The organism is Pararhizobium polonicum (assembly GCF_001687365.1).
GTDB lineage: Bacteria > Pseudomonadota > Alphaproteobacteria > Rhizobiales > Rhizobiaceae > Pararhizobium > Pararhizobium polonicum.
This window is the reverse complement of the sequence record NZ_LGLV01000005.1, coordinates 1-54,376: the sequence shown is the minus strand read 5'-3', so window position 1 is coordinate 54,376 and position 54,376 is coordinate 1. Positions and strand designations below refer to the sequence as shown.

At 61.6% G+C, this 54,376-nt stretch carries 58 protein-coding genes and 1 tRNA gene; 33 read left to right on the top strand and 26 right to left on the bottom strand.

Going from position 1 to position 54,376, the window contains the following annotated elements; genetic code table 11:
* Positions 1-245: 245 nt before the first annotated feature.
* Positions 246-1,133: a branched-chain amino acid aminotransferase gene (locus ADU59_RS06050; protein WP_068953713.1), complete on the bottom strand. Its 888-nt coding sequence runs from the start codon at positions 1,131-1,133 to the stop codon at positions 246-248.
* Positions 1,134-1,286: 153 nt separating this feature from the next.
* Here ADU59_RS06050 and ADU59_RS06045 point away from each other — a divergent pair, with 153 nt between their 5' ends.
* The 7 genes from ADU59_RS06045 to ADU59_RS06020 all read left to right on the top strand — a co-directional run bounded on the left by ADU59_RS06045 (position 1,287) and on the right by ADU59_RS06020 (position 5,800).
* Positions 1,287-2,327 (top strand): zinc-dependent alcohol dehydrogenase family protein, encoded by a 1,041-nt coding sequence (locus ADU59_RS06045; protein WP_068952754.1) that lies wholly within the window; start codon positions 1,287-1,289, stop codon positions 2,325-2,327.
* A 164-nt stretch (positions 2,328-2,491) separates the two neighbouring features.
* Positions 2,492-2,659 carry a Thivi_2564 family membrane protein gene (locus ADU59_RS30840; protein WP_099050760.1) on the top strand — a complete coding sequence of 56 codons (168 nt, stop codon included), beginning with the start codon at positions 2,492-2,494 and terminating at the stop codon, positions 2,657-2,659.
* A gap of 66 nt (positions 2,660-2,725) precedes the next feature.
* Positions 2,726-2,935: a hypothetical protein gene (locus tag ADU59_RS06040; protein ID WP_068952752.1), complete on the top strand. Its 210-nt coding sequence runs from the start codon at positions 2,726-2,728 to the stop codon at positions 2,933-2,935.
* A gap of 217 nt (positions 2,936-3,152) precedes the next feature.
* Positions 3,153-3,728 carry a dual specificity protein phosphatase family protein gene (locus tag ADU59_RS06035; protein ID WP_068952750.1) on the top strand — a complete coding sequence of 192 codons (576 nt, stop codon included), beginning with the start codon at positions 3,153-3,155 and terminating at the stop codon, positions 3,726-3,728.
* A 201-nt stretch (positions 3,729-3,929) separates the two neighbouring features.
* The gene (locus ADU59_RS06030; RefSeq protein WP_068952748.1) at positions 3,930-4,580 is read left to right on the top strand and encodes a haloacid dehalogenase type II; all 651 of its coding nucleotides are present in this window, start codon (positions 3,930-3,932) and stop codon (positions 4,578-4,580) included.
* A gap of 17 nt (positions 4,581-4,597) precedes the next feature.
* The gene (tam, locus tag ADU59_RS06025) at positions 4,598-5,365 is read left to right on the top strand and encodes a trans-aconitate 2-methyltransferase (RefSeq protein WP_068952746.1); all 768 of its coding nucleotides are present in this window, start codon (positions 4,598-4,600) and stop codon (positions 5,363-5,365) included.
* Between the two features lie 192 nt (positions 5,366-5,557).
* Complete coding sequence (locus ADU59_RS06020; RefSeq protein ID WP_139093149.1) at positions 5,558-5,800, top strand: hypothetical protein; 243 nt, start codon at positions 5,558-5,560, stop codon at positions 5,798-5,800.
* Positions 5,801-5,947: 147 nt separating this feature from the next.
* Here ADU59_RS06020 and ADU59_RS06015 read toward each other — a convergent pair whose 3' ends face one another.
* Positions 5,948-6,673 (bottom strand): gamma-glutamylcyclotransferase, encoded by a 726-nt coding sequence (locus ADU59_RS06015; protein ID WP_244506359.1) that lies wholly within the window; start codon positions 6,671-6,673, stop codon positions 5,948-5,950.
* Complete coding sequence (locus ADU59_RS30205) at positions 6,666-7,019, bottom strand: hypothetical protein (RefSeq protein ID WP_139093148.1); 354 nt, start codon at positions 7,017-7,019, stop codon at positions 6,666-6,668. Before ADU59_RS30205 ends, ADU59_RS06015 begins: the two co-directional genes overlap by 8 nt.
* Between ADU59_RS30205 and ADU59_RS06010 the strand changes: the two genes are divergently transcribed.
* A complete protein-coding gene (locus ADU59_RS06010; protein WP_338012925.1) occupies positions 7,003-7,509 on the top strand; it encodes a histidine kinase in 507 nt (168 codons plus the stop codon). The genes ADU59_RS30205 and ADU59_RS06010 overlap by 17 nt on opposite strands.
* A gap of 38 nt (positions 7,510-7,547) precedes the next feature.
* Here ADU59_RS06010 and ADU59_RS06005 read toward each other — a convergent pair whose 3' ends face one another.
* Positions 7,548-8,444, bottom strand: a complete 897-nt coding sequence (locus tag ADU59_RS06005; protein ID WP_068952740.1) for a LysR family transcriptional regulator — start codon at positions 8,442-8,444, stop codon at positions 7,548-7,550.
* A gap of 166 nt (positions 8,445-8,610) precedes the next feature.
* Between ADU59_RS06005 and ADU59_RS06000 the strand changes: the two genes are divergently transcribed.
* The 4 genes from ADU59_RS06000 (at position 8,611) to ADU59_RS05985 (ending at position 12,417) form a co-directional block, all read left to right on the top strand.
* On the top strand, positions 8,611-9,792 hold the full coding sequence (locus tag ADU59_RS06000) for an MFS transporter (protein ID WP_068953711.1): 1,182 nt from the start codon (positions 8,611-8,613) through the stop codon (positions 9,790-9,792).
* Between the two features lie 96 nt (positions 9,793-9,888).
* The gene (locus tag ADU59_RS05995) at positions 9,889-10,722 is read left to right on the top strand and encodes an aldo/keto reductase (protein WP_068952738.1); all 834 of its coding nucleotides are present in this window, start codon (positions 9,889-9,891) and stop codon (positions 10,720-10,722) included.
* A gap of 100 nt (positions 10,723-10,822) precedes the next feature.
* Entirely contained in the window at positions 10,823-11,578 is a 756-nt protein-coding gene (locus tag ADU59_RS05990; protein WP_068952736.1) for a histidine phosphatase family protein, read from the top strand.
* 440 nt (positions 11,579-12,018) lie between these two features.
* A complete protein-coding gene (locus ADU59_RS05985; RefSeq protein ID WP_068952734.1) occupies positions 12,019-12,417 on the top strand; it encodes a hypothetical protein in 399 nt (132 codons plus the stop codon).
* Between the two features lie 106 nt (positions 12,418-12,523).
* Here ADU59_RS05985 and ADU59_RS05980 read toward each other — a convergent pair whose 3' ends face one another.
* Positions 12,524-14,257 (bottom strand): calcium-binding protein, encoded by a 1,734-nt coding sequence (locus ADU59_RS05980; RefSeq protein WP_068952732.1) that lies wholly within the window; start codon positions 14,255-14,257, stop codon positions 12,524-12,526.
* Positions 14,258-14,515: 258 nt separating this feature from the next.
* On the opposite strand from ADU59_RS05980, the gene ADU59_RS05975 reads away from it, so the two are divergent.
* Positions 14,516-15,679 (top strand): MFS transporter, encoded by a 1,164-nt coding sequence (locus ADU59_RS05975; RefSeq protein ID WP_068953710.1) that lies wholly within the window; start codon positions 14,516-14,518, stop codon positions 15,677-15,679.
* A 25-nt stretch (positions 15,680-15,704) separates the two neighbouring features.
* Here the strand turns inward: ADU59_RS05975 and ADU59_RS05970 are convergent, their stop codons facing one another.
* Both ADU59_RS05970 and ADU59_RS05965 read right to left on the bottom strand, forming a co-directional pair.
* Positions 15,705-16,076, bottom strand: coding sequence for a nuclear transport factor 2 family protein (locus tag ADU59_RS05970; protein WP_068952730.1), 372 nt, complete (start codon positions 16,074-16,076; stop codon positions 15,705-15,707).
* A gap of 18 nt (positions 16,077-16,094) precedes the next feature.
* Positions 16,095-16,493, bottom strand: a complete 399-nt coding sequence (locus ADU59_RS05965) for a hypothetical protein (protein WP_068952728.1) — start codon at positions 16,491-16,493, stop codon at positions 16,095-16,097.
* Positions 16,494-16,774: 281 nt separating this feature from the next.
* Between ADU59_RS05965 and ADU59_RS05960 the strand changes: the two genes are divergently transcribed.
* A complete protein-coding gene (locus ADU59_RS05960; RefSeq protein ID WP_068953709.1) occupies positions 16,775-18,334 on the top strand; it encodes a helicase HerA-like C-terminal domain-containing protein in 1,560 nt (519 codons plus the stop codon).
* 118 nt (positions 18,335-18,452) lie between these two features.
* On the opposite strand, the gene ADU59_RS31125 is transcribed toward ADU59_RS05960, so the two are convergent.
* Positions 18,453-21,656 carry a M10 family metallopeptidase C-terminal domain-containing protein gene (locus ADU59_RS31125; RefSeq protein WP_068952726.1) on the bottom strand — a complete coding sequence of 1,068 codons (3,204 nt, stop codon included), beginning with the start codon at positions 21,654-21,656 and terminating at the stop codon, positions 18,453-18,455.
* Between the two features lie 315 nt (positions 21,657-21,971).
* On the bottom strand, positions 21,972-22,394 hold the full coding sequence (locus ADU59_RS05950; RefSeq protein WP_068952724.1) for an organic hydroperoxide resistance protein: 423 nt from the start codon (positions 22,392-22,394) through the stop codon (positions 21,972-21,974).
* A 144-nt stretch (positions 22,395-22,538) separates the two neighbouring features.
* Here ADU59_RS05950 and ADU59_RS05945 point away from each other — a divergent pair, with 144 nt between their 5' ends.
* From ADU59_RS05945 to ADU59_RS05935, 3 genes are all read left to right on the top strand, one after another.
* Positions 22,539-23,018, top strand: coding sequence for a MarR family winged helix-turn-helix transcriptional regulator (locus ADU59_RS05945; protein WP_068952722.1), 480 nt, complete (start codon positions 22,539-22,541; stop codon positions 23,016-23,018).
* A gap of 95 nt (positions 23,019-23,113) precedes the next feature.
* On the top strand, positions 23,114-25,042 hold the full coding sequence (locus tag ADU59_RS05940; RefSeq protein ID WP_158515701.1) for a sensor histidine kinase: 1,929 nt from the start codon (positions 23,114-23,116) through the stop codon (positions 25,040-25,042).
* Between the two features lie 2 nt (positions 25,043-25,044).
* Entirely contained in the window at positions 25,045-25,431 is a 387-nt protein-coding gene (locus tag ADU59_RS05935; protein ID WP_158515700.1) for a response regulator, read from the top strand.
* A gap of 69 nt (positions 25,432-25,500) precedes the next feature.
* Here the strand turns inward: ADU59_RS05935 and ADU59_RS05930 are convergent, their stop codons facing one another.
* Positions 25,501-26,289, bottom strand: a complete 789-nt coding sequence (locus tag ADU59_RS05930) for a L,D-transpeptidase family protein (RefSeq protein WP_068952715.1) — start codon at positions 26,287-26,289, stop codon at positions 25,501-25,503.
* Between the two features lie 196 nt (positions 26,290-26,485).
* Positions 26,486-28,846 carry a sensor domain-containing protein gene (locus ADU59_RS05925; protein WP_083198141.1) on the bottom strand — a complete coding sequence of 787 codons (2,361 nt, stop codon included), beginning with the start codon at positions 28,844-28,846 and terminating at the stop codon, positions 26,486-26,488.
* Between the two features lie 179 nt (positions 28,847-29,025).
* Here ADU59_RS05925 and ADU59_RS05920 point away from each other — a divergent pair, with 179 nt between their 5' ends.
* Positions 29,026-30,393 (top strand): TIGR03808 family TAT-translocated repetitive protein, encoded by a 1,368-nt coding sequence (locus ADU59_RS05920; protein WP_068952713.1) that lies wholly within the window; start codon positions 29,026-29,028, stop codon positions 30,391-30,393.
* A 117-nt stretch (positions 30,394-30,510) separates the two neighbouring features.
* A complete protein-coding gene (locus ADU59_RS05915; RefSeq protein ID WP_068952711.1) occupies positions 30,511-31,176 on the top strand; it encodes a glutathione S-transferase family protein in 666 nt (221 codons plus the stop codon).
* 14 nt (positions 31,177-31,190) lie between these two features.
* Here the strand turns inward: ADU59_RS05915 and ADU59_RS05910 are convergent, their stop codons facing one another.
* The gene (locus tag ADU59_RS05910; RefSeq protein WP_068952709.1) at positions 31,191-32,093 is read right to left on the bottom strand and encodes a LysR substrate-binding domain-containing protein; all 903 of its coding nucleotides are present in this window, start codon (positions 32,091-32,093) and stop codon (positions 31,191-31,193) included.
* A gap of 92 nt (positions 32,094-32,185) precedes the next feature.
* Here ADU59_RS05910 and ADU59_RS05905 point away from each other — a divergent pair, with 92 nt between their 5' ends.
* Positions 32,186-32,383, top strand: a complete 198-nt coding sequence (locus ADU59_RS05905; protein WP_068953707.1) for a hypothetical protein — start codon at positions 32,186-32,188, stop codon at positions 32,381-32,383.
* 2 nt (positions 32,384-32,385) lie between these two features.
* Here the strand turns inward: ADU59_RS05905 and ADU59_RS05900 are convergent, their stop codons facing one another.
* A complete protein-coding gene (locus tag ADU59_RS05900; protein ID WP_068952707.1) occupies positions 32,386-33,006 on the bottom strand; it encodes a glutathione S-transferase family protein in 621 nt (206 codons plus the stop codon).
* 93 nt (positions 33,007-33,099) lie between these two features.
* Positions 33,100-33,471, bottom strand: coding sequence for a DUF4406 domain-containing protein (locus ADU59_RS05895; protein ID WP_068952705.1), 372 nt, complete (start codon positions 33,469-33,471; stop codon positions 33,100-33,102).
* 100 nt (positions 33,472-33,571) lie between these two features.
* Here ADU59_RS05895 and ADU59_RS05890 point away from each other — a divergent pair, with 100 nt between their 5' ends.
* Positions 33,572-34,324, top strand: coding sequence for a DeoR/GlpR family DNA-binding transcription regulator (locus ADU59_RS05890; RefSeq protein WP_068952703.1), 753 nt, complete (start codon positions 33,572-33,574; stop codon positions 34,322-34,324).
* Between the two features lie 6 nt (positions 34,325-34,330).
* On the opposite strand, the gene ADU59_RS05885 is transcribed toward ADU59_RS05890, so the two are convergent.
* From ADU59_RS05885 to ADU59_RS05875, 3 genes are read right to left on the bottom strand one after another with little or no spacing between them, the layout of a single operon-like run.
* Positions 34,331-34,648 carry a HigA family addiction module antitoxin gene (locus ADU59_RS05885; protein ID WP_068952701.1) on the bottom strand — a complete coding sequence of 106 codons (318 nt, stop codon included), beginning with the start codon at positions 34,646-34,648 and terminating at the stop codon, positions 34,331-34,333.
* Positions 34,623-34,904, bottom strand: coding sequence for a type II toxin-antitoxin system RelE/ParE family toxin (locus ADU59_RS05880; RefSeq protein ID WP_068952699.1), 282 nt, complete (start codon positions 34,902-34,904; stop codon positions 34,623-34,625). Before ADU59_RS05880 ends, ADU59_RS05885 begins: the two co-directional genes overlap by 26 nt.
* Positions 34,905-34,946: 42 nt before the next feature.
* The gene (locus ADU59_RS05875) at positions 34,947-35,954 is read right to left on the bottom strand and encodes an asparaginase (RefSeq protein WP_068952698.1); all 1,008 of its coding nucleotides are present in this window, start codon (positions 35,952-35,954) and stop codon (positions 34,947-34,949) included.
* Between the two features lie 76 nt (positions 35,955-36,030).
* On the opposite strand from ADU59_RS05875, the gene ADU59_RS05870 reads away from it, so the two are divergent.
* The 3 genes from ADU59_RS05870 (at position 36,031) to ADU59_RS05860 (ending at position 37,440) form a co-directional block, all read left to right on the top strand.
* Positions 36,031-36,768, top strand: coding sequence for a DUF3750 domain-containing protein (locus ADU59_RS05870; protein WP_068952696.1), 738 nt, complete (start codon positions 36,031-36,033; stop codon positions 36,766-36,768).
* A gap of 73 nt (positions 36,769-36,841) precedes the next feature.
* Positions 36,842-37,120 carry a CopG family ribbon-helix-helix protein gene (locus ADU59_RS05865; protein ID WP_158515699.1) on the top strand — a complete coding sequence of 93 codons (279 nt, stop codon included), beginning with the start codon at positions 36,842-36,844 and terminating at the stop codon, positions 37,118-37,120.
* An 8-nt stretch (positions 37,121-37,128) separates the two neighbouring features.
* Positions 37,129-37,440: a type II toxin-antitoxin system RelE/ParE family toxin gene (locus tag ADU59_RS05860; RefSeq protein ID WP_083198140.1), complete on the top strand. Its 312-nt coding sequence runs from the start codon at positions 37,129-37,131 to the stop codon at positions 37,438-37,440.
* 289 nt (positions 37,441-37,729) lie between these two features.
* Here the strand turns inward: ADU59_RS05860 and ADU59_RS05855 are convergent, their stop codons facing one another.
* Complete coding sequence (locus tag ADU59_RS05855; RefSeq protein WP_068953706.1) at positions 37,730-38,728, bottom strand: NAD(P)H-quinone oxidoreductase; 999 nt, start codon at positions 38,726-38,728, stop codon at positions 37,730-37,732.
* Positions 38,729-39,065: 337 nt separating this feature from the next.
* Here ADU59_RS05855 and ADU59_RS30565 point away from each other — a divergent pair, with 337 nt between their 5' ends.
* The gene (locus tag ADU59_RS30565; protein ID WP_068953705.1) at positions 39,066-39,326 is read left to right on the top strand and encodes a DUF1344 domain-containing protein; all 261 of its coding nucleotides are present in this window, start codon (positions 39,066-39,068) and stop codon (positions 39,324-39,326) included.
* Between the two features lie 72 nt (positions 39,327-39,398).
* Here the strand turns inward: ADU59_RS30565 and ADU59_RS05845 are convergent, their stop codons facing one another.
* The 3 genes from ADU59_RS05845 to ADU59_RS05835 form a co-directional block, all read right to left on the bottom strand.
* Positions 39,399-41,213 (bottom strand): bifunctional diguanylate cyclase/phosphodiesterase, encoded by a 1,815-nt coding sequence (locus ADU59_RS05845; RefSeq protein WP_068952690.1) that lies wholly within the window; start codon positions 41,211-41,213, stop codon positions 39,399-39,401.
* A 154-nt stretch (positions 41,214-41,367) separates the two neighbouring features.
* Positions 41,368-41,916 (bottom strand): HdeD family acid-resistance protein, encoded by a 549-nt coding sequence (locus tag ADU59_RS05840; RefSeq protein WP_068952687.1) that lies wholly within the window; start codon positions 41,914-41,916, stop codon positions 41,368-41,370.
* A 64-nt stretch (positions 41,917-41,980) separates the two neighbouring features.
* Positions 41,981-42,418 carry an EamA family transporter gene (locus ADU59_RS05835; RefSeq protein ID WP_068952682.1) on the bottom strand — a complete coding sequence of 146 codons (438 nt, stop codon included), beginning with the start codon at positions 42,416-42,418 and terminating at the stop codon, positions 41,981-41,983.
* A gap of 154 nt (positions 42,419-42,572) precedes the next feature.
* Here ADU59_RS05835 and betI point away from each other — a divergent pair, with 154 nt between their 5' ends.
* The 4 genes from betI to betA all read left to right on the top strand — a co-directional run bounded on the left by betI (position 42,573) and on the right by betA (position 48,078).
* A complete protein-coding gene (gene betI, locus ADU59_RS05830) occupies positions 42,573-43,175 on the top strand; it encodes a transcriptional regulator BetI (RefSeq protein WP_068952680.1) in 603 nt (200 codons plus the stop codon).
* Positions 43,172-44,701 carry a choline-sulfatase gene (gene betC / locus ADU59_RS05825; RefSeq protein ID WP_068952678.1) on the top strand — a complete coding sequence of 510 codons (1,530 nt, stop codon included), beginning with the start codon at positions 43,172-43,174 and terminating at the stop codon, positions 44,699-44,701. The genes betI and betC overlap by 4 nt, the downstream gene beginning before the upstream one ends.
* A 1-nt stretch (position 44,702) precedes the next feature.
* Positions 44,703-46,166, top strand: a complete 1,464-nt coding sequence (gene betB / locus ADU59_RS05820; protein ID WP_068952677.1) for a betaine-aldehyde dehydrogenase — start codon at positions 44,703-44,705, stop codon at positions 46,164-46,166.
* A 259-nt stretch (positions 46,167-46,425) separates the two neighbouring features.
* Positions 46,426-48,078, top strand: coding sequence for a choline dehydrogenase (betA, locus tag ADU59_RS05815; protein WP_068952675.1), 1,653 nt, complete (start codon positions 46,426-46,428; stop codon positions 48,076-48,078).
* Between the two features lie 3 nt (positions 48,079-48,081).
* On the opposite strand, the gene ADU59_RS05810 is transcribed toward betA, so the two are convergent.
* Positions 48,082-48,381 carry a type II toxin-antitoxin system RelE/ParE family toxin gene (locus ADU59_RS05810; protein ID WP_068952673.1) on the bottom strand — a complete coding sequence of 100 codons (300 nt, stop codon included), beginning with the start codon at positions 48,379-48,381 and terminating at the stop codon, positions 48,082-48,084.
* The gene (locus tag ADU59_RS05805; RefSeq protein WP_068952671.1) at positions 48,378-48,653 is read right to left on the bottom strand and encodes a YlcI/YnfO family protein; all 276 of its coding nucleotides are present in this window, start codon (positions 48,651-48,653) and stop codon (positions 48,378-48,380) included. The genes ADU59_RS05810 and ADU59_RS05805 overlap by 4 nt, the downstream gene beginning before the upstream one ends.
* A 315-nt stretch (positions 48,654-48,968) precedes the next feature.
* On the opposite strand from ADU59_RS05805, the gene ADU59_RS05800 reads away from it, so the two are divergent.
* Genes ADU59_RS05800 through cysN form a run of 3 tightly spaced genes read left to right on the top strand, consistent with a single transcriptional unit; the run spans position 48,969 to position 52,245 of the window.
* Positions 48,969-49,754 (top strand): phosphoadenylyl-sulfate reductase, encoded by a 786-nt coding sequence (locus tag ADU59_RS05800; RefSeq protein WP_068952668.1) that lies wholly within the window; start codon positions 48,969-48,971, stop codon positions 49,752-49,754.
* A gap of 41 nt (positions 49,755-49,795) precedes the next feature.
* Positions 49,796-50,749 carry a sulfate adenylyltransferase subunit CysD gene (cysD, locus tag ADU59_RS05795; RefSeq protein WP_068952661.1) on the top strand — a complete coding sequence of 318 codons (954 nt, stop codon included), beginning with the start codon at positions 49,796-49,798 and terminating at the stop codon, positions 50,747-50,749.
* Entirely contained in the window at positions 50,749-52,245 is a 1,497-nt protein-coding gene (gene cysN, locus ADU59_RS05790) for a sulfate adenylyltransferase subunit CysN (protein WP_068952656.1), read from the top strand. The genes cysD and cysN overlap by 1 nt, the downstream gene beginning before the upstream one ends.
* A gap of 79 nt (positions 52,246-52,324) precedes the next feature.
* On the opposite strand, the gene ADU59_RS05785 is transcribed toward cysN, so the two are convergent.
* The 3 genes from ADU59_RS05785 to ADU59_RS05775 all read right to left on the bottom strand — a co-directional run bounded on the left by ADU59_RS05785 (position 52,325) and on the right by ADU59_RS05775 (position 53,514).
* Positions 52,325-52,606, bottom strand: a complete 282-nt coding sequence (locus ADU59_RS05785; RefSeq protein WP_068953704.1) for a hypothetical protein — start codon at positions 52,604-52,606, stop codon at positions 52,325-52,327.
* 66 nt (positions 52,607-52,672) lie between these two features.
* Positions 52,673-53,152: a DUF2938 domain-containing protein gene (locus tag ADU59_RS05780; protein ID WP_068952654.1), complete on the bottom strand. Its 480-nt coding sequence runs from the start codon at positions 53,150-53,152 to the stop codon at positions 52,673-52,675.
* Between the two features lie 285 nt (positions 53,153-53,437).
* Positions 53,438-53,514: transfer RNA gene (locus ADU59_RS05775), tRNA-Pro, on the bottom strand.
* A gap of 395 nt (positions 53,515-53,909) precedes the next feature.
* Here ADU59_RS05775 and ADU59_RS05765 point away from each other — a divergent pair.
* Entirely contained in the window at positions 53,910-54,320 is a 411-nt protein-coding gene (locus ADU59_RS05765) for a hypothetical protein (RefSeq protein WP_068952650.1), read from the top strand.
* The last annotated feature ends 56 nt before the right edge of the window (positions 54,321-54,376 follow it).

The following is a 54,376-nucleotide window of genomic DNA, read 5'->3' as shown; positions in this document are numbered from 1 at the left end:
TGGCGGGACGTCGCGTCGCCTCGGGCGCGCAATGAGCGACACCCGGTGGCGGCCGTCATCGAGGATAAGGATGAAAGTGCGGCCTCCGAGGCGTTGAAAGAAGCGATTCCTTTCAACGGGTAACGCCGCTTTCCAGCCAAGACGGATGAACCAGGTGCGCCCGGGTACAGCCCCTCATCCGGCCTGTCGGCCGCCTTCTCCCCGCAAGCGGGGCGAAGGACATTGCGGCGACCTGCGCCTTTGCCTCACAAATCCGACGCGGCCGAGTGCGCCCAATCCATATACAGATCCTTCGCCTTGGCGGCGATCGGGCCCGGTTGCAGGTCGCGGTCTTCGAGCTTGGTGACGGGCACGACCTTGGAATAGTTGCCCGAGGTGAAGATTTCGTCGGCGCCTTCGAAATCGGCAAGCGTCAGGCTGGTCTCGACCACATCGAAGCCGGCGTCGCGCAACAGCGTGATGACGCGGGTGCGGGTGATGCCGGCGAGGAAGGTGCGGTTGGCGGCGGGCGTGAAGACGACGCCATCTTTCACCATGAAGACATTGGACGAGCCGGTTTCGGCGATATTGCCGAGCATGTCGCGCACCAGCGCATTCGAGAAGCCGCGCTTGCGCGCCTCGATCAGGATGCGGCCGTTGTTGGGATAGAGGCAGCCGGCCTTGGCGTCGGTCGGCATGCATTCGATCGTCGGGCGGCGGAAGGGAGAGACGGTGAGCGACTGGCCACCCGGCCCCTCGCCCATCGGCGCTTCGAACAGGCAGAGCGCAAACCGGGTCGAATCCGGATCGACCGCGACGACGCTGCCGGGCATGCCGTGTTCGCCCCAGTACATCGGCTTGATATAGATCGCCGTCTTGCCGTCGAATTTCTTCACACCTTCCCAGGCGAGGCCTTCGATATCCTCGGCCGTTACCACCGGCTTCAGGCCGAGCGCCAGGGCCGAGCGGTTGACGCGCTGGCAATGCAGATCGATGTCCGGCGCAATGCCGTCGAACCAGCGGGCACCGTCGAACACGGTCGAGCCGAGCCACATGGCATGCGAGGTCGGGCCGATCAGCGGCGGATTGCCGGAAAGCCATTCGCCATCGACATAGGTCCAGGTTGTGCTGCGCGGGGAAGTCTCGACGGCCATGACGGTCTCCTGTTTTGTCTTTGTCGTATCCGGCATAACCGGAAAATCGAGAAACGGGGTAAATAGGTACATCAAAAAAAGTCATGCCGTCCAATCTGGATCGCAAAGGACGGCTCGCATAGTCTGCCGCCGCAAGCAAAAAGGACCCGTTCGATGAAAGCCATGTATTACGACGTCTTCGGCAAGACACCCGATATCCGCGTGCTGCCGGACCCGACGCCCAGCGACGATGGCGTCGTCATCAAGGTGGAGGCGACCGGGCTTTGCCGCAGCGACTGGCATGGCTGGATGGGCCATGATGCCGATATCGCCCTGCCGCATGTGCCGGGCCATGAGCTGGCCGGCACCGTGGCGGCCACCGGAAAAGGCGTGCTGCGCTACAAGATCGGCGACCGGGTGACGGTGCCGTTCGTGTCGGGCTGCGGCCGCTGCGGCGAGTGCCATTCGGGCAATCAGCAGGTCTGCGCCAACCAGTTTCAGCCAGGCTTCACCCATTGGGGCTCGTTTGCCGAATATGTCGCCATCGATTTTGCCGACCAGAACCTCGTGCATCTGCCCGAGAACCTCGATTATGCCACGGCCGCCAGCCTCGGCTGCCGCTTTGCCACATCCTTCCGCGCCATCGTCGATCAGGGCCGGGTGCGCGGCGGCGAATGGGTGGCGGTGCATGGCTGCGGCGGTGTCGGCCTGTCGGCGATCATGATCGCCACGGCGCTGGGCGCCAATGTCATTGCCATCGATATTTCCGAGACCAAGCTCTCCTTTGCCCGCGAGATCGGCGCGGTGGCCACCATCGACGGCAGCGTTACGGGCGATGTGGCGGAAGCCGTGCGCGAGATCACCAGGGGCGGCGCGCATGTCTCGATCGACGCACTCGGCTCGCCCGTCACCTGCTTCAACTCGATCAAGAACCTGCGCCGCCGCGGCCGCCATGTGCAGGTCGGCCTGATGCTCGGCGAGCATGCCAGCCCGCAGATCCCGATGAGCCAGGTGATCGGCCACGAGCTGGAAATCTACGGCAGCCACGGCATGCAGGCCTGGCGCTACCAGGAAATGATGGCGATGCTGGAAACCGGCAAGCTCAACCCGCAAAAACTGATCGGCCGCCATATCAGCCTGGAAGAGGCCGTGCCGGCGCTGACGACGATGGATACCGCGCAGGATCTGGGGATCAGCGTCATCACCCGGTTCTAGGGCACACCAACCTCTCTCCATGATGGTCCGGAGCGGAGCGCGTGACACTATAACCCGCTTTGCGGCACAGATTTATTCCACCCTGCCATGCTTCCATTCAGGACGACGCGCCCTATTTCAGCCTTAACCGCTGAAAAGCGTCGTTCTTTTATGGAGTGGAATAAATGGCATCATCCATGCTGATCAGTATTCTGATCACGTTTCTCGTTATCGTGCTCGTTCTTTATCTTGTTGCCAGGCTGCCGATCGACGGCCGCGCCAAGCAGATCGTCCGGATCATCGTGATCATCATCGGCATTATTTCACTGCTGAAATATCTCGCCGTGTTTTAACATGCGCACGGGAGAGCAATCTCCCGCCGCCACCCATCCTGGAAATTTCAGAGCGAGTTCATCACATTGACCGATAAAAACGATGCCAAGGCGCCTGCAAAGGTCACAGTGCGACGCAGCCAGGACGAAACGTCCGCCGCCGCGCTGGGCATCATCAACGCGGAACTGGTGGCGCGCAACAAGAAGACGGCCATGCTGAAAGCCCTGCGGCTCGGCCAGCAGCCAAGCGTGGACGAAAAGCCGGTGAAGAAGGCCGCACCCAAAAAGAAGAAGTGACGATTGCGGCCTTGCCGGACCACCGGCTGCGGCAATCGAGTCGGTTATAATGTTTTCGTGGAAACATTATAACGAAGCTTGTCATTTGAGGCTGGAGCCACTGCCGCACCCGGACGGACCCGCGCCGTCCTGCCCTGCCTGTTAAAAAACCCTCTTCCCCCGCCCCCGTCCTCGCTGATATTTTCGCCGGCAAGGCAACGGAATCACGAGGCGACCCATGGCACTTGCGGCCGAAAGGCAGGCGGCTGAGAAGCAGGCGGATGCGCTCTATGTGCCGCTGCTCGGCACCAATCCGTCCCATCCGAACGGCTGGCCGGTCCGGATGATCGTCGCCTCGCAGACCGAGGCGCGGCACAACCGGGCGATCTACGCGCCGAGCCATCTGATTTCGATCCGGGCGGATGGCACCAAGCTTCTGTCGATGATCGACCTGCCGGCGGAGCGGCATCTGCAACTGCTGTTCGGCGATGTCACCGACCCCGACGAGCCGGATGCGGCGCGGGCGGCACATATCGAACAGGCGTTTGCTTTCATCGATGGCCTGCCGGAGGATGCGCATCTGCTGATCCATTGCCTGCGCGGCATCGGCCGCTCGACGGCGCTGACGCTCGGCATCCTCGCCCGCTATATGCAACCGGAGGAGGCTGCGGCTGCCCTGCACGCATTGCGGCCCGAGGCCAAGCCGAACCGGCATGTGACCGGCCTTTGCGACACCGCACTCGGCCTCAAGGGAAAGCTCGCCCGGCAGGCGTTGCGTTTTCCCGCCAAGGTCTGGAAACCCACCAAGAGTTGATCCGGGTTTTGCCGGGAATCATTGTGCATCGCACAAATTTTTGACATGATCCCAGCGAAAGAACCGTATTCATACGGTGATCGTATGATGTCTGCCGACGGCAAGACCCGGCGGCGGAAAAATGCGATCGATCAAGGCGCTGCCATCTCTTTTTCCCATGTTGAAAGAGATCCGGCGCGAAGGGAATGACGGGAGGGTTTTATGTCTCATGCGGCCTATGTGTTCGATGCCTATGGCACGCTGTTCGACGTGCATGCGGCGGTGCGCAGGCATGCCCCGGCGATGGGAGCCGACGGCCAGGCCTTTTCCGATCTCTGGCGGGCCAAACAGCTGGAATATTCCTGGATCCGGACGCTGATGGGCACCTATACCGATTTCTGGACGCTGACCGAACAGTCGCTCGACTATGCCTTTGCCCGGTTTCCCTCAGCCGACCGCACATTGAAAACGGCCCTGCTCGACGCCTACTGGCATCTCGATTGTTATCCGGAAGTGCCCGGCGTGCTGAAACACCTGAAGGATCGCGGCGCGCGCATCGCCATCCTGTCGAACGGCACACCGCAGATGCTGCAATCGGCGGTGAAGAAGGCCGGGCTCGATCTCATCATCGACGATATCTTCTCGGTCGAGACGGTCAAATCCTTCAAGACCGCGCCTGCGGTCTACGACATGGTGACGACCACCTACCGGCTCTATCCCGACGCCGTATCCTTCCAGTCCTCCAACCGCTGGGACATCGCCGGTGCCACCAAATTCGGTTTCCGGACCGTCTGGATCAACCGCGGCAACATGCCGGACGAATATGCCGATTATGGCCCGTCGCTGATCCTGCCGTCGCTGGAAAGCCTCTAATCACAGAAGGACAAGAGATGTCTTGGTCTGCCGAACAGTACATGAAATTCGAGGACGAACGGACACGGCCGGCCCGCGATCTGCTCGACCAGATTCCGAACCTGCCGGACGGTCCGCTCTACGATCTCGGCTGCGGGCCCGGCAATTCGACGGAGCTGATCCATGACCGGTTTCCCGCCTATCTCCTGACCGGCATCGACAGCGACGAAAACATGCTGACGGCGGCCCGCAGGCGAATGGCGAATACCCGCTTTGAAAAGGGCGATCTGGCGCAATGGGCGCCGCCCCAGCCCGCCGTTCTGCTCTTCGCCAACGCCGTCTTTCAATGGCTGCCGGACCATCTGGCCATTCTCGACCGGCTGATGGACCAGCTCATTCCCGGCGGAACGCTTGCCGTGCAGATGCCGGACAATCTCGACGAACCGTCACATGCCTCGATGCGCTATCTCACGGAAGACGCACGCTTTTCCAGATTTTATACGGATGGCAGCCGCCGTGCGCGCCTGCCCGCGCCGGCCGTCTATCTCGACCGGCTGACGGCGAAATCCATCCGGATCGACGTCTGGCACACGATCTACTACCACCGTCTGGCCAATGCCGAAGCGATCGTCGAATGGGTGAAGGGCACCGGTCTTCGCCCCTATCTCGACGCACTGCCGGCAGAGCTGCGCGAAACCTATCTTGCCGCCTATCTCGAACGCATTCGCGAGGCCTATCCGCCGCTGGCCGACGGGCGCGTGCTGCTCAAATTTCCAAGGCTGTTTCTGGTGGCAGTCAAGCGGTAAACCGGGCGGTTCGCACAAGGCCAGTTGGAGCCGTCTGGAGCCCTCGCGGTCACCATTTTCGCCTCTGCGGCGGGGAGGAATATCTGGCCTTCGGCGGCCTGCATCTCCGGTTTCATTTTTACCATAATACAATCTAGGGTATTGCGTATTTCCGCAACGCACATACTCTCTCGCCAAGATCGGAGAGAGAGTATGACGTGGATTTCCTTTGTAAAACGGATGCTTGCGCTGCCGGTGCTGGCCCTTGCCGGCGCCTATTCCATTATGGCGATATGGCATCAACTGATCCGTCACGAGATCATCGAGAACACCACATTCATGTGGTTTCCAACCGTCGCCATCGTCTGGGGCTGCTTCTGTCTGGTTGCCTGCACGCTGCTTGGCTGGCCGGAAAAACAGGCCGACGAACAGGACACGTCTTCCGAGGATAATTGATCTCTTACGGGGTGCGATTGCTGTCCCTTACGCCCAGCGAACCGGCACGGTGACTGCACACAAGACCGGGCATTCTTCCAAGACTGCCTTCCAGGATTTTCCATCATCTCAAGACGTTGTACCGGCCAGCCACCGGACGGAGCTCTTTTAACCCTGACAGCAGGCCTGCAATGCGGCATCCTGCCGATGGATCGTTCGGATTTCGTCGGCCACCAGCTTCTGCAGGCGCCAGAGATTGCGGTCGTGAATGCCGAAATCCTCCAGATGCGCGACGGTGTTGTAGAGATATTCGGCGCAGGACCCGATATGCCCGCAGGCCCGCGCCAGAATGCCCGCGACCTCATCCAGCGGCCGGCGGGAGCGGATGCGCTCCCCGGTCGCCCCAACCCAGAAGCCCAGCGCCCGGCACGGGCCGCTCTCGGCCTTGACCGGCAGCCACCGGACCGCATCGATATTCTCGACGGCGCTGACTTCACGCCGCAGCATGCGCTCGATCTGGGCGGCGCGGTTGCCGTCCGCCAGGCGGTAGATGACGCCGTCGCATCGCCCGCCGCGCTCCAGCGCCATCATCAGCCCCGGCTGCTCGTGCGAGCCGCGCCACCGGTTGATATGCAGGCAGAAGGACCGGTGCCAGCCGAACGCCGTCGCCCGCTGCCGGTCGATCGCCTCGAATTCCGGCTTCCAGATCAGCGAACCATAGGCAAACACCCAAAGCGGCTCACCATGGCTTTCCCTCTCCAGCTTTTCAGCCAGATCCCGGTACTGCGCGTCGCTGATCGCCGTCCACGGCCCGTCGGGGCCCTGATCGATCATATCCCTGTGGCACAGCGCCACCAGATCGGGTGTCAGGGACATTTCTCGTGGCTCAGGCATGGAGGGGTCTCGGCTGGGGTTTATCAGGAGAAAGATGTGAGGCCTTTCCTGCCAAATTGCCAGAGCGATCCCGCCAGTCAAGCGATCTGGCCGCACAAACAGCGCGGGCGCCACTGACCAGCGCGCCGGACAAGCGGCGGCAGGCGCTGCTTTCCCCCAAATTTGGACGCCCGGCCCGCCGGAATTTCAGGTATTTCTCATAGCCCGGATGCCCCCGGCGATCTTTTGAAGCCCGCATCCCGATGCCGGTTCCGGCCGGCTTGTCTTGCCGTGCTGAAACCGATGACAGCCATTCTTTAAAGTTGTGATCCAATGAGGAGGTAACCCCCATGAAAAAACTGATCATGAAAAGACTGATCGCCGCGGCGCTGTTTGCCGCATGTCTGCCCGCCGCGTCCTATGCCGCAACGCTGGACTTTCCGAGCGACGAACCGGTCGCCTCGATCACCATTCCCGACAGCTGGGGACCGAAGGAAACCGATTCCGGCATCGAGGCCAATGCCGGCGACGATGCCATCTATCTTTCCATCGATGTGACGGACGAGGAAGGGAGCAAGGAGGTGATCGACGCCTGCGTCGAGTTCCTCAAGAAAAGCGGCGTCACCGTCGATCTCGCTACCCAGAAGGAATCGAACGGCGAGCTCAACGGCATGAAGGCGACGAGCCTCGATTGGGACGGCAAGGACAATGACGGCGACGTCAGCATCAGCCTGACCTTCCTGTCGCCGAAGCCCGGCAAGATATTGGTGATCACCTATTGGGGCACCAAGGGCATGCAGGAGGAACATGGACCGGAACTGCAGGCGATGATCGCCTCGCTGAAAGCCGCCGAGTAAGCCCGGTTGTCTTCGGGTGAGCGGGTGGGTCCACCCGCCTACTCCATCTTTTCGGCGAGGAAGTCGATGAAGGCGCGGATGCGGGCGGCGAGATGTTCGTGACCGGCAAAGACCGCGTGAACCTGCTCCGGGTCCTGCGGATTATAGTCTTCGAGAACCTCGACCAGCGTACCCTTTTCGAGATCCGGCTCGACGTGAAATTTGCCGATACGGGCAATACCGAGCCCGGTCAGGCAAAGCGTGCGGGCAATCGAGCCGCTCGATGCCTGCGCGTTGCCGGGCGCCGGCCGCGAAAACACCGAACGGCTCTGCGGATCGCGAAAAGGCCATTCGCCCGGATTTCGCCCGAAGGTGAAGGTGATGCAATTGTGGTTGGCGAGATCGTCCGGGTGCTTCGGCGTGCCGCGCCGCGCCAGATAGTCCGGCGTCGCCACCGTGATCCGGTGGCTTTCGAGAAGCTTCCGGGCCATCAGGCTTGAATCCCGCATCGGCGCCGTCCGGAAGGCGATGTCGGTGCGCTCCTCGATCAAATCGATAATGCCGTCGCTCAGGGACAGATCGAGCCTCACCTCGGGATAACGCGCCAGAAACTCGCCGGCGAGCGGCACGATGTAGCGCTCGCCGAAACCGATCGTGGAATTGACCCGTAGCAGGCCGCGCGGCGTCGCCCGGCCGCCACCGGCCACGAGCTCTTCCGTTTCGGCGATCTCCGCCAGTATCCTCTGGGCGCGGCCGAGATAGACCTCGCCCTCCGGCGTCAGAAGCAGCGACCGCGTGGTGCGCACCAGAAGGCGTGTTCCCAGCCGGTCCTCGATGCGGGTGACGAGCTTGCTGACGGCCGACGGCGACAACCGCAGCCGGCGGCCGGCCGCGGAAAAGCTCTTCAGCTCCGCCGCTGCGACGAAGACCTCCATCTCCCCTGCCCGATTGTCCATGATGGCGTTCCTTGTGAATTCATTTCACAAGTATTTATCCATTCCTATGGATTATCGCGCAAGTGCCTTTGGCCCATATTCCGCTCAACGAAACCCATTGACGGCCCGGATCTCCGGCCTGCCGCCACCAACACGCCGGCCTCCCACCGGCGACAAAGGTGCTTCCATGCCTCTTGCCCTCTTTGCACTGACGATCGCGGCCTATGCGATCGGAACGACGGAATTCGTCATCGTCGGCCTGTTGCCGACCGTTGCCACCGATCTCGGCATCACCCTGCCGCTGGCCGGGCTGATCGTCTCGATCTACGCGCTCGGCGTCACCTTCGGCGCCCCGATCCTGACTGCGCTTACCGGCCGGATCGAGCGCAAGCCGCTGCTTCTCGGCCTGATGGCGCTGTTCATCGCCGGCAATACGTTTGCAGCACTCAGCCCTTCCTACGAGACGCTGCTGGTCGCCCGCGTCCTGTCGGCCTTCGCCCACGGCGTCTTCTTCTCCGTCGGCGCGACGATCGCCGCCGATCTGGTGCCGGAAAATCGCCGCGCCTCGGCCATCGCGCTGATGTTCATGGGGCTGACCGTCGCCATCGTCACCGGCGTGCCGCTCGGCACCTTCATCGGCCAGACATTCGGCTGGCGGGCCACCTTCTGGGCCGTCGCCGGCCTTGGCGCCGTTGCCTTGACCGCGATTGCCGTGTTGCTGCCTTCGACCCTGTCGAAGGCGCCTGCGGCCAGCCTGCTCGATCAGGTCCGCGTGCTCGGCTCGGGCCGCCTGCTGCTGGTCTTCGGCATGACGGCGCTTGGCTATGGCGGCACCTTCGTCACCTTCACCTTCCTTGCGCCGATGCTGCAGGAGGTCACCGGCTTTGCTGCCTCCTCCGTCAGCCTCGTGCTGGTGCTCTACGGCCTGGCGATCGCTGCCGGCAACATCATCGGCGGCCGCATTGCCGACCGCAATCCGGTGAAGGCGCTGACCTGGCTGTTTGCCGCGCAGGCAGCCGTGCTGGTGATCTTCACCTTCACCTCGGTTTCGCCGGTCCCCGCGCTGATCACGCTTGCAGCGCTCGGCTTCCTGTCGTTTGCCAATGTGCCCGGCCTGCAGATCTATGTGGTGCAGCTGGCCAAGCAGCACCGCCCCGGCGCCGTCGATGTCGCCTCGGCGCTCAACATCGCCGCCTTCAATCTCGGCATCGCCGCCGGCGCCTGGATCGGTGGCCTGGTGGTCGCCTCGCCGCTCGGCCTGCAGGCAACGCCATGGGTCGGTGCGATCCTGGTGGCAGGCGCTCTCGTTCTGACCATCATCAGCGGCATGCTGGACCGCAAGCCGGAAGCTCTTGCCCAGGCGGTCTGACTCAAGCGACTTGACCCGGACGGCAAACGCCACATCTATAAATAACCATTCCAGACCCGGCCGCCTGCCGGGTCTTCTCTCCGAAAGGACAATCCCATGCAGACAGTCAGCGCCCATGGCGCCAATATCCCCGTTCTCGGCTTCGGCACCTTCCGCATGCCCGGCCCGGACGTGCTGCGCATCGTGCCGCAGGCGATCAAGCTCGGTTTCCGCCATATCGATACGGCGCAGATCTATCGCAACGAGGCCGAGGTCGGTGAGGCCATCGAAGCGTCGGGCGTTGCCCGCGGCGATATCTTTCTCACCACCAAGGTCTGGGTCGACAACTACAAACACGCCGATTTCTTGAGCTCCGTCGATGAAAGCCTGAAGAAGCTGCGCACCGATTATGTCGATCTCCTGCTTCTCCATTGGCCCAGCAGCGGCGTGCCGCTGGCCGAGCAGATCGGCGCACTCAACGCAGTGAAAAAGGCCGGCAAGGTCAGGAATATCGGCGTGAGCAATTTCAACACCGCGCTGATGGCGCAATCGGTGGCGCTGAGCGAAGCACCTGTTGCCACCAATCAGATCGAATATCATCCCTATCTCGACCAGACGAAGGTTCTGGAGGCGGCCCGTGCCACCGGCATGTCGATCACCGCATATTATGCGATGGCCGATGGCAAGGTGCCGAACGAGCCATTGCTGAAGGACATTGCCGCCAAGCACGGCAAGACCGCCGCCCAGGTGGTGCTGCGCTGGCTGATCCAGCAGAAGGATGTGATCACCCTGTCGAAGACGGCGACCGAAAGCCGCCTGCCGGAAAATTTCGACATCTTCGATTTCGATCTCACCGGTGACGAGATGGCCGCGATCCACAAGCTGGCCCGCCCGAACGGCCGCATCGTCAGCCCCGGCGGTCTGGCACCCGACTGGGATCGGGCGGACTGACGGATACCATCCAGACCCGTCATGCGACGGGTCTGTTTCCTCCGCGTTTGACGGCACCGGCGATGCGCGTTACTCCAAGTCAAACAGCGCGGGATAGCTGATGCGTATCTTTCTCGTCCGCCACGGCGAATCGCTTGGCAACCTCGACGAACGGGCCTACCGGCAATTCGGCGATCACAACGTTCCTCTCACCCAGTGGGGGCAACGGCAGATGACGGCGGCCGGCCACACCATCGCCGCCTATCTGGACGCATTGCCGCGCCCGGAAGTCCGTCCGGTTAAAGTCTGGTATTCCCCTTATCTGAGAACGCGGCAGAGCAAGGATGCCTTGCTGGACGCTCTGCCGCCCGGGATCGTCGGCGCCGTAAGAGAGGATTACCTGCTGCGCGAGCAGGATTTCGGTCTCTTCACCGAGATCTACGATCAGGCCGAACAGAAGCAGAAATTTCCCGACGAGTTCGAGCGCTGGGCGAGACTGAGGAACAACAGCGGAAAATTCTACGCACGGCCGCCGGACGGGGAAAGCCGGGCGGATGTCGCACAGCGCGTCCGCCTCTTTCTGCAAACCGTGATGCAGGAGCCGGACAGCAGCGAAGACACGCTTGTCATCGTCGGCCACGGCGTCACCAACCGGGCGTTCGAAATGAACGTGCTGCATCATTCGGTCGACTGGTTCGAGCGCTCCAACAACCCCGGCAACGCCGATGTCATCGTGATCGAGGGAACACTCCTCGCTGGATTTACGACGACGCTGCTCCATCAGGCCGCCGATCGGCAACCCGGACAGGAAAGCCAACTGCGCGATGCCTATGGCGCCGAGGTGACCCGGACGCCCAAACCCGGCGGGCAGCCGTAACCGACCGCCGTTCCTTCACGCGCTGTTTTGCGAGACGACCTCAGATCGGCGGGACGACGCCGTTTGTGCCGACGACGATACGGCTGGTGGAAGCGGACTGGGACCGGGCGGATGATCCCAAACCCTTTGGGATGACGAGACGCTGCGGGGGCAATATCCAACCCCCGCATGACGTGCATTACCGGATGGGGCGTGGACGCTCAAAAAAGAAGCGTCGTCCAGAATGCATAGCTGTCCTGAGGTCCGTTCCGGTAGGGGCGAAATGACATCCGAAGGCCATTTTCTGCCCCAATTGAAACATCGCCGATTTCGCACCTGCAAAGCCTTGAATATAAAGGCCTATTGATATCCAAAACAACCTTTGATTTAATTCACCCACAGTGATACTTGCCGCTGTTTCATTCAAACGACAACGCATATTTTCAGCGGAACCTGCAGACATGACGAAACGTAACTGCATCTATATTGGCCTGTTAGCCTTCATGTCTTTTGGGCTTCTTATCGACGCAGCTCTCTGGGCCGCTGGCCCACCAAGTTCCCTCACTGCAAACGATCTGGTGCAGATGATCGGTATCATCACCCTGTTTTCATGGTGGGAGGCAGAGGATGCTGCAACAAGGGACCTTCGACGCAGTTCGGTGGCGAGAGTCGTGACTATTCTGATCGCTCCCGTTGGGCTTGCGATTTATCTTTATCAAACGCGGCCTTGGAAGCGCGCCACAGTCAGCTGGGTCGCATTTATCGGTGGCGTCGCCTTCATCGCCATTCTCACGATCGAACTTGGTGACTGGCTGATTGCACAAGGTTTCTTCCCACCCTCTTTCCTGCACCAGGGGTGAGCTAAGGCAAAAAACTGCCAACACATCGACCATGCAGGGCACTCACTATCAGCGACGTAAAGGGATGGGAGGAGGACGGCGGCCTTTTTATGGACGTTCGTGTTCCTCAGACGATGATGAAATCCGCCGCGGTCAATGCCAGGTCCTTGGCGAGCAAGGCAAATTGCACCCCACCGGCGGAGCCCGTTCCATCGGCATCGTAAAACAGTTTTCCGGTATCCTTTTCATAGATGATGCGATCGCTGGCGTCGCCGGCAAGCCCGGTTGTGTTGGACGCAAAGGCTGCCGAAGACAGGGCGCCTGCCTTGGTCAGGGCGGTGAACACCGAGTTCTGCAAATGGATCGTGTCGTCGATGACGCTGAAATCGGTGATCGTGTCGATATTGCCGCCGCCCAGCGCCGTATCGAACAGGAAGACATCCTTGCCGGCCCCTCCGGTCAGTTTATCGGCCGCAAGACCGCCATTGAGGCTGTCATCGCCGCTTCCGCCCGACAGCGTGTCCTTGCCCGCGCCGCCAGAAAGCGTGTTCTTGCCGCTGTTGCCGACAATCGTGTTTGCCAGGCCATTGCCCTTGCCGGAGATATTGCCCGATCCGGTCAGCGTCAGATTTTCGACGTTGGCTGCAAGTGTGTAGCTGACGCTCGACTTGACGAGATCGGTTCCGCCCAACCCGTCCTCGATAATCCGATCCCCGCCATCGATGATATAGGTGTCGTTGCCCGAACCGCCGGTCAATGTATCGCTTCCGCCACCACCATCGAGGGTATCGTTGCCGCTCCCCCCCGTGATCGACTGGGCGAACGCATTGCCTGTCAGCGTGACCGATTTTACTGTCGTCGAGATCGGATAATAGACAAGAGCTTCAATCTCCTGGCCATACTCCAGCGTATAACTGACAGATGTAAAGACAAAGTCCTGACCTTCGCCAACCGCCTCGATGACCCTGTCTGCAATATTGTCGACAAGATAGAGGTCGCCGCCGGTCCCACCGGACAGATAGTCAATTCCGGAGCCGCCATCGAGGATATCGTTGTCGGCCCCACCGTAAATATAGTCGTTTCCGCTGCCGCCGATCAGCTGGTCGTTGCCGGCATCGCCGTAAATCTGGTCGTTGCCGGCACCACCATCGATGTCGTCGTCACCATTGCCGCCGGAAAGATTCTCCGCTCTTTTGCCGCCAAGGATATCATCCTCGCCATCGCCTCCGGAGACGAAGCCCGTACCGACCCCGGTTGCGCCGTCGAGAATGCCAAGCGAGCCGTCATAGCTGTCATTTCCGGCACCAAGAGAGATATAACCGACCATTGTGCCCGTGTTGACGATCCTGTCGATGGATGAATCGTAAGACATAAAGGCCGTGCCGTTGCCGATGATCTTTCCGGTATTGACGAGGTAAAGCTGATCCGTCCCGCGATGTTCGATCGCAGTGTCTGCCTCGATCGTCCCACTATTGATTATCTTCGTCTGGTAAGTGTTATTGACCGCAGTTTGCGCATTGAGCCGAATGCCGAAATCGTTACCCCATATGGAACCGCGATTGTCGATCGTGCCGCCATAGGTGTTCATGGTAATGCCGGCATAGAAGCCGGCGACATATCCGGTTTTCTCGACAAGCACCTTGCTCCATGAGTTCGCCGCACCGTCAAAATAAATACCGCTGCTCGCACCAATGACCGATCCCTTGATGGTCGCGGTCAAAAAATTTCCGGTTCCGTAGATGGCCGAATCGGCGGTGGCACCGACCGAGACGCCAACCCCCACAAAAACAAACTCGTTGCCGAGCAGCGAAGCTTGAGCCGCCGCTCCGACGGAGTCGACGTTGAAAATCTTGGACGCCATTGCAAAACCCTCGCTTAAAAGACTGGATAAATTTGCATTGTTCTCTACTCTTTAGAAATATTGTCCAATTCCGGAGAAAAGTCTTCTTGATTCCCCGAAAATCAGGGATGGCGCCAAGTTTAAAACCCATCCTATTGTATTAAATAAGCATTTTAGAATATTTCAGAACTGTTCCGTCGATCGGCGTTTCGCCCATTTCACCTTGACCGATGTTGTTGTAAGAGAACGCAGGCCCCGGTGGACGGCCGCGAGGGTCTCATGCATTCATCACAGGCAACAGCCGACTTCATGCCCGACTGGGCGGCGATCGTCGCCGTCATTCTCGGCGCATCCGCCTTTTCGGTGGCGCAGGGCATCACCTATCCGCTGATCTCGCTGACGCTGGAAAGCCGCGGCGTGACGCCGGCGATGATCGGCCTCAACGCCGTCGGCTTTGCCTTCGGCCTGGCCGCCTCGACACTGCTGCTCGGCCAGCTGACGGCGCGGCTGCGCACCGACAAGCTGATCATCGTCAGCCTCGTCGGCTGTTCGCTGTGCCTGGCGACCTTCGCGGCGACGACGTCGCTGCCGGTGTGGTTTTTCGCCCGCTTCCTGCTCGGTTTCTTTGCCAGCCTGATCTTCCTGCTGGGCGAAGCCTGGATGAACGCCGCCTGCCCCGACCGCCTGCGCGGCCGCGTCTCCGGGCTCTACGGCGCCGGCATCTGTGGCGGTTTTGCCGCCGGCCCGCTGGTCATTCCGCTGCTGGGGACCGAGGGTGGTTTCGGCTTCGCGCTCACCGCCGTCTATGTGGCGCTCGTCGCCTTTGCCACCGCCGTGCTGACGCTCTCGACCCGCACCACGCCGGAGGCTTCGTCGACCCGGGACGTCTTCGTCTTCTTCACCAAGGCACCGCTGCTCGTCGCCATGGTGCTTGCTTTCGGTTTCTCCGATATCGCCGCGATCTCGGTGATGCCGGTCTATTTCGTCAAGACCGGCCATTCGGAGGCCTTCGCAGCCCTCAGCGTCACCGCGCTGGCTTTACCGACTGCGCTGGCCCAGCCCTTCATCGGCATGGCTCTCGACAGGCTGCCGCGCCGGCGCGTGGCGATCACCATGGCCGGCATCGGCGCCATCGCCTTCCTCGTCATTCCGTTCCTGACCTCGCCGGTCGCCATTCTGATGGATTTCGCGCTTTTGGGAACTGCGAGCTTCTCGCTCTACACCTGCGCGCTGACCATGCTGGGCGAACAGTATCGCGGCGGCATGCTGGTGGCGGGCAGTGCCGCCTTTTCGCTCGCCTATGCCGTTGGCAGCGGGGCCGGATCGGGCGCCACCGGCGCGGTCATGGACCTGCTCGGCCCCTATGCGGCACCGGTCGGCGTCGGGCTTGTCATGCTTTGCTTCACGGCGATACTGGCACGCGGGAAAACGGCAAAAGCGTAGCTTATACGCGTTGTAGCAGCCGGTTTTACCCAGCGGTTTTGGTGCCTTGATGAAAGACCATCTGCCAGCGCCCGTCCCGGTGACGCCAGATCGAGGAGCGCAGGGAATGCCGCGCACCGCGTTTTGAGCGGTAGGTCAAAAGCGCCACATCTTGCGACAGCCATGTCAACGCGTAGTCCGACGCAGAAACCGGGGAATCGGCGCCGTCCGCTTCCTGACCAAGCGCTTCGAGGATCGCGGCGCGTCCGTAGATGGTCCCCGAGCTGCCGAATTCGACAAAATCCTCGTCAAGAAGAGCGCCGGCCAAATCGGCAGACCGGCGCACCGCCGGATCGTGGAGCCGTTCCTCCAGGATCCGGAACATGGCAAGATTGTCGGTTACGATCTCCCCTGCCATGTCGAAACATTTACCCAATCAGACGAACTGGCTGAGGCCCGGAACCGAGGCGACGACTTCGTCGACGACATCGGCGCCGACCTTTTCCTTGGCAAAGGCGATGGTTTCCTTGGCAAGCGAGGCAATCTGGCCCATGCCGAGACCTTCCGACATCAGCTGCTGCCCAAGCGCCATGACGCCGCCGCCGGCGCCAACCGCATTCAGCAGCCCGCCCAACAGGCCGCCGCCACCGGTTGTGCCTTCGCCATTGTACTGGGCGACCAGCTCAGACGCGCCGGGAATGGAATCGATCATCTTGGCGATCGGGCCATCGGCAGCTTCGCGCTGCAGGAAGCCGAGCATCATACCGATGGCTTTTTCGGCAAGCGCCGGGTCGACACCGACATTTTGCGCGACACGGGTGATCAGTTCTTCCATGTGTGATTCTCCTCATTATTTTTGACGTGCACGTCAAGGTAATTGATCTCGGATGGGAATTCAATCGCCCTTCGGATCGCGTATCCATAACGCGAATGCGATTATCTTCTCACGCCTTGGTGGTAATTACAATGTGACCATCCGGCCCGCGCAGCGTCCTTTGTTCCGCAATCCGGCTGTTGCCGGTGACCGGCACTCCTCCTATAACAGGTATGGGAAACAATGCGATGAAGGCTGACGAACAGTTGGCATTTCATGACAAAAATGGAGACGAGGCCCACATGCTTGAAGACGGGAAGCTCTATATCGGCACCAGCCGCAAACCGGACGATACGATCAACAAGGGCGAATATCTGGATTTCAAGTTCGGCAACCGCCATGGCCTGATCACCGGCGCCACCGGCACCGGCAAGACCGTGACACTGCAGATTCTGGCGGAAAGTTTCTCCAATGCCGGCGTGCCGGTGTTTTGCGCCGACGTGAAGGGCGATCTTTCCGGCATCGGCGCCATCGGCACGGCCCAGGACTGGGTGACGAAGCGGGCCGAGCAGATCGGCTTTACCGATTTTGCCTTTCAGGAATTTCCGGTGATCTTCTGGGATCTCTACGGCGAAAAAGGCCATCGCGTGCGCGCCACCATGTCGGAGATGGGCCCTCTGCTGCTTTCGCGCCTGATGAACGCCACGGATGCGCAGGAAGGCGTCATCAACATCGCCTTCAAGATCGCCGACCAGGGCGGGCTGCCGCTTCTGGATCTCAAGGATTTCCAGGCGATGCTCACCTATATGGGCGAAAACGCCACCGAGCTTTCCAACAAATACGGTTTCATCTCCAAGGCCTCGGTCGGCTCGATCCAGCGCGAACTGCTGATCCTCGAGCAGCAGGGCGCCGTGCATTTCTTCGGTGAGCCGGCGCTGAAAGTCTCCGACATCATGCGCACGACCCGCGACGGCCGTGGCGCCATCTCGGTGCTCGCCGCCGACAAGCTGATGATGAACCCGCGCCTCTATGGCACCTTCCTGCTCTGGTTGATGTCGGAGCTGTTCGAGGAACTGCCGGAAGTGGGCGATCCGGACAAGCCGAAGCTGGTGTTCTTCTTCGACGAGGCGCATCTGCTGTTCAACGATGCACCGAAAGTTCTGCTGGAACGCATCGAGCAGGTCGTCCGGCTGATCCGCTCCAAGGGCGTCGGCGTCTATTTCGTCACCCAGAACCCGCTCGACGTGCCGGAAACGGTGCTGGCCCAGCTCGGCAACCGCGTCCAGCATGCGCTGCGCGCCTATACGCCGCGCGAGCAGAAGGCGGTCAAGACCGCCGCCGACACCTTCCGCCCCAATCCGGATTTCGACTGCGCGACGGTGATCACCAATCTGGGCACCGGCGAGGCGCTGGTCTCGACGCTTGAGGGCAAGGGTGCGCCCTCGATGGTCCAGCGCACGCTGATCCGCCCGCCATCCAGCCGCGTCGGCCCGCTGACAGATGCAGAACGCGCCGAGATCATGAAGATCAGCCCGGTCGCCGGCCTCTACGACGAGGACTTCGACCGGGAATCGGCCTATGAGATCCTGGCCAAGCGCGCCGGCCAGTCGGCACAGCCGGCAGCCCCTGCGCCCCAGGCCGACGGCACACCGACGCCGCCGGACGCGCCCGGCGGCAGCCGCTGGACCCTGCCCGGCTTCGGCAATGACGATGCGGCGGCAACCCCCGCCAATTCGAAACCCCGCGCCGGCTACCAGCGCGAAACCGTCGCCGAAGCCGCGATGAAAACCGTCGCCCGCACCGTCGCCTCCTCGCTCGGCCGCGCCCTGGTGCGCGGCATTCTGGGCAGCCTGAAGCGATAAAGCCCGCAAGGCTGTGAAACGAAAAACGGCGGCCCCACGCGGACCGCCGTTTTCATGTCTGCTCATTTGAAAACCGCACCGCCCCGCAAACGGGCGGCGCGATCATTCATGGGACGCCTCACAGCACGAAATATCCCTTCGACAGCGTCAGCGCGTCATCCAGATGGATGGAGAAATCGGCCTTCCCGTCGCCGTCGACATCGCCGTAGATATAGGTATCGGACGTCTTCTTGTCATAGCGCAGCTCGCCGGCCTTGCCGCTGAAGGCGGCGGTGCCGAGGAAGGAGAAGGCCTGGTTGCCGGCGGTTTTGGTGCTGGCGTCGATGGCGGAAAGGTCGATGCGGTCGCCACCTGCACCGGAGAAATCGAGGATCGTGTCGCGGCCCTTCGATGCCACGGTGGAATCCGACAGCGCCTTGAACAGGAACACATCCTTGCCCGGGCCGCCCGTCAGCGTGTCTGCGCCGAGGCCGCCATAGAGGATATCGTCACCGGCATTGCCATAGAGGTGATCGTTGCCGCCATAGCCGTACAGCGTATCATTGCCCGCACCGGCAACGATCTTGTCCGCACCGATGCCGCCCTTCAGCGTCTCGCCATTTTCCGTGCCGTTGATCGTCTCCATCACATCGGTAATGGAGATGGTGAAGGTCTTGATCGTCTTCTTGCCGGCAAGATCCGTCACTTCGACCGTGATCGTGTCGTTCTGCAGGGTTTCATAATCGAGCGCCTTGCCGACCAGCAGCTTGTTGCCGGACAGTTTGAACAGGCCGCCGGCGCTGTCGGTCAGCCGGTAGGTGACGGCGCCGCCTTCCGGGTCGGTGGAGGCAAAGACGCCGATCGTCGTTCCCACCGCCGTATTTTCCGCCACGGAAGTCTTGGAAAGCGTCGGCGCGGTCGGCACGCGGTTTGCCGGCGTGGTGATCGTGGTGTCGGCAAATTCGATCTTCTCGACACTGAAGAGAACGTCGGAACCGACATTGACGCTGCCGTCGGCATTGCGGACGATGACGTAATCACTTCGGTTTCCGCTGAAAACCGCCGTATCCGTGCCGCTGCCGCCATAGAGACGGTTGCTGCCGCCGCCGCCGATCAGCCGGTCATTGCCGGCGCCGCCGAACAGCTGGTCGTTGCCGTTACCGCCGTCCAGCGTGTCCGCCTTGGCGCTGCCGAACAGCCGGTCGGCGCCGCTGGTGCCGGTCTCATCCTTGAATTCGGTCGTATCGAAGATGAAATCTCCGGCTGTCAGCTTGCTGGCCGCGACCTTGGTCAGCTGGATCGCGTGGTCATAGCCGTAGAAATAGGCATTGAAATAGGCATCCGTGCCGTTCTTCGTTTCCAGAATCAGCTGCAGCTGGTCAAAGCTCGAGATGCCGAAGGCAGACACATCGATCTTGTCGGTGCCGACCACGAAGTCGCCGATCGTATCGTAGCTCTCGCTGGTATAATGCGCCGCCCGCTCGATCGACTTGAAGGTATCGGCACCGGCCTGACCATAAAGGACGTTGCTCCCCGCACCGCCGATCAGGATATCATCACCAGAGCCGCCGAACAGCTGATCGTTGCCGGCGCCGCCGTCCAGCGTATCCGTCGTCCTGCTGCCGAACAGACGGTCGGAGCCATTTGTACCAACCAGATCCTTGAACGTCTGCGTATCATAAATGAAATCGCCGGATGTCAGCTTGCCGGGCAGCACTTTGGTCAGCTGAACGACGTGATCGTAGCCGTAGTAATAGGCGTTGAAATAGGCATCCGTGCCGTTCTTCGTTTCCAGGATCAGCCGCAACTGGGCGAGGCTCGAAATGCCGAGGGCAGAGACGTCGATCTTGTCGACGCCGACCTGGAAGTCGCCGATCGTATCGTAGCTTTCGCTGGTGTAGTGCGCCGCCCGCTCGATGGAGGTGAATGTATCGGCGCCCGTCTGGCCGTACAACACGTTGGTGCCCGTGCCGCCGATCAGGATATCGTTGCCGCCACCGCCGAACAGCTGATCGTTGCCAGCCCCGCCCTCCAGCGTGTCACCCGCCTTGCTGCCGAACAGGCGGTCTGCACCACCGGTGCCGACTTCGCTCTTGGCACCCTGCGTATCGTAGATGAAATCGCCGGATGTCAGCTTGCTGGCCGCGACCTTGGTCAGCTGGATCGAATGGGCATAGCCATAATAATAGGCGTTGAAATAGGCGTCGGTCCCGTTCTTCGTCTCGAAGATCAGCTTCAGCTGGTCGAAGCTCGAAATGCCGAAGGCCGAGACGTCGATCTTGTCGGTGCCGACCACAAAGTCGCCGATCGTATCGGAGTTCTCGCTGGTATAATGTGCCGCCCGCTCGATCGATTTGAAGGTATCGGCTCCAACCTGGCCATACAGCACGTTGGTGCCGGTGCCGCCGATCAGGATATCGTTGCCGCCGCCGCCGAACAGCTGGTCGTTGCCGGCCCCGCCGTCCAGCGTGTCGCCGCCCTTGCTGCCGAACAGCCGGTCGTTGCCAGCGGTGCCGGTTTCGCTCTTGGCGCCCTGCGTATCGAAGATGAAGTCGCCGGATGTCAGCTTGCTGGCCGCGACCTTGGTCAATTGGACGATATGATCGTAGCCGTAATAATAGGCATTGAAATAGGCGTCGGTCCCATTCTTCGTCTCGAAGATCAACTTCAGCTGGTCGAGGCTCGAAATGCCGAAGGCAGAGACGTCGATCTTGTCAGTACCGACCACAAAGTCGCCGATCGTATCGAAGCTCTCGCTGGTATAGTGCGCCGCCCGCTCGATCGATTTGAACGTATCGGCTCCCGCCTGGCCATACAGCACATTGGTGCCGGTACCGCCGATCAGAGTATCGTTGCCGCCACCGCCGAACAGCTGGTCGTTGCCGGCCCCGCCGTCCAGGGTGTCATTCTTGGTACTGCCGAACAGCCGGTCGTTGCCGCCGGTGCCGGTTTCGCTCTTGGCGCCCTGCGTATCGAAGATGAAATCGCCGGATGTCAGCTTGCTGGGGGCGACTTTGGTCAACTGGACCGAATGGGCGTAGCCGTAATAATAGGCGTTGAAATAGGCGTCGGTGCCATTCTTCGTCTCAAGGATCAACTTCAGCTGGTCAAAGCTCGAAATGCCGAAAGCGGAAACATCGATCTTGTCGACCCCAACCTCGAAGTCGCCGATCGTATCGTAGCTTTCGCTGGTATAGTGCGCGACCCGCGCACTCGATTCGAACGTATCGGCACCGCCCTTGCCGAGAAGGATATTCTCGCCGGCGCCGCCAACCAGCGTGTCGCTGCCGCCGCCGCCGGTCAGCGTTTCCTTGTTTCGCGTTACACCGACAATTCTCGCCATAGAACACCCATCCATTCAATTTTGCTAAAATATCAGGCCGTTACGCCGCGCCCTTCCATTTTCGATGGGCGAAGCAATTTATAGCGAAGGTTGCAACGGAAACAATTGCAGCGAGAAAAAAATTTGATGACAAAGAGGGAGACGTCAATGGATGCGGGGCTTGCCGGCGAAAACCCGCCCGCCGTCACCGCAATACGCGCCACGCTATCCTGATCGCACGATCCGGTATTACTGACGTCGACATGCCTCCCGCAGCAACGGAAAACCCGGCGGATCGCTCCGCCGGGCTCTCTATGCAGATTGAATGGACCCGTCTCAGGCGAGCTTTGCAGAGACTTCGGTCGAGGTGCGCAGCGCGTGGCTGTAGGGGCAGACGATATGGGCGGCGGCGACGAGCTTTTCGCCGGTTTCGCGGTCGATGCCCGGCAGGCTGACGGAGACCGACGGGCTGATGTAGAAGCCGGTGCCATCTTCGCGCGGGCCGATACCGACTGTCGTGGTGACCGTCGCGTCATCGGGGATCTTCACCTTTTCCTTGCCGGCAACGAACTTCAGCGCACCAAGAAAGCAGGCGGAATAGCCGGCGGCGAACAGCTGCTCGGGATTGGTGCCGGTGGCGCCATCGCCGCCCAGTTCCTTCGGGACGGTGAGGGTGACGTCGAGAACGCTGTTGTCGCTGGCAGCATGGCCGGCGCGGCCACCGGTTGCGGATGCCTTGGCTGTGTAGAGAATGGGCATTGTCTGTCTCCTTGGTTTTTGGACTTCTGGGCAGTTGATTGCGGGGGCAATGCGTTGTCCGGATTTTTAATAGCGCATAATTCAATTGTACGCAATATAATTTTGCAAATTGCAAAACGTCGCTAAAACTGCGAGAATGCAAGCATGACCCACGATAATGACATGCGTAAGGACGATCTGAAAGACAGCGAGGCGCTGGCGCTCGGCCAGCAGCTCTGCTTTGCCGTCTATTCGGTAGCGCATGCCTTCAACCGCACCTACAAGCCGCTGCTCGACCGGTTCGGCCTCACCTATCCGCAATATCTGGTGCTTCTGGCGCTCTGGCAAAAGGACAGGATGACGGTCAAGGGCATCGGCGAGGAACTGGGGCTCGATTCCGGTACGCTCTCGCCCCTGCTCAAGCGGCTGGAGACCGCCGGTTTCGTCAGCCGGATCCGCGACAAGAGTGATGAGCGCCAGGTCATCATCACGCTGACGCCCAAGGGCGTGGCGCTGAAGACGGATGCTTTCGGCATCCTGATGGAAATCGGCAAGGCGACCGGATGCAGCATGGAGGAAGCCGCCGCCCTGCGCTCTGCCCTTCATGACCTGGGCACGCATCTCGACGAGAACCAGAACGGCTAAAACACCACCCTAAAACGCCGTATCAGCCTTCCAATATACAACCGCCGCGCTACTCTTTGTCCGGAGCGATGTCTCGTCGCTGGGAGGCGGAATTCTTGCGCCAGGACCACATAGCCAGATCGTCCGGCATGCTGACCGGATGGATCAGCATCGCCGTCGGTATGGCGGTCATGGCACTGTGGCTGGCCCGGCCTGTCACGCTCGTGCCGGCAGCACCGGTTCTCTTTGCGATGCAATTCAATACGGCGCTCTGTTTCGTGCTTTCGGGCAGTGCAGCCTGCCTGCTGGCGGCGGGCGCGCGGCGCATGTCCATGGCGCTTGCCGGCCTTGCCGCCCTGTTTGCCGTGGTGAGCCTGGCGGAATATATTCTCCCGATCGGCCTTGCGCTCGGCCAGCTGTTCATCACGCCTTTCGTGACTGTTGGCACCGGTCTTCCAGGCCGCATGGCGCCCAATGTCGCGTTCTGCTTCGTGCTGATCAATGCGGCGATCCTGCTCGGCGGTGCCCCCGGCCGCCTCTTCCCCATCCGGGTCGTTCTCGCTGCGCTGGTCTTCATGATCGCGGCCAGCGCCCTGCTCGGTTATCTTCTCAGCATCTCGACCGCGCGCGACTGGCTGCCTTTGGCGCGCATGTCGCCGCAGACGGCATTCTGCTTTTTCAGCCTTTCGGCGGGACTGATCTTTAGCGGCGTCGAACGGCTCGGCTATCCGCTGCCGGTGGTCGCAGCGACGCTCGCGGCGGCGACCTATCTCCTGCTGCTGAGCATCACCTATATCGAGATGCTGCGCCAGGAAGCCCGGTTTACGCAGGAACTTCCGGCAGGCGAACACAACAATGCGCGCTCGACGCTGCTGGCCGTGCTGCTTTTGTCCGGGGCGGTCTATGCCTGCCTGATCGTCTATGCCTTTCGCAGCGCCGAACGGTCAAAGACGATGGCCAGGCAGCTGCGCGAAAGCCGCAAGCGGCTGGCGGCCATCATCGATACAGCGGCGGATGGCTTCATCACCATCGACGAGCGCGGCACGATCCTGTCGGTCAATCCGGCCTGCGAAACGATCTTCGGCTACCCTGCCGGCGAGATGCTGCGCCGGAATATCGCGATGCTGATGCCGCGTGGCGGCGGGGCGCTTCCCCATGCGGACAGCGACGCGAACACCGGCATGGAGGGCGTGACCGGTGCCGGCCGGGAGACGGAAGGCCAGCGCAAGGACGGCTCGACCTTTCCCGCCGAGCTTTCGGTCGCCAGGATCGATCTCGATCATCAGGTGCTCTACAGCGGCGTGGTGCGTGATATCTCCGGGCGCAAGGCCTATGAGCGCGATATCCTCGATGCCAATGCCGAACTGGAGGAATTCTCCTACCGGACGTCGCACGACCTGCGCTCGCCGATCGCCTCGTCGCTTGGGCTGATGTCGATCGTCCAGGACATGATCCGGCAGGGTGCGAACGTATCCGAGCTTCAACCGGTGCTCTCACGGATCGACCAGAGCTTCCGCAAGCTCGACCACCTCATCCAGAATATCATCCTTCTCACCCGCACCAAGGTGATGGACGAGCCGGAAAGCACGATCCCCGTCGCCCGCACCGTGCGCGATACGCTCGACCGGCTGCGCCATATGGATGGCAGCCGCCGTTCCGCCGTCCATATCGACATTCCCGACACGATGGTCGTGCGCCGCAAGGCGAGCCGGTTTCAGATCATCGTCGACAACCTGCTGTCGAACGCGATCAAGTATCACGACCCGGCGGAGGCCCTGCCCGAGATTTTCGTGCGCGCCTCCTCCGTCAAGGGACGGTTCGTCCTGTCGGTGGCCGACAACGGGCTTGGCATTCCGCCGGGCAGCGAACCGCAGCTTTTCCAGATGTTCAAGCGCTTCCACCCGCAACATGCCCCCGGCAGCGGGCTGGGGCTCTATATCCTGCGCAAGAGCGTCGAGCATCTCGGCGGCACCGTCGCCTACCGCCGGCAGGACAAGGGCAGCATTTTCACAGTGACATTGCCGGAGGAGGACAAAGGGAGATGAGGATGCACTCCATACTGACCGTCGATGACGACGAGAACGACCAGTTCATCTGCACCTACACGATCCACAGGTTCGATCCCGGGATCAAGGTGCTGCAGGCCATGAACGGGCTGGAGGCGCTGACCCTGCTGAAAGCCACGACGCCCGATGTCATCATCCTCGACATCAACATGCCGGTCATGAACGGCTTCGAGTTCCTGGAGCATTACAGGGAGGAGTTTGCCACGCATGCGCCGGTGGTGGCCATGCTGACCAGCTCGCACCACGCCGCCGACCGTGAGCGGGCGCTGCACTACGATTTTGTCACCAGCTATTTCGAAAAGCCGCTGACGCCGGAGAACCTGCGGGCGATGGCCGTGCTTCTGGGAGACGGGAAACACGGAGCTTGAGGGACAGCCGCCGCGCCGGCCTCCCCGCGGACAAAGTCCGGCGCATCGACAACGACGCGCCGGAACCTATCAGATCACCAGAATAGGTGCGCCGGGGCGGACGCGATCGTAGAGATCGATGACGTCCTGATTGATCAGGCGCACACATCCCGACGATACGGCCTTGCCGATCGACTGCCATTCCGGATTGCCGTGCAGACGGTAGAGCGTGTCCTGGCCATTCTGGAAGATATACATGGCGCGCGCACCGAGCGGATTGTTGAGGCCCGGAGCCATGCCGCCATTGGCGATCGAATATTGTTCCAGATGCGGCTGACGGGCGACCATCTCGTTCGGCGGCTTCCAGCGCGGCCATTTCTGCTTCCACTGGATCACGCCCCTGCCCGACCAGGCAAACCCCTCGCGGCCGATGCCGACGCCATAGCGCATGGCCGAGCCGTTGGGCAGAATGAGGTAGAGGAAGCGCTCGCCGGTATCGACGATGATGGTGCCCGGCCGTTCGCCGAAGGTATTCTCGACCTGCTGGCGATAGAAGCGCGCATCGATCTGCTGATAGGGCACCGCCGGGATGTTGAAACCGTCATCGATCTTGGGGCCGTACATCTCGGCGTAATAGGCCGATTGCGCAGGCAGGCCGCTCGGCGGCGCACCGCCATCGACGGGGCCTTCCAGCTCAGCGCCGTAGCGCGGATCGCTGAAGCGGCCTTCCATGGCCGGATTGCGGAAATAGGGCGCGGTTTCGGCGCGGAAGCGGTCCGTATTCATCGAGGACGTACATCCTGCAAGGCCGGCCGAGGCGACGGCAAGCCCGGACATATTGAGAAACTGCCGGCGGGAGAGAGGTTTGGAGAGGGTCATTGAACTCTATATTCCGTTGACGCGGATTGGCGAATGCGTAACCCAGGGCCACGCAGCATTGCATCCCGGGCACATATACCGGTCTCTGCCACAAGTATGGCAATTGCGGCTGGAACAGGGCTTGCGCCAGCCAAGCATGTTCACGACGGCGCAAGACCGCTTCAGCGATGCAAAAACAGCACAGACATAGGGCGCGCTAGCCCGCCAGCAAGGCAACAAACGCCGCCGCCCCCACCGGCCGGCTGATGAAATAGCCCTGGATATCGTCGCAGCCGCTGGCCGCCAGGAAATCGACCTGCGCCTGTGTTTCCACGCCTTCGGCAATGACCTGCATCTGCAGCTTCTGCGCCAGCGAGATGATCGCGCCGGTGATCGCCATGTCGTCGGCATCGTCCGGAATGTCCTGAACGAAGGAACGGTCGATCTTCAGGCGGCGGACCGGAAAGCTCTTCAATGCGCTGAGGCTCGAATAGCCGGTGCCGAAATCGTCGATGGCAAGATGGACGCCGAGCGCCTCAAGCTCGTGCATGGTGGCAACAGCCGTGACGACATCCTGCATGATCAGGCTCTCGGTCACTTCCAGCTCGAGATAGCGCGCTTCCAGCCCGCTCACCTCGAGCGCCTCGGCCACCCGCGACACCCAGTTGCGCTCCTTGAACTGGCGGGCGGAGACATTGACGCTGACGACGATCGACGGCAGGCCCGCATCCTGCCAGGCCTTGTTCTGGCGGCAGGCTTCGTTCAGCACCCAATCGCCGATCGGCACGATCAGGCCGGTTTCCTCGGCCAGCGGGATGAACTCGCCCGGCAAAACCATGCCGCGCTGCGGATGCTGCCAGCGCAGCAGCGATTCAGCCGCAAAAATCCTCTGCGTCTTCAGGTTCATCTGCGGCTGGTAATGCAGCACGAATTCGCCGCGGGCAATCGCATCGCGCAGCTCCTCGTGACGCCGCAGTTTCTCATGGGCCTTCAAGGCCATTTCCACATCGAACAGCTGCAGATTGTTGCGGCCGATTTCCTTGGCCCGGTACATGGCCGAATCGGCATTGGCCAGCAGTTCGCTCGCAGTCTCGCCGTGATCGGGATAACAGACGACCCCCATCGAACAGCTGACCTGCAGGCTGCGTCCGCCCAGCACCAGCGGCGCACCGATGGCGGCGCGGATATCCTCCAGCCGGGACAGAACGATGCTGCGTTCGGGCGGCAGGCCGTTCAGGAGAATGATGAATTCGTCGCCGCCGACCCGCACGATCATGTCCGACTTGCGCACGCAGGCCAGCATGCGGCCGGCAACGACCCGCAGCAGCTCATCGCCGGCATTGTGGCCAAGCGTGTCATTGATCAGCTTGAAATTGTCGAGATCGAGGAAGGCCAGCGCCACCCACTGGCCGCTGACGCGCGCCTGCTGCAGGGCGCTGGCGACACGCTCATCGAACAGCACCCGGTTGGGCAGGCCGGTCAGGGCATCGTGATGCGCCATGAACTGGATGCGCTCTTCCGATTGACGCCGCTCGATGGCGATGCCGGCAAGATGCGCCGCCATCGAAATCATGTCGTTCTGCTCGACGGAGGGAACACCGACGTCCCGCGAATAGAGGGCGAAGGTGCCGAGCACCTGCCCCTGATAGGATTGAATGGGGGTCGACCAGCAGGACCGGTAACCCAAGGGCCTGATCAGCCCGGCATAATCCTCCCACAGGGGGTCGCTCAGGACGTCGGCGACGACGACCGGTTCACCGCGCCAGGCGGCCGTGCCGCAGGATCCGGCCTTGGGGCCGATGGCCAGGCCGTGGATCGCAGAGCAATAGGCCTCGTCGAGCCCCGGGGCAGCGCCGGACAGAAGCTGTCTCCCGTCCGGCGACAGGAGCAGGATCGAACCGACGATGCCGGGCAGATGCGCCTCGATCATCAGGATCAGCTCGTTGAAGAAATCGGCGAGCGGCGTGCTCGTGGCAATCATTTCCAGCAGCCGGGCCTGGCCGACGAGCAGACGCTCCGCCTTCTTGCGATCGCTGATATCGCGCGAGATGCCGACGATGCCGATGGTCTCGCCCTGCTTGTTGCGCAACGGCACCTTGGAGGTCATCAGCCAGCGCTCGTAGCCCTTGCTGACGAACGCCCGCTCCTCCATTCCGAAGATCGGCTGGCCCGTCTCGATGACCTGCCGCTCCGTCGCCGCCATATGGCCGATCATTTCGGCCGGATGCAGGTCGTAATCGGTCTTGCCGATGATATCCTTCATTTCCGCAAAGCCGTTGTCGGCAACCGTGGCACGATTGGCGATGAGAAAACGGCCTTCGAGATCCTTGGCATAGATATAATCGGGGATGTGGTTCATCATCGTCTCGAGCCAATAATGGCGATCGGCGATGTCTGGTTCGGGGCCGAACATGCGGGACACTTCGGCAGCAAGCCGCTGGCTTGCCGCAAACAGCCTCTGCGTATCACCGCCGGCAGTCTTGGCTCCGTTATCGCGCCGATAACGGCCTAAACTCTTCGTCAAGCAAGCCTCCAGGGATGGATGGTCCGTTCGAGCCGTCTCTTCCTTGTCTTTCATGCTGGTTTCTAGCAGCCAGAAGTTATTCTTCCCTAAAGACAACAGCTTCAAATATAGGTGTACCAGCCGCCGTTCATCTTTGCCGCAACGCCTGATCGCAACCGAACATAACATTGCGTGTCATTCCGGCATACCGGTAATGGTGCGATCCCATGCCTGGGCGATGCAAAGGGTTTACCATGCTGAACAGACGCTTGCTTCTGTCTTCGATCGCTTCACTGGGGTTCTGTGCCGCAACCGCCCGTGTCTGCGCGGCGGCGGCACTGAAGCCGGACGGCCTGCGCGGCACGATCGATATTTCCGGCTATGGTGTCGGCCCCGACACCGCTTCAAACCAGAGCCAGGCAATCGCCCGGCTTTTCAGGGAGGCGGCCGGACAGGGGCTGCCGGTCTTCCTGCCTGCCGGCGACTATCGCGTCTCCGGCATTACCCTGCCTGATAATCTGTGGCTGAGCGGCGTTCCCGGCCGAACACGGCTGATCCATGCCGGCGGTGGCCCCTTTCTCACCGGCGAAGGGCTTGGCCGGCTGACGCTGTCGGACCTCGTTCTCGACGGCGGCGGCAAATCTTTGAGCGGCGATGCCGATGGGCTTCTCAACCTGCGCGGCATCGCCGATCTCACCATCGAGAACTGCACCGTCACCGGCTCGTCGCAGCACGGCATCCATGCCGAGCGCTGCGGCGGCCGGATCGACGGCAACAGCATTTCGCAGGCCGCCGCCGCCGGCATCTACGCGGTCGATAGCGACCGGCTAGCCATCACCGCCAACACGGTGTTCGACTGCGGCAATGGCGGCATCCTGGTGCACCGCTGGGAAGGAGCGGAAGACGGCACGATGGTGCGCGGCAACCGCGTCTTCCGCATCGCCGCCAGGGACGGCGGCACCGGCGAAAACGGCAACGGCATCAATATTTTCCGCGCCTGGAATGTGATGGTGACGGACAACCACGTCTCTGACTGCGCCTTCTCCGCCATCCGCGCCAACAGCGCCACCAACGTGCAGATATCCGGCAACCAGTGCCTGCGCTCCGGCGAGACGGCTCTCTATTCCGAATTCGGATTCCAGGGGGCCATCGTGACCGGCAACCTGATCGACGGCGCTGCCAACGGCATCCTGATCGTCAATTTCGACGCGGGCGGCAGGCTGGCGACCGTCAGCGGCAACATCGTCCGCAACCTGCATCTGAACGGCCCCTATCACCATGACGGCGCCGGTTTCGGCTTCGGCATCGCGGCGGAGGCCGATACGGTGATCACCGGCAATATCATCGAGAACGCGCCGAAATGGGGCCTGATGCTCGGCTGGGGACCCTTCATGCGCAATATCGTGGCGACCGGCAATCTGGTGCGCGGCGCCGGCGCTGGCTGTGCCGTCACGGTGGTCGAAGGCGCGGGCACGGCGCTGATTGCCGACAACCTGTTCCAGGACGTCAGGAACGGTGCCATTCTCGGCTATCGCTGGAACGACAAGGCGACGGGCGATCTCATCGATGGCGGCAGCGCGGCTTTCGCCCATCTGACACTTTCCGGCAATCGCATTGCTTAAAACCCGTCACATCAAAACATTTCATGGCTGACATCAACGCACCCGGCTTCAAGCCTCGCCATGCTTGCCCTAGCGTGCGGCGAAATCCAGCCCAAAATCCAGTCAAGGGGAACAAACATGCTGACGATCTATGGCGTTTACTGCTCGCGCGCCTCGCGCAACTACTGGATGGCGGAAGAACTCGGCCTTCCCTTCCAATCCGTGCCGGTCATCCAGGCGCGGCTGTTGGCCGATCCGCTTGCCACTGAAGCCCGGCTCAACACCAGGTCACCCTCGTTCCTCGCCGTCAACCCGATGGGTCTCATTCCGGCGATCGAGGATGACGGGCTGGTGCTGACGGAATCGCTCGCCAACAACCTCTACCTCGCCCGCAAGCATGGCGGGCCGCTTGCCGGTGCGGATGTGCGCGAAGAGGGCGAAATCACCGGTTGGACGCTGTGGGCGGCGACCGAGGTCGAGCCCTACACGGTCAAGATCGTGCTGACCTATGACAATGCGGCGGAAAACACGCCCGACGGCAAGGCTGTGATTGCGGCTTCGGTCAAGGGGCTGGAACGGCCGCTGGCGCGGCTGGAGGCGCATCTGCAATCACAGGATTATCTCGTCGGCGACCGCTTCACCGTCGCCGATCTCAACCTGGCGGAAGTGCTGCGCTATGCCATGAGCGAGACAGAGCTGTTCGACAGGCACCCGCGTGTCAAAAGCTGGCTTGCCCGCTGCCACGCGCGGCCGGCCTTCGAGGCGATGATGGCCGGACGGCGCAAGGAAGCGGCTGCGGCCTGAAACGGCACACCGGCTCAGGCGAAACCGAGACGCCGCATGCTCTCGGCGATTTCCGCGCGCACCCATTGCTTGAAGGCCGAGACGGTCTTGCTTTCACGGCGCGACGGCGGGGTGACGAAGTAGTGCGCAAAACCCGTCTTCACACGGATGGGGTATGGCATCACCAGGCGCCCCTCGATGATGGAATAACCGGCCAGCGTCTGCCAGGCGAGCATGACGCCCTGGCCGGCGATCGCCGCATCGAGGCAGAGCGAGGCTTCGTTGAAGACATGCCGCGCCGTCATGGTCTCACCGGAAAGACCGACCTCGCGCAGCCACGTCTCCCAGCTGAACATCGAGCGGCCGTCGATGACGGCCGGAAGACCGAGAATATCCTTCGGTTCTTTCAGGTTCTCCGCCATGGCGGGCGAGCAGACCGGAAAGACCTCCTGCTCCAGCAGCAGTTCGCTCTTCACATCCGGCCAGTTGCCCGCGCCGACGCGGATACCGACATCGACGCCGGCACTTTCTAGATTGACCAGCGCCGTCGTCGCATCGATGCGCAAGCGGATATCAGGGTGTTTCTCGGTGAAATGATCCAGCCGGTGAACCAGCCAGCGCGCCGCGAAAACCGGGGCGACCGAGATCGTCAGGATCGTCTCGTCCCGTCTCCTGGCCAATGCTACCGCCTGATCGAGCGTTTCGAAACCGCCGGTCAGGCGCGGCAGGATGCTCTCGCCGAACGGCGTTGCCACAAGGCCGCGCGGGCTGCGCTCGAACAGCACGCGGCCGAGCTGCTTTTCCGTCTTGACGATCTGCTGGCTGACCGCACCGATGGTGACGCCCAACTCCGCCGCGGCAGCCTGCAGCGAACCGAGACGGCCGACGGCTTCCACCGCACGCAGGCCATTGAGATGAACGGTATTCAGATCTTTCATATAGTTTTTCTATAGCACTGCCGCAGCAATCTCAATTGAAAAACCCGGCGGCAAGGCGGATGATGGCTTCATCAACGAAAGATGGTGATGCCATGTTGAAGATTTTCTCCATACTCGACCACCTGCTTGCCGCCCGCGCGGAGGGCGAATCCGACACACCCTGGGTTTGCGACCTTTTGCGCCATCCGGACATCGCCCGGATGGACGCACGGGAACTGGGCGACCTGCCCTTTCCCGGCTCCGTTGTCCGCATCAAGCCAAAACGCTCAGGCGAGGCCTGCCGGGTCTAGGATCAGCCCTGCACGGCAGCCAGAGCCGCCTTGACCGCCGGGCGATCAGCCATGCGCTGGCGGTGTTCCAGAACCTTGGGGAAGCGCGCGGGATCGACGCCGTCGCCTTCCAGCCAGCCGGCCAGCGTGAACAGGTAGGGATCGGCGATCGAATAGGTTTCGCCCATCACCCACGGGCCGGCAAACATGGTGTTTTCGATCAGTTCGAAGCAATCACCCATATTGCTTGCGACCTTCAGCGTCATCGCCTCGATCGCCGCCGGATCATCGGCCCAGCGGCTGCCACGGCGCTTGTGCGCATGGGCGACATGCACGGTCGAGCAGAGATAGGCATTGAAGGACTGGATCCGCGCAAATTCGAACGGGTCTTTTGGTACACCGATGATGCTTTCGGGAAAACTCTGGCCGATGAAGGCGAGGATGGCCGGCGTTTCCGTCAGCACGCCACGATCCGTCACCAGCGCGGGCACGCGGCCCTTCGGATTGACGCGCAGGAAATCGGGAGAACGCTGCTCCTGCCGGGCAAAATCGATCCTCTCGACCGCATAGACCGCACCGCCCTCCTCCAGCGCGATCTGCGATGCCAGCGAGCAGGTTGCAGGCGTGACATAGAGTTTCAGCATTCCGGCTCTCCATCTCTGCACCGGCCACGGCCGGCGGGTCCGGCGCAAGTGATACCAACCGCGCCGGATATTTGCCAGCGCGATCAGGGCCGGTTACGCCACCATGACGGCGGCGCAGCCCGGCACGTCCTCCAGCCGGAAATAAACTGGAATTCCGCGTTCTTTGGCGATCCGCACATCATTGTCCGCCCCCTTGCTCTCACCCGGCAAGCGCAGGACGGCCTCGCAAAGCTGCAGCAACCGCCCGGCGACGGGATGAAAGATCTGCTCGTAGAGATCGTCGCCGATCTCACGGCCACCGGCGGCATGCCAGACCGGCAGCGCCACCCATTCGCCGATCATCGGCACATGCCCCGCCTCGAACAGCGCATGCGACGGCGCCTCCAGCCGCTTCAGGTTGGCCGCCATCTTTTCCGGATCGTCGCCGGTGCCGGATCGATAAGGCCCGGCAATCAAAATCAGCATGGTTTTCTCCATAAATTGCATGAATTATCCCGATAAATCTGGATATTCATGATAAATCATGCAATATCGTGCAGAGTCAAGAATTGTTTTGGAGACTGAAATGCTGACTTCGCAGCGGCGGGCGCTGATTTCGACACGCCTCACCAGTGACGGCCAGATCGTTGCCGGGGAACTGGCGGCCGAACTGAAGCTGTCGGAAGACACGATCCGGCGGGATCTGCGCGACATGGCGTCGGCCGGTCTGTTGAAGCGGGTGCATGGCGGCGCGCTGCCGATCACGCCGCCGCTTCCGGACCTGGAAGCCCGCCAGACGATCTCCGCCGATATCAAGAAGCGGCTCGGGCAGAAGGCCGCCGAACTGCTGCACGCAGGGCAACTGGTCTTCATCGACGGCGGCACCACCAATGCGCAGATCGTTCGCGCCCTGCCGCGCGAGATGAAACTGACGATCGCGACCCACAGCCCGGCGATCGCAACCCTGTTGGAAAAGCACCGGGCCGAGGTGATCCTGATCGGCGGCAGTCTCTACAAGCACTCGATGGTGGCAACGGGCGCGGCAGCGCTGGCGGCGATCGGTACGCTGCGTCCCGACATCTTCTTCCTCGGGGCAACCGCGATCCACCCCGCCCACGGGCTTTCGACCGGCGACTACGAGGAAGCGGCCGTCAAGCGCGCCATTGCGGCCCGATCGACAGAGACCATCGCCCTCCTGACGGAAGAGAAATTCAACGCCGTCTCGCCGCATCATATTGCCGGCGCCGAGGAGATGGCCGGCCTGATCGTGCCCGCCGGTATGGCGCAGGACGTTACCGCGCCCTATCGTGACAGAGGCCTGCAGATCATCGAGGCCTGAGACAGTTCAGGCCGCCCGCGGCGTGATACGATCGAGCGCGCCGCCCAGCTCCCGCCGCGTTTCCATAAGGTCATGGTCCGTTTGCAGCCGAAGGAAAAAACCCTCGGAGAGACCAAAATAACGCGCCAACCGCAGATCGGTATCCGCCGTCACAATCCGCTTGCCGAGCACGATTTCATTGATGCGGCGCGGCGGCACATGAATGGCGCGGGCAAGGCCATTCTGGCTCAAGGCCATCGGCACCAGAAAATCGTGAAGGAGGATTTCACCGGGATGCGGGTTGGCCAGCAGATCGGCATCAATGATAGTCTGTGATTTCGACATTGTTCGCTTCACCTTCCTGCCATGAAAAACAGATGCGCCACTGATCGTTGATCCGGATCGAGTGCTGACCCGAGCGGTTGCCTTTCAGCATATCGAGCCGGTTTCCGGGCGGAACACGCAAGTCGTTCAGGCTGTTTGCGGCATTGATCAATCGCAGCTTCCGCAACGCGATAGCCTGAATCTCGGCAGGCAGCCTGCGGCTGCGCCGGCCGGACCAGATGCATTCCGTTTCGCGGTCGGCAAAGCTCTTGATCATAACAGACTATAACGCGTTGCGTCATAGTCTTCAAGCGCAGGATCAGGCGGCGAATGCGTCCGTCACCCTGACATCGCCGACGGCGATACCGTTCCAGTTTCTCATCGAATGATTGGCCTGCGCCATCAGGCTGGCGTGCACGTCCGGCTCGTCCGTGAAGAAGCGCGCCAGCGTGGCGGCGACCATGGCTTCGGCGGCGCGGGTGGTGCCGTCCTCGCATTTGAGCGCAATCGCAATGCCCTTTTCCGGAATGGCGGCGCAGAACACGCCCTCCGCACCGGTCTTGGCGAAGATGCGGCCGGGCGCCGTCTGCATCAGGCGCGTGCAGGCGCGCTTCGAACCTGCGACATAGAAGGGTTCGGCCATGCAGGCTTCGATCAGCCGCTTCGAGGCCTTCGCGCGGACCGGCTCCAGCCCGGTACCGGTCGCCATTTTTGCAAAGCCGTGGGCAAGACCCTTCAGCGGCACGGCGTAGGTGGGGATCGAGCAGCCATCGGTGCCGCAATTGTCGTGCGCCAGCGCCGCGCCCGTCAGGCTTTCCATCACGCCGCGGATTTCGCGCTGCAGCGGATGGTCGTAGGTGACATAGCCGGCCGTTTCCTGCCCGCTATGGCAGCAGGCGCAGACGAAGCCCGCGTGTTTTCCCGAGCAGTTGTTGTGCAACTGAGACGGATGGTCGAGCGTGCGGGCCTGGCCGATGATGGTGTCCTGGCTGAACGACCAGTGTTCGCCGCATTCGAGCGTGGCGACGTCCCTGCCCGCCGCCGCCAGCATCGCAGCGGCCAGCGCCACATGTTCCGGCTCGCCATTGTGCGAGGAGCAGGCCAGCGCCAGTTCCCTGTTGCCGAACCCGTAGGCGTCGGCGGCGCCGGTCTCCATCAGCGGCAGTGCCTGCATGGCCTTGCAGGCCGAGCGCGGGAAGACGCCGGCATCGGTATCGCCGAGCGAAAACACGGTTTTTCCGTCGGCATCGACGGCGATCACCAGACCGCGATGACGGCTCTCGACCAGATTTCCGCGCGTGACTTCGACAAGTACCGGGTTCGACATGCTTCTGCCCTCAAAAATCCAATTTCTGCCCGTGTCTTTAGCCCAAGATCACGCAACACAAAACCCGGGCCATTCCATGAAATTTTTCAAGAGACTGCTGCTCGCCATCCTGTTCGTCTATCTCCTGCCGGCACTCGCTTCGGCCGGATGGTGGTATGTCAAGGAAAGGCCGGCAAGCTGGCGCGAGGCGGACTGGTCTTCGGCAAACATCCTGCCGAAACCCGCAGACGACAAGACGGCGGCGATCTACATTTTTTCCGCCACCACCGGCGGCATGAAGGGGGCCGTCGCCAGCCATTCCTGGATCGTCACCAAGGGACAGGGCGATGCCACCTACAACCGCTACGACAAGGTCGGCTGGGGTTCGCCGATCCGCCGCAACGGCTATCCGGCCGACGCGCGCTGGTATTCGAACACGCCGCATCTGGTGGTGAGCGTCACGGGGGAAGAAGCAACCCGGCTGATCCCGAAGATCGAGCAGGCGATCCAGTCCTATCCCTATTCGAAACCCGGCGCCTACCGCATCTGGCCGGGGCCGAACTCCAACACCTTCGTCGCCCATGTGCTGCGCTCGGTGCCGGAGCTTGGCGCCGTGCTGCCGCCCGACGCCGTCGGGCGTGACTACCTGCCGGAGGGCAAGCTTTTTTCGGTCGATGCCGACGGGCTGGACATGCACGCGACGCTCTACGGGCTGCTGGGGGTTTCGGCCGGCATGCGTAGCGGGCTGGAGGTGCATTTCATGGGGCTGGTCGCCGGCTTCGACGTGATGCGCCCGGCGGTGAAGATACCGGCGCTGGGGCGGTTCGGGGTTTAACGCCACGGCGCTTTCGGATGCAGACGGAAAAAACTATGTTAGAATGAAGCATGGAATTCGCGTGGAGACGAAGATGTCGCAGCCGCTCAAAAGACCACCGGTCGAACTTCCGGAGAGTCTGGAAGCACAAATCGCGTCCCTGGCCGAAAAGACCGGGCGCTCCCGCTCATTGATCGTCAACGACGCCATCGGCACCTATGTCAACAATCAGCTTCGCTGGCTTACCGAGATGGATTCCGCCATCGGAGATGCGAAAGCGGGCCAGTCCTATGACGGCTCCGAAGTGCTGGAATGGCTGGAAAGTTGGGATAGCGGCGCGGAAAAGGCCAGACCCAAACTTTCAAAGGCTTAAACCTGCCGATGCGGATACGGTTTACGTCTCATGCCATGCACGATCTCGATGATCTCAAAGAACGGCTCCGCCTCAAAAATCCCGCCGGTTTCAGATCGGTCGCAAGCCAGATTTCCAAAACCATCCAGCCCGTTGCCAAGCATCAAGCCATTGGGCGCAAAACCGTGCGGGAGGACATCCGCGAGCTTGTCGAGCCCCGCTATGGGTTTATCATCCCCTATACCGTCATCGACGATACGATCTTCATTTTGCGGGTCTACAGTGCGAAACGATATCCGTTGGCACCTGCCGACCTGCCTGATCCCGGCAATCTAAAATAGGCGCCGAAACACGATCCCCCAGACATTGCAGCAGACAAACAAAAAGGGCCGCACAAGGCCGCCCTCCATGAGTTTTGGCCAGGTAAAGGGCCCGGACCGCATCCACGATGCGACCCGCAGGAAGGGTGGTTCAGATCGAGGGCTGCCTCGTTCCTACCATCACAACTCCCATGCCCGTTACGAGGTTCGAAATCTCATTAGACACTGGATCACCTTCCTTTCGTTCTGTTGAAGCTGATCTGAAGGTAGTCCGATTCTTGCCGATTGCAAGAGCCGCCAGCTTTAGACTTTAGAACGTCATGACGATCTTGCCGATGTGGTCTCCGGCCTCCATCAGCCGGTGCGCTTCGGCAACCTCGGAAAACGGTACGATCGCATGCATGACCGGCGCGATGTCGCCATCTTCCAGCAGCGGCCAGACATTGTCCTCCAGATCGTCGCGGATCGCTTCCTTCTCGACGGCCGTGCGCGGCCGCATCGCCGAGCCCATGACATGCAGGCGCTTGCCCAGGATCGGCGCGATATTGGCTTTCTCCACCGAGGCACCGCCGAGGAAGGCGATGATCGACAGGCGTCCGTCCTTGGCCAACGAGGCGATGTTGCGGTCGAAATAGGGGGCGCCGACCATGTCGAGGATGACATCGACGCCGTGGCCGCCGGTTTCTTCCAATATAACCGCCTTGAAATCCTCTTCCCGGTAGTTGATCGCCCGCCTGGCGCCGAGCGCGACGCAGGCGTCGCACTTGTCCTTGCTTCCAGCCGTCACGAAAACCTCGGCACCGAAGGCGCGCGCAAGCTGGATGGCGGTGGTGCCGATGCCGCTGGAGCCGCCATGAATGAGGATCTTTTCGCCCTCGACCAGATCGGCCATCTGGAAGACATTGGCCCAGACGGTGAAGAAGGTTTCCGGCAGCGCTGCGGCACGCGCCGCATCATAGCCCTTCGGCCAGGGCATGGCCTGCGTCGCCGGCAGGGCGCAGAATTCGGCATAGCCGCCGCCATTGGCAAGTCCGCAGACCTTGTCGCCGACGATGAAGCCCTCGGCCCCCTCGCCCATGGCCACCACTTCGCCAGCAACCTCCAGCCCGAGGATGGGGCTTGCGCCCGGCGGCGGCGGATAGACGCCGAGCCGCTGCAGCACGTCGGGGCGGTTGACGCCGGCGGCTTCGACGCGGATCAGGATGTCGCCGGGCTTCAGATCCGGCAGCGGTCCGCGTGCCAGCACCATCTTTTCCGGCCCCCCGGGGGACGGAAGGTCGACATAGGTCATTTCGCTCGGCAGGGTCACGGTCTTCTCCTTGATGGACGATGGCCGATTATCTAGCGCGCCAAAGGCAATCGGCAAAGCCGTGTTTTCCTCCGGATCAACAGCCATACCGCCATGCGCGGACCGTTGCGGATTGCGGCGAAATCCCAGCAAGGCAGGCATTGATGCGGCCTATCGTGGCGAAATTGGGCCACCCAAGCCCTTGCCAACATTAAGTTTCTTTAATTTGAAATCGAAAAAAGCCGCGTCTAGCGTCGCCTCGAAACCGGGAGACACCGGCGGTTCCCCAGCCGCGATGAGCTCCGGACGGTTTTACAACGATCGGTCCCGGCTGTACGGACCCAACAAGGACGACGCCATGCGTGCTCTTCTGGCCTCTTTGACCATTCTCTCGGCAATCTCCCTGTCGTCCGCCGCCTTTGCTGCCAGCACCGCAACCGGCAACATCCGCGACTACAACCCGCAGGCGATGACCCTGACGCTGAAGAACGGCACGAAATTTCTGCTGCCGGGAGGGTTCAAGGACCCGGGCCTGAAGGTCGGCCAAAGGGTGGCGGTCACCTATCAGACAATGGGCGACAAACGCCGGGCAACGATGGTCACGCCGCTGGTGCCGTGACAGCCCTGCCGTCGCGCACGAGCATACCCGAAACGGGCTGGAATCCGTCATGGATTCCAGCCCGTTGCCGTTTCAGTTCGAGCCGCCGAACGTATCGAAGACCAGACCATCGTCGCTTTCCTTGGCGCGGCTCTTGATCTCGGCGATGCGGGCGCTGACCGCCTGGGCGTCGGAAAAGACGAAACCTTCCGGCAGGATGAGAACGGCGATCGAGCACCGCATCAGCGGAAAGATCGTCGCCTCGCCGCTGCGGCCATGGCCGGTCATGTAGCCGGCCTCGCGATGTTCCGGCGAATAGAGCTGGCGGACATCGTTGCGGAATTCGGACAGGAGGCGCGTCAGCACAGCGGCCATCTCCTCGCGCGTCACGCCGGCGACACCGATGAAGAAATCGTCGCCGCCGACATGGCCGAGGAACTTTTCCTCGCCGATAAAATGCCGGCGCATCAGCGCGGCAAACAGCGAGATCGCCAGATCGCCCTTCTGGAAGCCGTAATGATCGTTGAAGGGCTTGAAGCTGTCGAAATCGCAATAGCAGAAAGTGCGCGCCGCATCGGCATCGAGCACCGCACCCTGCACATAATCGCGGATGGCGCGGTTGCCGGGAAGGCCGGTCAGCGGGTTCTGTTCCTGCGCGGTCTTCAGCTGTTTTTCGCTGATGATCTTCAGGAGCGACGCGGCCGACAGCACACCGGCATAGCGCATGTTCTCCGTCAGGATGACACAATCGCTGCCATCCATGCCGGCAAAGATCTTCAGCATCTCGTCGGCCGGCGTTTCCAGATCGGCGATCGGCGCCGGGCTGACGAAATGCGAGATATGGCGCTGGTACAGATGGTTCTTCAGGAGGTCGCGGCCGAAGGGATGATAGATCATCTCCTTGACGTGATATTCATGCAGCACGCCGCGCGGTTCGCCATTGGCATTCAGAACCGGAAAGAAGCTGCGCTGCGGCGACCGGCGAAACAGTTCGAACACCGAATCCAAATCGTCGTTTTCGCGCAGCGCCGGCACCTGTTCGATCTGCTTGCGGATGAGGATGCTGTCAAGCGAGGTCGATTGGCGGCGCGCGCTGGCCGACTGTTCCAGATGCGGATAGGCCGGCTGCAGATCGGCGAAATGCACCGTCGGGCGGGCGACGAAATAGCCCTGGACGAGATCACAGCCGAGATCGCGGCAGGTGGCGAATTCGGCCTCCGTCTCGACCCCTTCAGCGATCACCCGCGTGCCGAGAACATGCGCCGTGTTGACCGTGTGGCGGACCATATGACGCTTGCGGGCGTTGGACTCGATGCCGGAGATGAAATGCCGGTCGATCTTCACATAGTCCACCGGCTGGTCGCAGAGCAGCTTCAGTCCATTGAAGCCGACACCGAAATCGTCGATCGCCAGCTTGAAGCCGCCCAGCCGCAACCGCTTTACCAGGTCGGAGAAATCCGGCATCGTGCCGCTGTCGAAGCGTTCCGACAGTTCGAAGCAGATCGACGATGGCGGGATACCGGAGCGTTTCAGATGGTGGCCCAGCCGCTCGACGACATCGCCTTCGAGACCGATCAAGCGGCTGTCGAAATTGACGAACAGGGTGCGCGAGGAAAAATCCGGCAGGCTGGCAAAGCCGGCAAAGGCACGTGTGTTGATCATGTGCTCCAGCGCCAGCAGCTGCCCCGCCTCTTCCGCCTTGTCGAGCAGATCCAGCGGCGATTTGAAACCCAGCCGCTCATAGCCGCGCATCAGCGTCTCGTAACCGAAGACGGCGCCCGTCGAGATCTCGGCGATCGGCTGGAAGGCATTTTCGATGGCGAGTTTCGCAAGCGTGACGATCTGATCGTCACCAAAGCGGCGCAGGGACAGCATTTCGGCAGGGGCGGCAATCGGCGCGGCGGACATGCGGGAACTCCGGAAACGGACATGAGATCGCGCGAAAGATCGTTCCGCAGACCTGAATTTTCCGTTTCCCCAGCATGACAGTTTGATGAAAGTTCAATGACTGCCGTGAGTTAGCATAAAATGCAACCATGTTTCGGCAAGTGTCGCCGGCCGTCTATCCCTTGGCGAATACACCGAAGACGATGAGCGCCAGCCCCTGCATGACGAGGTCAAGCGCCAGCAGCAGCCCGAGAATCCACAGGCTGTTGACCGGCCAGCCGGCGGCGATGACAAGGCCGGCAACGAGCGTGACGAGCCCGCCGAGCGCGATCCATCCCCATCCGTCGAGCGGCTTCAACCTGAACGCCACCCAGATCCGGAAGGCGCCGGCGACAATCAGCGCAATGGCCATCAGGGCCGTGATCGTCGCGGAGGCCAGCAGCGGATCGAGAAAGGCAAAGATGCCGGCGGAGGTGTAACAGGAACCGCTGAAACTCCAGTAGAACGCGCTTTCCCACTTCTTGACCCGAAGCGCCTGCATCAGATGCATCATGCCACCGAGAAGCATGACGATGCCGACGGAATAGACCGAGGCCACAGTGGCGGCGAGCACGTTGCCGAAAGCGATGCTGCCGCCCATGATCATCACCACGCCGAGCGCGACGAACCAGCCCCATTTCTCATGCAGAACCGGTTTGGCATCGGGATCGAATGCCTGGGACATGACACAACCTCCAATTACAATTACATGATCATATAATCGTAAATAGAGCAATAACCGTCCATTGCTAGATCTTGATGGCCAAAAGGACCGCGCCGCAGGCGACCATGCCGACACCGGCCCAATGGGCCGGCGACAGCCTCTCGCCCAGGAAGAACACGGCGAAGACAGCGACAAGCACGACGCTGAGCTTGTCGACCGGTGCGACCTGCGCCGCATTTCCCATTTTCAGCGCACGGAAATAGCAGAGCCAGGATGCTCCGGTCGCCAGCCCCGACAGCACGAGAAACAGCCAGCTTTTGCCGGACACCGTACCGGGCGCCTGCCAGTTTCCCGTCAGGACCAGCATCAGCGCGATGGCCAGAAGGATCACGATCGTCCGGATGAATGTGGCAAAATCGGAATTGACGTTCTCGATACCGACCTTGGCGAAAATGGCGGTGAGCGCGGCAAAGGCCGCCGACAGAAGCGCCCAGGCCTGCCATGAGAGAAACAGGGATTTCATTGGAAATTTCCTTTCGCTGCAGGCACACCGGCCACCGGCCTCCAGTTGAAGCGGAGACCGTTTCGATGGCAAGACAATCCTCGTCCGTGACTGCAGTTTTTTATTGATTGATGGATCAATCAAAAATACACTACTGACAACAAGGGGACAAAGAATGCCGAAAATCGGGATGGAGCCGGTGCGCCGCAAGGCGCTCGTGGATGCAGCGCTGCATGTCATCGGCGATCAGGGCACGCTGTCCGTCACCATGTCCGACATCGCGCGGCATGCCGGCGTTTCGGCGGCCCTTGCCCATCATTATTTCGGCAGCAAGGAGCAGCTGCTGGTCGAAACCGTGCGGTCCCTTCTGAAGCAATTGCGCGACGATACGGTGACGGCGCTGAAAGCGGCCGGGTCGCCGCGGGAACGCCTGTCGGCGATCGTGCGCGTCAGCTTCCAGGCCGACCAGTTCGCGCCGGAAACCATCGCCGCATGGCTCGCCTTTTATTCCGAAGCGCAGCGCTCCGAAGAGACCCGGCGTTTCCTGGTGATCTATGCCCGCCGGCTGCATTCCAATCTCGTCGCCAGCCTGAAAAGCCTGTGTGTCGCAGATGATGCGCAGCGCATCGCAGAAGGCACTGCCGCGATGATCGACGGCCTGTATATTCGCCGTTCGCTCGGCTCTTCGCCGGTGACGGCGCAGGCCTCGATCCTTTTGACCGACGACTACATCACGCTCAACCTCGATGCTCTTTCGACACGGGAAAACGCCGCATGACCAAAGGCCGGCCGAATATTCTCATCATCATGGTCGACCAGCTGAACGGGAAATTCTTTCCCGACGGCCCGGCGGATTTTCTGCATGCGCCGCATATGAAGGCGCTGGCCAAGCGCTCGGCGCGTTTCCGCAACAACTATACGTCCTCGCCGCTCTGCGCCCCTGCCCGCGCCTCGTTCATGGCCGGGCAATTGCCGAGCCGCACGCAGGTCTACGACAATGCCGCCGAATATATCTCGTCGATCCCGACCTTCGCACATCACCTGCGCCGCGCCGGCTACTACACGGCTCTATCAGGCAAGATGCATTTCGTCGGCCCGGACCAGCTGCACGGCTTCGAGGAACGGCTGACAACGGATATCTACCCCGCCGATTTCGGCTGGACGCCGGACTATCGCAAGCCGGGCGAGCGGATCGACTGGTGGTATCACAATCTCGGCTCGGTCACCGGCGCCGGCATCGCCGAGATCACCAACCAGATGGAATATGACGACGAGGTGGCGTTTCTGGCCAACCAGAAGCTCTATCACCTTTCCCGCGAGCAGGACGATGCGGTGCGGCGCCCATGGGCGGTGACGGTCTCCTTCACCCATCCGCACGACCCCTATGTGGCACGCCGGAAATTCTGGGATCTTTACAACGATTGCGACCAGCTTCTGCCCGAAGTCGGAGACATCCCGCTGGAAGATCAGGACCCGCATTCGCAGCGCCTGATCCATGCCTGCGACTACCAGAATTTCTCGGTGACCGAAGAGAATGTCCGCCGCTCGCGGCAGGCCTATTTCGCCAATATTTCCTATCTCGACGAAAAGGTCGGGGAGCTCATCGATACGCTGACCCGGACACGGATGCTGGACGATACGCTGATCCTGTTCTGCTCGGATCACGGCGACATGCTCGGCGAGCGCGGACTGTGGTTCAAGATGAATTTCTTCGAGGGGTCGGCCCGCGTGCCGCTGATGGTCGCCGGTCCCGGCGTCACGCCCGGCCTGCATCTGGCGCCCACTTCCAATCTCGACGTAACCCCGACGCTCTGCGATCTTGCCGGCATTTCCATGGATGAGATCATGCCGTGGACGGACGGCGAAAGCCTTCTTCCCGTCATCAACGGCGCAGAGCGCATCGCCCCGGTGCTGATGGAATATGCCGCCGAAGGTTCCTACGCCCCGCTCGTCGGCATCCGCGAGGGCAAGTGGAAATACATTCATTGCGCACTCGATCCGGACCAGCTCTACGATCTCGAAGCCGATCCGCTGGAGCTGACGAACCTTGCCGGCGTGCCCGCCCATGCCCCGACGCTGCGCGCCTTCCAGGCGATGCGCGATAGCCGCTGGGACATGGAGGCCTTCGATTCCGCCGTGCGCGAAAGTCAGGCACGGCGCTGGGTGGTCTACGAGGCGCTGCGCAACGGCGCCTACTATCCGTGGGATCACCAGCCGCTGCAAAAGGCATCCGAGCGCTACATGCGCAACCACATGAATCTCGACAATCTCGAAGAATCCAAACGCTTTCCGCGAGGGGAATAAGATGAAAGCCCAACCGCCAGCCTCCCACTTCATCGACGGCGAATATGTCGAGGATATCGCAGGCGCCGCCTTCGACAGCATTTACCCGGCCACCGGCGAAGTCATCGCCCGGCTGCATGCCGCAACGCCTGCCATCGTCGAAAAGGCGATCGCCGCTGCCAAGCGCGCGCAAGGCGAATGGGCGGCCCTCAGCCCGACCGCGCGCGGCCGCATCCTCAAGCGCGCCGCCGACATCATGCGCGAGCGCAACCGCGAACTCTCCGAGCTTGAAACGCTCGACACCGGCAAGCCGATCCAGGAAACCATCGTCGCCGACCCGACCTCCGGAGCCGACGCCTTCGAATTCTTCGGCGGCGTGGCAGCAGCCGCACTCAACGGCGACTATATCCCGCTCGGCGGCGACTTTGCCTATACCAAGCGCGTTCCGCTCGGCGTCTGCGTCGGCATCGGCGCCTGGAACTATCCGCAGCAGATCGCCTGCTGGAAGGGTGCACCGGCGCTCATTTCCGGCAATGCCATGGTGTTCAAGCCGTCGGAAAACACCCCGCTCGGCGCGCTGAAGATTGCCGAAATCCTGCATGAGGCAGGCCTGCCGAAAGGGCTTTACAACGTTATCCAGGGCGACCGGACGACGGGGCCGCTGCTGGTCAACCACAAGGACGTGGCCAAGGTGTCGCTGACCGGCTCGGTCGAGACCGGCCGCAAGGTGGCGGGCGCTGCGGCCTCCAGCCTCAAGCATGTGACGATGGAACTCGGCGGCAAGTCGCCGCTGATCGTCTTCGAGGATGCCGATATCGAAAGCGCCATCGGCGGGGCCATGCTCGGCAATTTCTACTCGACCGGCCAGGTCTGCTCCAACGGCACCCGTGTCTTCGTGCACAGGAAGATCAAGCAGCAGTTCCTCGCCCGCCTGAAAGAGCGCACCGAAAAGATCGTCATCGGCGACCCGATGATCGAGGAAACCCAGCTCGGCCCGATGGTGTCGCGTGCCCAGCTCGACAAAGTGTTTGCCTATATCGAGAAGGGCAAGGCCGAGGGCGCGACGCTCGTCACCGGCGGCGGCATTCCCAACAATGTGCCGGCTGAGGGTACCTATATCCAGCCGACCGTTTTCGCAGATGTCACCGACGACATGACCATCTGCCGCGAGGAGATTTTCGGGCCGGTGATGTGCGTGCTCGATTTCGACAATGAGGACGAGGTGATCGCCCGGGCAAACGGCACAGAATTCGGGCTTTCGGCCGGTGTCTTTACCGCAGACCTCACCCGCGGCCACCGCGTCGCGGACCGGTTGGAGGCGGGCACATTGTGGATCAACACCTACAATCTGGCGCCGGTGGAGGTGCCGTTCGGCGGCTCCAAGCAGTCCGGTTTCGGGCGGGAGAATTCGCTGGCCGCGTTGAACCACTATACCGAGCTGAAGAGCGTCTATGTGGCGATGGGGCCGGTGCAGTCGCCGTATTGATCTTTACCTCCCCCTTGAGGGGGGCGCCGCGGGTGGGGGTGATGGTCAGGGCCGCACAAGGGATCACCCACCCCGTCGCTGCGCGCCGACCCTGCCCCTTAAGGGGAGGGTGAACAAGGCCCCTCATCCGGCCTATCGGCCACCTTCTCCCCGTGAACGGGGAGAAGGGACTAGCGGCAACCTCCGTCGTCCCCTCTCCCCGCCTGCGGGGAGAGGGCTAGGGTGAGGGGCAGTCTTTAAAACTCTTGGGAACACCACCATGCAGCAAGCAGATTTCGTCATCATCGGTTCCGGCTCGGCCGGCTCGGCCCTTGCCTACCGGCTCTCCGAGGATGGAAAAAACACCGTCTTGGTGCTGGAGTTCGGCGGCTCCGATTTCGGGCCGTTCATCCAGATGCCGGCAGCGCTTGCCTGGCCGATGAGCATGAACCGCTACAACTGGGGCTACCTTTCGGAACCCGAGCCAAACCTCAACAACCGGCGCATCACAGCCCCCAGAGGAAAGGTCATCGGCGGCTCGTCGTCGATCAACGGCATGGTCTATGTGCGCGGCTCGATGAGCGACTTCAACGAATGGGAAGAGCTCGGCGCGCGTGGCTGGGCCTATGCGGACGTGCTGCCCTATTTCAAGCGCATGGAAAATTCCCATGGCGGCGAGGATGGCTGGCGTGGCACCGACGGGCCGCTGCATGTCAAGCGCGGCTCCTACAAGAACCCCCTGTTCAAGGCCTTCGTCGATGCCGGGCAACAGGCCGGTTTCGAACTGACCGACGACTATAACGGCTCCAAGCAGGAGGGCTTCGGCCTGATGGAGCAGACGGTGCATAACGGCCGGCGCTGGTCGGCGGCTTCGGCCTATCTGAAGCCGGCCCTGAAACGGCCGAATGTCGAGATCATCCGCTGCTATGCCCGCCGCGTCGTTATCGAGAACGGCCGCGCCGTTGGCGTCGAGATCGAGCGCGGCGGCAAAATAGAGGTGGTGAAGGCCAACCGGGAGGTCATCGTCTCGGCCTCCTCCTTCAACTCGCCAAAGCTGCTGATGCTGTCGGGCATCGGTCCGGCGGCGCATCTGAAGGAGATGGGCATCGAGGTCAAAGCCGACCGGCCGGGCGTCGGTGCCAATCTGCAGGACCATATGGAATTCTACTTCCAGCAGGTCTCGACCAAGCCCGTGTCGCTCTATTCCTGGCTGCCGTGGTTCTGGCAGGGGGTTGCAGGCGCGCAGTGGCTGTTCACCAAATCCGGGCTCGGCATCTCCAACCAGTTCGAATCCTGCGCCTTCCTGCGATCGGCGCCGGGCGTCAAGCAGCCGGATATCCAGTACCACTTCCTGCCGGTGGCGATTTCCTACGATGGCAAGGCGGCGGCCAAGAGCCATGGGTTCCAGGTGCATGTCGGCTACAATCACTCGAAATCGCGCGGGTCGGTGACGCTGCGCTCTCCCGATGTGAAGGCCGACCCGGTGATCCGGTTCAACTATATGAGCCATCCGGAAGACTGGGAAAAGTTCCGCCACTGCGTGCGGCTCACCCGCGAGATCTTCGGTCAGAAGGCCTTCGACCAGTATCGCGGTCCGGAAATCCAGCCGGGCGAAAACGTCCAGACCGACGACCAGATCGATGCCTTCCTGCGCGAGCACCTGGAAAGCGCCTATCACCCCTGCGGCACATGCCGGATGGGCGCCAAAGACGACCCGATGGCGGTGGTCGATCCGGAAACGCGCGTCATCGGCGTCGATGGTCTGCGCGTTGCCGACAGCTCGATCTTCCCGCATGTGACCTATGGCAACCTCAACGGCCCCTCGATCATGACCGGCGAAAAGGCGGCCGACCATATCCTCGGCAAGCAGCCCCTGCCCCGCTCAAATCAGGAACCGTGGATCAACCCGCGCTGGGAGACCAGTGACCGGTAGGGCTCAGTGATAGTCATCTTCGCGCTGATGGCGGACGGCCAGAATGGTGACCGTCTCGCTGTCCTCGATTTCAAAAAGCGCAACATAGCCCGATGAGCCGAAAGGAATGACGAGTTCACGGAAGAATGAATTGTCGCCGGGCGCCTGCCGGCAGCTGAACGGAAAGCTCTCGAGCACTGTTACCGCTTTTTCAATCGCATCGAGGGCACGCCCTGCTGCCGGCTCATCGCGATCCAGCAGATAGGCATAGAGCCGCTTGATATCCTCCCGTGCCTTTGCCGTCAGCTTAACAGAATAGCTCATTTCGAACGGTTTTCAGCGCGCTTGGCCTCAAGCATTCCCTTTAGCTCTCCGAGGACCTCTTCTGCGCTATAGTAAATTCCGGTGCGCTTTGCTTCTTCGCGTGATGCCAAACCACGGGCGATGAATTCAGCCTGTGTCTTTCTATAATGCACCTGCGCCTTGACGGCATTTTCTACAAAGGCCGACAGCGTCTCACCCTTTTGCAGCACGCCTTCGGCGGCGGCCCTCAGTTCCGGATCGACCCTCAGCGAAGGAAGTGTAGCGGTTTTCATGGCGTGCCTCGCGCGTTGCAATTGCGATGCAGCATAACAAATGCAGGGGACGATTTCAACGCGCCGGCGCGGAGGTGGCGCCGCACGCGGATCACGAGTGGCACGCAGCGCGATGCAAAAACCGGGATTTTGGAAGAAATAACCCATAAAATCGATGGATTTTAGCTTTAAACCGTGTCTTTTCGCCCACTATTCTGCGTTTTTTGCCGATCGGAGAGATATTTGCTCTGATCCGCCAACATTAGAAATCCGTTTTTCTGTCTTTTGTCACACACGGCTGCGATATTCCGGGCAACAAAATCAGGATTTCCTCCCATGACATCCGCATCGCTCGAAAATCGCGCCACAGCGCTCAACAGCCAACTGGAGAGCCTCGATCTTTCCGGCCGGCTGGCGCTGGTCGCCGCGCTCGACGGCAAGTCCGTCTTTACCACCAGCCTCGGCATCGAGGATCAGGTCATCACCGCCGCCATCGGCACAGGCAAATTCGGCATCGAAGTCTCGACGCTCGAAACCGGCCGCCTGTTCAACGAGACCGTGGCGCTGATCGACAAAACAGAAGAAACCTACGGCATCCTGATCAAGCGTTTCTATCCCGAGCAGGACGATATCGACGCCTACGCCGCCAAATACGGCATGAACGGCTTCTACGACAGTATCGAAGCCAGGCATGCCTGTTGTGGCGCGCGCAAGGTGAAGCCTCTTGCGCGCGCACTCGAAGGGGCATCCTTCTGGATCACCGGCCTGCGCCGCGGCCAGTCGGGCAATCGTGCCGATACGCCGTTTGCCGAAGCCGATCTCGACCGTGGCCTGATCAAGATCAATCCGCTGGCCGACTGGAACATCGAGACGATCCATGCCCATGTCGAAGCGGAAACAATCCCGGTCAATCCGCTGCATGCGCGCGGTTATCCGTCGATCGGCTGTGAGCCCTGCACCCGCGCCATCAAGCCGGGCGAGCCCGAGCGGGCCGGCCGCTGGTGGTGGGAGAACGACGAGAAGCGCGAATGCGGTCTTCATGTCGCAGAGGCCGCCGCCTCGACCATCCCGCAAGCCACATCAATTTCGAGCAGCCCCCTTTCCAGCAGCATTGCGCGATAATCCGCGCAGGCTCGCACCACAGACACTCCCGGAGACTTGAAATGCCCAGTACCCTTCCGGAAACGGAACTGCACAATCCGCAGACGACAAAAACGCCGCTCGACCCGCATCTGAAGGCGCTCGAAAACGAAGCGATCCATATCTTCCGCGAAGTGGCCGCCGAGTTCGACAAGCCGGTGATGCTTTACTCCGTCGGTAAGGACAGCTCGGTCCTTCTGCACCTGGCGCGCAAGGCTTTCTATCCCGGCCGCGTGCCCTTCCCGCTGTTGCACGTGAACACCGGCTGGAAATTCGCCGAGATGATCGCGTTCCGCAACGACATCGTGAAGAAATACGATCTCGACTTCATCGAGCATATCAATCCGCGCGGCGCGGCCGAAAACGTGACCCCGTTCACCCATGGTTCGGCGCTGTTCACCGACATCATGAAGACCGAGGGGCTGCGCCAGGCGCTGGATGCGGGCGGCTTCGATGCGGCTTTCGGCGGCGCGCGGCGCGACGAAGAGGCAAGCCGGGCCAAAGAGCGGATCTATTCGTTCCGCACGCCGGAGCATCGCTGGGACCCGCGTGCGCAGCGGCCCGAACTCTGGAACATCTACAACGGCATGATCCGCAAGGGCGAAAGCGTGCGCGCTTTCCCGCTGTCGAACTGGACCGAAGTCGATATCTGGCGCTACATCCAGGTGGAAGACATTCCGCTGGTGCCGCTCTACTACGCCAAGAAGCGCCCCTATGTGGAGCGCGACGGCATGATGATTCTCGCCGAAGACCCACGTCTGAAGCTTCTGCCCGGCGAAAGCATCCAGGAAGGCTCGATCCGTTTCCGCACCCTCGGCGATTTTCCGCTGACGGGCGCCATTCCGTCTGAGGCCACCAATCTCGAAGAGGTCATTGCCGAACTGGAAATCGCCACGGTTTCCGAACGGCAGGGCCGCGCCATTGACCGCGACCAGTCCGGATCGATGGAAAAGAAGAAGCGCGAAGGATATTTCTGATGACCGTTTCCGCAATCGCACAGACCGCAGCCACTGGCACCGTGACCGCCTTTCCGGCGATCGAGACCGCGCGCCTGCCGCGCGACACGCGCCCGCTGCGCCTCATCACCTGCGGCAGCGTCGACGACGGCAAGTCGACACTGATCGGCCGGCTGCTCTGGGACACCAAGGCGGTCAAGGAAGACCAGGCAGCGACCTTGCGCCGTGACAGTGGCAAGCAGAACGATCTCGGCCTGCCCGATTTCGCCCTGTTGCTCGACGGTCTCCAGGCCGAACGCGAACAGGGCATCACCATCGATGTCGCCTATCGCTATTTCGCCACCGACAAGCGCTCCTTCATCGTCGCCGACACCCCCGGCCACGAACAGTATACCCGCAACATGGCAACCGGCGCCTCGACCGCCGACCTCGCCGTGCTTCTCGTCGATGCCCGCACCGGCCTGCTTGAGCAGACCCGCCGCCATGCCACCATCGCCACGCTGATGGGCATCAAGCAGTTCGTTCTGGCCGTCAACAAGTTCGACCTGACCGGCTATGATCGCGCCCGTTTCGACCAGATCAGCCATGAATTCCGCGAACTGGCGCTGTCGCTCGGCGTCCGTCAGATCACCGCCATACCGATGTCGGCGCTGAAGGGCGAAAACGTCGTCTATGACGGCAAGGCCTCGATGCCCTGGTATGACGGCCCGACGCTGGTCGAAGTGCTGGAACTGGCAACGGTTCGCTCGGCCCAGACCGTCGGCTTCCGCCTGCCGGTGCAGCGCGTCTCGCGTCCCGGCGAAAGTTTTCGTGGCTATCAGGGTACGGTTGCCGGTGGCTCGGTGAAGCCGGGTGACAGCGTCGTCATCCTGCCGTCGGGCATGGTTGCCAACGTCACCAAGATCGTCACCTTCGATCTCGTGCGCAATGCCGCCGTTGCCGGCGATGCGATCACGCTGGTGCTCGACCGTCAGGTGGACGTATCGCGCGGCGACATGATCGTCTCGCTCGAAAGCCAGCCGCAGACCGGCCTTGCCTTCGACGCGCAGCTGGTCGCCCTGCAGCTGGACGGCATCCAGCCGGGCAAGCGCTATTGGCTGAAGAGCGGCTCGCGCCGCCAGCGCGTCACCGTGCAGCCGTCGAGCCTGCTGGACCTGAAGAGCGGCAAGTGGAACCACCACACCGACGGCCTTGCGATGAATGCCATCGGCAAGGTTCACCTCGCCTTCGACGAACAGGCCGTGTTCGACAGTTACGAGCAGAACCGCACCACCGGCGCCTTCATCCTGATCGACCCCGACACCAACAACACGGTGGCCGGCGGCATGATCACCGGCAAGCGTTCGTCGCTTTCCGGCATCCACACGGAAGATAGCCGCGTCATCCTCTCGCTGCCGGCCGATCTCGCCGATCAACTGATGGCGACCGAACTCTTCTCCGCCCGCCGCGAAGAAGCCGACATCCGCCGCGTCTCGGCCGGCAAGGCCGCCGAAGTGCTTGACGGGATTGATGGTTGAGGCCGGGAGCTGATCTGAAACGATGAAGGGGCCGAAAGGCCCCTTCATTCGTTGAGCCGAAAATTCCCGCTCTCCGGTTTTAGCGTGACCGGCCAAGCGACAGATCGATCCGCTGATCCACCGCTCCCGCATCGGCAACCGCCTTCAGCTTTTCCAGATCGACAACTTTCAGCGCATCCGGCTCCAGATCACGCAAAGGCCTGAACCACGCGGCGGCCTCGCTCAGCGGTTCGGCATAAGGCGCCGGATATCCGCCAAGGCCAAGCACCCATTCGCGCACGGTTTCGCGCTCCATGCGGCCAGCCTTGTAGCGGTCGTGGATACTCGTCGCGGAAGCGATCAGGTCGTCTATCTTTTTCAAAAACATGTCCTCGAACGGCGGTGCGCCAAAGCCATAGCACGGTATCCGCCGCGGCAAGAACCGTCTTTAGCGGATGAGAAGCGCCGTCCCGTACATGCCGGCTGCGAAAACCGTGTGGGCGACAAGATTGAGAAACCGCACCTTGTTGGCATTGGGAAGCTTCGAGGCCGCCCAGCCGATGCCGATGCCCGGCTGCAGCAGGAACCAGCCGGCACCGACGGTAACGATGCCGAGGATCCAGGCGGGCAGGAATGTCGGTGCGGCAAGCCAGGACGGCCCCGTAAAGACGATCAGCAGGATACCGTAGAGAATGCCGACGGCATAATGGCCGATCCATCCGAGCGCCAGCTCATGCGCGTAGGGCTCGGCCTTGCCGATATCGTCATGAAAGACCTTGCCAGAGCGCAGGTGCCAGAACCATCGCCCGATCGGCGCCCAGTTCGGCTTTCCCTGGCCGGGCAGGAAAGACAACAGGATCGCCCAGAGGTCCATCAGGACGGTGCCGCCAACGCCGATCGCCACGCTACGCCATAGAATATCGAACATATATGGATTCCTGCTCGGTGGGCCGGGCGCGGCCGCCGGAAAAGATGACGGGGCACGGAATAGGATGGGTATCTGCGGGAATTGCAGCTATCAGCCGTTGTAAGTCATCTTTGGTTTTTCGGTCAAGAAAGACTGCCGGCCTATACAAAGGCAGCGGCGGATCATGAGGTATTTCAAGGGAAATACGTGTGGAACCGCGATAGCGGTCAGGCAGAGGCCGAAAGATACGATTGGATTTCAGGAAATTAACGCTCGATGTTCAGAATTCGAATCAAGCTTTCAAGCTGGTCGGAGTGAGAGGATTCGAACCTCCGACCCCGTCGTCCCGAACGACGTGCGCTACCAGGCTGCGCTACACTCCGTGACCAGCGGCGCCTCTATAGAACAGCATTTTCCTTTCCACAAGACGCAAATTGGAAAAATCGGCAAGCCGACTGAAAACAACGGGATAACTCGTCTTTCGCAACCACCGCCGGCGTTCCCGCCGCAACCATCCCCATCTCCGGGCGGGCGACGGTGGCCCGCCTATCCCGGCGTGCCAGGGCCCCGCGGGTCTCCCATAACGGGACATCCAGTCGCTGGGGCCTTTCGGCAACGCTTGCGAATTTATGCGCGAAACCGTGCATATAAGTCATTCTGCCGATTTTCATTCAATCGGTTTAGCGCTAGAGGCAGGGGCGAAAGCCTTGGCTGTCCGCGTGTTGCGCCGCCTTGGCACGCACCTGTTTCAGAACGAACGCCAAAGGGACTTGATCAGATGAATTTCCGCTTGATGACCGTGGCCGGCCTCGCGCTGGCGCTCGCCGGCTGCACCACCGTGGGACCGACCAGAAATGCCGTCGAAGCCCGCTGGAAGGGCCAGCCGGCCGGCGCCTTCTTCGCCGCCTACGGACCGCCGCAGTCGGACGTCGCAAGCGGCGACATGACCGTCTATTCCTGGAAGGGCGGCTACAAGAAGCGGACGATCCCGGCGCAATATGCCGACGGCGACGCCGGCAAGAAGGGCAAGAAGATCGCGTCTGCCCGCACCGAATTCCTCAGCTGCTCGGTCCAGCTCAACGTCTCCTCCGATTACGTCATCCGCTCGGTTCAGGTTCTCGGCGACCGCGCGTCCTCGACCGGCCCAAGCTGGTGTGACGAATTCCTGGCCGGCGACAAGACGAAGTAAGCCCACGGCTACCTGTCCTGACATGAACGTACCCGCCGATCCCGATCGGCGGGGTT

Excerpts from the sequence above, each read along its gene's own strand:
- ADU59_RS05885 (WP_068952701.1), bottom strand. The coding sequence starts at position 34,648 with ATGTCGAAATCACAGACTATCATTGATGCCGATCTGCTGGCCAACCCG.
- ADU59_RS06005 (WP_068952740.1), bottom strand. The coding sequence starts at position 8,444 with ATGGACAATCGGGCAGGGGAGATGGAGGTCTTCGTCGCAGCGGCGGAG.
- ADU59_RS06050 (WP_068953713.1), bottom strand. The coding sequence starts at position 1,133 with ATGGCCGTCGAGACTTCCCCGCGCAGCACAACCTGGACCTATGTCGAT.
- ADU59_RS05810 (WP_068952673.1), bottom strand. The coding sequence starts at position 48,381 with ATGAGCTATTCTGTTAAGCTGACGGCAAAGGCACGGGAGGATATCAAG.
- ADU59_RS31125 (WP_068952726.1), bottom strand. The coding sequence starts at position 21,656 with ATGGCGAGAATTGTCGGTGTAACGCGAAACAAGGAAACGCTGACCGGC.
- ADU59_RS06015 (WP_244506359.1), bottom strand. The coding sequence starts at position 6,673 with ATGCCTGAGCCACGAGAAATGTCCCTGACACCCGATCTGGTGGCGCTG.
- ADU59_RS05765 (WP_068952650.1), top strand. The coding sequence starts at position 53,910 with ATGAATTTCCGCTTGATGACCGTGGCCGGCCTCGCGCTGGCGCTCGCC.
- betB (WP_068952677.1), top strand. The coding sequence starts at position 44,703 with ATGAAAGCCCAACCGCCAGCCTCCCACTTCATCGACGGCGAATATGTC.
- ADU59_RS05930 (WP_068952715.1), bottom strand. The coding sequence starts at position 26,289 with ATGACCCTCTCCAAACCTCTCTCCCGCCGGCAGTTTCTCAATATGTCC.
- ADU59_RS05995 (WP_068952738.1), top strand. The coding sequence starts at position 9,889 with ATGCAGACAGTCAGCGCCCATGGCGCCAATATCCCCGTTCTCGGCTTC.
- ADU59_RS30205 (WP_139093148.1), bottom strand. The coding sequence starts at position 7,019 with ATGATCAGTTTTTTCATGGGGGTTACCTCCTCATTGGATCACAACTTT.
- ADU59_RS05840 (WP_068952687.1), bottom strand. The coding sequence starts at position 41,916 with ATGTCCCAGGCATTCGATCCCGATGCCAAACCGGTTCTGCATGAGAAA.
- betC (WP_068952678.1), top strand. The coding sequence starts at position 43,172 with ATGACCAAAGGCCGGCCGAATATTCTCATCATCATGGTCGACCAGCTG.
- ADU59_RS06000 (WP_068953711.1), top strand. The coding sequence starts at position 8,611 with ATGCCTCTTGCCCTCTTTGCACTGACGATCGCGGCCTATGCGATCGGA.
- betI (WP_068952680.1), top strand. The coding sequence starts at position 42,573 with ATGCCGAAAATCGGGATGGAGCCGGTGCGCCGCAAGGCGCTCGTGGAT.
- ADU59_RS05845 (WP_068952690.1), bottom strand. The coding sequence starts at position 41,213 with ATGTCCGCCGCGCCGATTGCCGCCCCTGCCGAAATGCTGTCCCTGCGC.
- ADU59_RS06045 (WP_068952754.1), top strand. The coding sequence starts at position 1,287 with ATGAAAGCCATGTATTACGACGTCTTCGGCAAGACACCCGATATCCGC.
- ADU59_RS05965 (WP_068952728.1), bottom strand. The coding sequence starts at position 16,493 with ATGGAAGAACTGATCACCCGTGTCGCGCAAAATGTCGGTGTCGACCCG.
- ADU59_RS05925 (WP_083198141.1), bottom strand. The coding sequence starts at position 28,846 with ATGAAAGACAAGGAAGAGACGGCTCGAACGGACCATCCATCCCTGGAG.
- cysD (WP_068952661.1), top strand. The coding sequence starts at position 49,796 with ATGCCCAGTACCCTTCCGGAAACGGAACTGCACAATCCGCAGACGACA.
- ADU59_RS05875 (WP_068952698.1), bottom strand. The coding sequence starts at position 35,954 with ATGTCGAACCCGGTACTTGTCGAAGTCACGCGCGGAAATCTGGTCGAG.
- ADU59_RS30565 (WP_068953705.1), top strand. The coding sequence starts at position 39,066 with ATGCGTGCTCTTCTGGCCTCTTTGACCATTCTCTCGGCAATCTCCCTG.
- betA (WP_068952675.1), top strand. The coding sequence starts at position 46,426 with ATGCAGCAAGCAGATTTCGTCATCATCGGTTCCGGCTCGGCCGGCTCG.
- ADU59_RS05860 (WP_083198140.1), top strand. The coding sequence starts at position 37,129 with ATGCGGATACGGTTTACGTCTCATGCCATGCACGATCTCGATGATCTC.
- ADU59_RS05880 (WP_068952699.1), bottom strand. The coding sequence starts at position 34,904 with ATGATCAAGAGCTTTGCCGACCGCGAAACGGAATGCATCTGGTCCGGC.
- ADU59_RS05960 (WP_068953709.1), top strand. The coding sequence starts at position 16,775 with ATGCTTGAAGACGGGAAGCTCTATATCGGCACCAGCCGCAAACCGGAC.
- ADU59_RS05900 (WP_068952707.1), bottom strand. The coding sequence starts at position 33,006 with ATGCTGAAACTCTATGTCACGCCTGCAACCTGCTCGCTGGCATCGCAG.
- ADU59_RS05910 (WP_068952709.1), bottom strand. The coding sequence starts at position 32,093 with ATGAAAGATCTGAATACCGTTCATCTCAATGGCCTGCGTGCGGTGGAA.
- cysN (WP_068952656.1), top strand. The coding sequence starts at position 50,749 with ATGACCGTTTCCGCAATCGCACAGACCGCAGCCACTGGCACCGTGACC.
- ADU59_RS05895 (WP_068952705.1), bottom strand. The coding sequence starts at position 33,471 with ATGCTGATTTTGATTGCCGGGCCTTATCGATCCGGCACCGGCGACGAT.
- ADU59_RS06030 (WP_068952748.1), top strand. The coding sequence starts at position 3,930 with ATGTCTCATGCGGCCTATGTGTTCGATGCCTATGGCACGCTGTTCGAC.
- ADU59_RS05920 (WP_068952713.1), top strand. The coding sequence starts at position 29,026 with ATGCTGAACAGACGCTTGCTTCTGTCTTCGATCGCTTCACTGGGGTTC.
- ADU59_RS05975 (WP_068953710.1), top strand. The coding sequence starts at position 14,516 with ATGCATTCATCACAGGCAACAGCCGACTTCATGCCCGACTGGGCGGCG.
- ADU59_RS06020 (WP_139093149.1), top strand. The coding sequence starts at position 5,558 with ATGACGTGGATTTCCTTTGTAAAACGGATGCTTGCGCTGCCGGTGCTG.
- ADU59_RS05780 (WP_068952654.1), bottom strand. The coding sequence starts at position 53,152 with ATGTTCGATATTCTATGGCGTAGCGTGGCGATCGGCGTTGGCGGCACC.
- ADU59_RS05835 (WP_068952682.1), bottom strand. The coding sequence starts at position 42,418 with ATGAAATCCCTGTTTCTCTCATGGCAGGCCTGGGCGCTTCTGTCGGCG.
- ADU59_RS05865 (WP_158515699.1), top strand. The coding sequence starts at position 36,842 with ATGTCGCAGCCGCTCAAAAGACCACCGGTCGAACTTCCGGAGAGTCTG.
- ADU59_RS05915 (WP_068952711.1), top strand. The coding sequence starts at position 30,511 with ATGCTGACGATCTATGGCGTTTACTGCTCGCGCGCCTCGCGCAACTAC.
- ADU59_RS05870 (WP_068952696.1), top strand. The coding sequence starts at position 36,031 with ATGAAATTTTTCAAGAGACTGCTGCTCGCCATCCTGTTCGTCTATCTC.
- ADU59_RS05945 (WP_068952722.1), top strand. The coding sequence starts at position 22,539 with ATGACCCACGATAATGACATGCGTAAGGACGATCTGAAAGACAGCGAG.
- ADU59_RS06035 (WP_068952750.1), top strand. The coding sequence starts at position 3,153 with ATGGCACTTGCGGCCGAAAGGCAGGCGGCTGAGAAGCAGGCGGATGCG.
- ADU59_RS05805 (WP_068952671.1), bottom strand. The coding sequence starts at position 48,653 with ATGAAAACCGCTACACTTCCTTCGCTGAGGGTCGATCCGGAACTGAGG.
- ADU59_RS05970 (WP_068952730.1), bottom strand. The coding sequence starts at position 16,076 with ATGGCAGGGGAGATCGTAACCGACAATCTTGCCATGTTCCGGATCCTG.
- ADU59_RS05935 (WP_158515700.1), top strand. The coding sequence starts at position 25,045 with ATGCACTCCATACTGACCGTCGATGACGACGAGAACGACCAGTTCATC.
- ADU59_RS05985 (WP_068952734.1), top strand. The coding sequence starts at position 12,019 with ATGACGAAACGTAACTGCATCTATATTGGCCTGTTAGCCTTCATGTCT.
- ADU59_RS05990 (WP_068952736.1), top strand. The coding sequence starts at position 10,823 with ATGCGTATCTTTCTCGTCCGCCACGGCGAATCGCTTGGCAACCTCGAC.
- ADU59_RS30840 (WP_099050760.1), top strand. The coding sequence starts at position 2,492 with ATGGCATCATCCATGCTGATCAGTATTCTGATCACGTTTCTCGTTATC.
- ADU59_RS05950 (WP_068952724.1), bottom strand. The coding sequence starts at position 22,394 with ATGCCCATTCTCTACACAGCCAAGGCATCCGCAACCGGTGGCCGCGCC.
- tam (WP_068952746.1), top strand. The coding sequence starts at position 4,598 with ATGTCTTGGTCTGCCGAACAGTACATGAAATTCGAGGACGAACGGACA.
- ADU59_RS05905 (WP_068953707.1), top strand. The coding sequence starts at position 32,186 with ATGTTGAAGATTTTCTCCATACTCGACCACCTGCTTGCCGCCCGCGCG.
- ADU59_RS06010 (WP_338012925.1), top strand. The coding sequence starts at position 7,003 with ATGAAAAAACTGATCATGAAAAGACTGATCGCCGCGGCGCTGTTTGCC.
- ADU59_RS05890 (WP_068952703.1), top strand. The coding sequence starts at position 33,572 with ATGCTGACTTCGCAGCGGCGGGCGCTGATTTCGACACGCCTCACCAGT.
- ADU59_RS05980 (WP_068952732.1), bottom strand. The coding sequence starts at position 14,257 with ATGGCGTCCAAGATTTTCAACGTCGACTCCGTCGGAGCGGCGGCTCAA.
- ADU59_RS05800 (WP_068952668.1), top strand. The coding sequence starts at position 48,969 with ATGACATCCGCATCGCTCGAAAATCGCGCCACAGCGCTCAACAGCCAA.